Origin of the sequence: Xylanibacillus composti (genome assembly GCF_018403685.1) — a bacterium.
In the GTDB taxonomy this organism is placed as follows: Bacteria; Bacillota; Bacilli; order Paenibacillales; family K13; genus Xylanibacillus; species Xylanibacillus composti.
Genome location: NZ_BOVK01000037.1, coordinates 1 through 57,671, shown reverse-complemented (window position 1 = coordinate 57,671; position 57,671 = coordinate 1). Strand labels below are relative to the sequence as shown.

The window sequence follows — 57,671 nt, the reverse complement described above, 5'->3', positions numbered from 1 at the left end:
TACGATCCACGGCTCCACCGCGCTTGTTGTTGGCTACGGACGCATCGCTACTCTGCTTGCGAAAAATCTGCGCGGCATGGGCGCGAAGGTGACCGTTGCCGCCCGGCGTCCGGAGGTCAAGGTGCGGGCTTATGCAGACGGGCACGATGTGTGCGGGACAAGCAAGGAGGAGCTGAAGCAGGCTGCGGCTCAAGCGGTGTTGCTGTATAATACTGTACCATCGATGATGCTGGACAGCGATGTGCTGGACAGCGTGCGCAAGGATGCGCTGGTGATGGACTTGGCCTCTCCTCCCGGAGGGATCGATCACGACGCCGGCAAGGCTCAAGGGCTGCACGTCGTATGGGCGCGCGGCCAGGCGGGGAAGGCGCCGATTCACTCGGGGTATGCCCAGTTCCTGAGCATCCGCAATCTGCTGGATCAGCTGTAAGGAGCGATTCGATGTTGGCAACGATCCGAAATGTGTACTGTGTCGGAAGAAACTACAAGCTGCATGCGGAGGAGCTGGGCAATGCCGTGCCGAAGAGTCCGATGATCTTCATGAAGCCGACCCATGCGCTAGTTCCCATGGACGGCGGAGACATTGTGCTTCCGGGCGGATACGGCCAGGTTCACTATGAAGCCGAGTTGGTCGTGCGCATAGGCGCCGCGTACGAGCGCGGGATGAAGGCGGCAGCGCTGGTGTCCGACTTCGCCCTCGGCATTGACTTCACTCTGCGCGATCTGCAGGAGGAGCTCAAGCAGAAGCAGCATCCATGGCTGAAGGCGAAGGGGTTCCGGGCAGCGGCGCCGTTGACGCGGTTTTTGCCGGCTGCGGGAACGGAAATATTGGAAGCGGCGTCCTTCTCTCTGCGCATCAATGATGACGAGGTGCAGCGGGGACATGTCCGCGACATGATCTTCGATGTGCAGACGCTCATCGACCATATCGGCGGCCATTACGGCCTGGCTGAAGGCGATGTGATCTACACGGGAACTCCGGCAGGTGTCGGCCGTATTGCGGACGGAGACCGGATGGCGCTCTACTGGGGAGAGGAACAGTTAGGCAGCTGCCGGGTGTGTCTGGCTTAAGGGTGCGAATGCTCAGGCTAAGCCGTACAGACGGGTGAAACCCCCGGACTGTGCGGTTTTTTTTCGCCGGGCTGCAGGCAGCCGCAGGAGCTTCCGTCTATTTCTCCTTGCATCTTGGGCGCAAACGTCTATAATATGGTTGATTCGGATTTCGCCGGCAACGGGCTGGGGAAGCCCGGGATGCATACAGCCGACAGGAGGATGAGAGATGAAATTTCGCGTTTCTGCTGTGCAGTATCACCTGCATACGATCCGCTCGTTCGACGAGTTCGCCAAGCAGGTTGAGCATTACGTGAAGAATGCGCAAGAATATGATGCTGAATTTATTTTGTTCCCCGAGTTTATGACGACGCAGCTGATGTCCATCGGCGGCGATGACGGCTCGGCGTTGACGATACAGGATTTGCCCGATTTCACCGAACGGTATCTTCAGTTGTTCTCCGGTCTTGCCAAGCAGTCAGGCATGCATATAATTGGCGGCACTCACGTGATTCGCCGTGAAGGACAGCTGTACAACGTGGCCCACTTGTTCTACCCGGACGGGCGCGTTGCCGAGCAGGCCAAGCTGCATATTACCCCGACCGAGGTGAAGGAGTGGGGGATGAGCGCAGGCGAAGGACTCCAGGTGTTCGAAACAGAGAAAGGCACGATTGCCCTCCTGACCTGTTACGATATTGAATTTCCGGAAATCGTCCGCATGGCCAAAGCGAAAGGGGCGGATGTCATCTTCTGTCCGTCCTGCACGGATGACCGCCACGGCTTCCATCGGGTCCGATACACTTGCCACGCCAGAGCGATCGAGAATCAGGTGTACGTGGTGACGACAGGGACAGTCGGTTCGCTCCCGACGGTCGATTTTATGCGCGCGAACTTCGGGCAGGCGGCCATGATTGCGCCGAACGATATTCCCTTTCCGCCGCGCGGCATTCTCGCTGAAGGCGAGTTGAACAACGATATGGTTGTCACCGCGGATCTCGATTTGGAGCTGCTTTATGAGGTGCGCAAGTCCGGATCGGTGACGACATGGAGGGATCGACGCACCGACTTGTATCCGGACTGGCAGGAAGAATAGACTGCACTTCCATTCTGATAGACTATACGGCACGAATTGGCACACCGCTTTCCGCTGCTCGCCACGGAGGGCGGTGTTTTTTTACATAAGTTGAATTGGCTGATGCACGAGGTGCGGTACTTTTTTCCTAAGAGAAAAGGGGAGAGAAAATCGGCCTGTGCCAAAGGTTCTGCATAAAATCGAAAAAACCATGTGCATGAGGCAGGACTTTGGACGTGTTTTTGGAATATAGTATGTAGTGCTTTTGATCGATTCATGTCTTTTTATTGCATTTGCAATACACAGGATCAGTTGCGCAATACAAAGAAAATATGGTGATTTTTCATGAATACTGAAACGTTTGCCGAGCACATATTTCGCCAGCAGTCGAACTGCCAGTTGATCATTGTAGGCAAGGATGACCAGGGCGAAGCCCTGTGCTATGAAGACCAGTTTCAAATCGTAGAGAGCCGGCCTTGCCAAATAACGGTCAGCCTTCCGATAGAAGACGAGCATCCGTTAAAAACGATTTGCACCATTGAGTTTGTGGAGCTCTCCATTCGCGATAGAGGGGTGCCTTATTTCGCCTTTGTGAATGTGATCGATCAGGCATGCACAGATCGTACGTTTACAGCCATGCTGGAAGTGCCGGTTCATCTGCATTCAAGTGAGAATCGGAAGTTTATTCGCATTGACTTTCCGACAGTCCTGCCGATCACTTGCTCCATCGTGGGGGTTCGCGGCAGATCCACGCATCATGGCGTTCCGTTCGAGGCCGATATGATTGACGTTTGCGGAGGCGGGCTGTCCTTCCTGACGAAGAAGCGGTTGTTTTCGCCTTTGTATTTGAAGATACGGGTGGATCTCCCGGGCTTCGCGGCCCCGTTCGATGTGTATGGGGATATTGCGAGAATATCGCCGTACCGGCAAGACTATTATCGGATTGCCGTGACATTCAAGGAAGTGGACGAGGGCCTCGTCCAGCGTATTGACGATTATTGCCGGGCTTATCGCGAACGCGCTTTGGAAGGAAGCGAAATCTGAGAAACTGACGCGCAAAAGGCCTGCGATGCTTCTGATTCCATCATGCATGTCTTGTCCTGCCAGAAGTTTTCCTCCCCCCCTAGTTACAAAAAGGTTACTTAAGCACGTTCAGGTTAGTCATTAACAGCAGCTTGGGCAACCCGTATAATGAAGGGGAGAGCAAGGAGGGACTAGATATGAAACGGACAAAAGTGATTCTTTGCCGAAGCGGAGACTATGACCCTGATGTGAAATTGGTTCGACAGCTTGCGGATGAGTTTCCCGAAGTGACCTTTGTGGATTTGCGCAAGGATGAATTCCTTGCACGGCAAGAGGAGCTCCTGGATGCGGAAGTGTTCGTCGGCTGGCCGACGCGCGAGCAGCTGGAAGCCCTGCCGAATTTGAAGTGGGTGCAGCTGCAAAGTGCGGGTGCCAACGGCTATACGAATAATCCTTACCTAAGGGAGGATGTCGCCCTGACGAATGCAAGCGGCGTGTTCAATGTACCGGGTGCGGAACATGCCCTGGCGCTTATGCTGGCGTTCGCGCGGCAGCTGCACGTCCATTTCGACCAGCAGCAGAACAAGAGATGGAAGCGAAATCCGCTCTGCCTGGAAATCCAATCCTCTACGGTCGGTGTCATTGGTTTGGGCGGCATCGGCGGTGAGACGGCCAAGCGGGCGAAGGCGCTTGGCGCTCGAGTCGTTGCGGTCAAGCGCAATCCGGATGCCCCGCCTCCCTATGTAGATCGTCTTTATCCGATTGAAGAGGTGGAGGAGCTGCTGGCTGTTTCCGATTTCGTTGTGATGGCCCTTCCCCTGACGGAAGAGACGAGGGGATTCCTTCATGCAGACCGGATCGCCAAAATCAAGCGGGGCGCTGTTCTGATTAACGTAGGCAGAGGACCGACTGTAGATGAGAGAGCATTGATTCAGGCCTTGCAAGAAGGCGCGTTGTTCGGAGCAGGACTGGATGTGACCGAGGTGGAGCCGCTCCCGGAGGAGAGTCCGCTCTGGGGAATGCCGAATGTGATCATTACGTCGCATTCTGTCGGGGTATCACCGCGCAAGGAGGAACGGAGAATGGAGCTGCTCTCCGCCAATCTCCGACGGTTCTTGGCCGGAGAGCCTCTTCACAATCTGGTTGACAGGAACGCAGGATATTGAAGCCTGCGATACCGTATACAGGAATTGCTTGCGCCGCCGCTGCCGCATTGGCCGGCGGCGGCTTGTTTCAGCTGGTCGGCTTGCCGCTTGCCTGGATGCTTGGCCCCGCCTTCGCCATGATGACAGTCAAGACGGCTTGGCCGCAGCGCATTGCGTGGCCGCGTATACTCGGGGATGCGGGCGTAGTGGTCGTCGCTTATTTGCTGGGGCGGTCCATGACGAAGGCGACGGCTGTCACCATTCTGCATGACCTGCCCTTCATGATGGCTACGGCGCTCTTGTGGCTGGTGCTCGGCTTCCTAGTCGGCTGGCTGTTTGCGAAGCTGGCCCGTATCGATACGGTGAGCGGCATTCTGGGATGCTCGCCGGGCGGGTTGACGCAAATGGTCATCGTAGCGGATAGCGACAGCCGTGCGGATGCGGGAACGGTAGCTATCGTACAGACTTGCCGCATTTTGGTCGTCTTGTACACCGTTCCGTTCACCGCAGCCTGGATGGCGCATGCCGGTACATCCGAAGGAGCTGCAGCGGCCGGGCAAGGGCCGGCGGCTCAGATAGCAGAGGCGTCTCTCGCCGCGCCTTCCTTCTATGGCTACCTGCTGCTCCCTGCTGTCCCGCTTGCCGCTTGGCTGCTCAGACGCATGAAGGTGCCGGCCGGCGAATTTCTTGGACCGGTGCTGCTAGTCGGCGTGTTGGCCGCATCCGGTTTTGCCTGGCCTGAGGTGCCTGAGCTGCTTACCGCTGCCGCGCAAGCCTGCATCGGCTTGTTCATCGGCAGCCGGGTGCGGCTGCGCATTCTGCTGGAGAATAAACGGCTTGCCCCGCTGGCGCTGGCAGCAGGGGGCTTCTTCGTCAGCTTGACGCTTGCGGCCGCATGGGCCATCTCTGCCGTTGCGGAAGGCTCGATCATCACCTGGTTTCTGGCGCTTTCGCCCGGCGGCCTGGGCGAAGTTGCGGTTACGGCGATGCAGCTGGGCGCGAATGACGCGCAGGTGACGGCATATCAAGTGTTTCGGCTGCTGTTCATCCTGTTCCTCGTACCGTTCCTTGTGAACCTCACGCGGAAGAAGTGGAAAGAGGACCTATAGCTAAGGGGGGGCGCTAACGGAAATGAGCGACGCTAACAGCCTATTGGAGGCGTTTTTTACGCTAACGGAACACACAGCGCTTCTTGCAGGGCAAACATCCAGTTCGAGCGTCATTCTGCCGAATAAGGTCTCCTGGTTCCGTTAGTCTTCGACATAATCGGCTTAGCCCGGGGATGCATGCGCGATATAATCAAGCACCGATTCCCAGAGGAACCGGTGCTTACAGTCAATTTCATGCAGCTTTATATTACAACGCTGCTCCCTTGCCGCCGTCTACGTTGATGGCTGTGCCGGTGACGTAGGAAGCAGCCTCGGATACGAGGAAGGTGATCACGTTCGCCGCTTCTTCCGTATCGCCGATGCGCCCGAGCGGTATGCCGTGACGTTCGTGGCGGGCGAACTCCTCCCAGGTAGCTTCCGGCATATCGCGCTTCCACCATTTTTCGATTTGGTCGCTGCGGATCGTGCCGATGCAGACCGTGTTCACGCGAATGCGATCCTTGGCCAAGTCCTTGCTCATGGCATTGGTCAAGGCTTGTCCGGCTGCCCGGCTGACAGAGGTAGGCAGCGAGGATGCGGACGGCGTCTTCGCCGAAGAGGTGGTAATATTCACGATGGCTCCTCCGCCGGCTTGGCGCAGGTGCGGCACCGCTGCTTTCGAGCAATGGATCGCGCCGAACAGCTTCAAGTCCAGATCGTAGTGCCAAGCACTGCTGTCCACTTGTTCAAAAGGCTTGGCAGCGGACGTGCCCGCATTGTTCACGAGTATATCGAGCCTGCCAAAGCGCGCTACCGTCTCAGCAACAGCGCGGCTGCACTCTTCCTCCTTCGTTACGTCTGCCTGAACATAGAACACATCTGCGCCTGTTTGTGCGGCGATGGAAGCCGCTGCTTCCTCCAAGCTGTCCAGGCTGCGCGCGCAGATCGCCACCTTGGCCCCTTCCCGCGCCAAGCTCACGGCTGTTCCATATCCGATGCCTTTGCTGCCGCCTGTAATCAAGGCGACCTTTCCTTGCAGTCCAAGTTCCATATTCCATTCCTCCTTTCCTTCTATTATATCGATCGGTCGGGGGGCGAAACCGTCGCTTTTTTTATGCAGTTGCGGGGGGTTTTTTTACATATGATCGTGCTTTGGCCTGATGACGGAATCAACCCCGAGAACAACGTGCATCTGCATACTCCGCTGCCGGAAGGGCAGATTGACTTCATAGCTTTTAAATGAGAATCTGGAAGAAATCATAGTTGGATATCGGATTTATACTGAGGTGCCTGATGTCAAGAACGAGTCAGTCCAACAAGATCAGCATAGCGACCATATTGATAGGCTCAGTGCTTCTTGCAGCCCTTTTCCTGTTCCCCGGATTTCTGCCTTCTCTCAATCTGGAGAAAAATCACTTGGCCTTCCACACGCTGCTAGAGTTCTTCAGCGTATTTGTCTCATTCTCTATCAGCGCATTCGGCTGGATAGCCTTCAGGGACATGCGCACGACCACCATGCTCTGGCTGCCCATTGTCTTCACCGCGATCGGTGCGCTGGATTTGCTTCATGCGCTCAGCTACGAGGGCATGCCCTTTTTCATTACGGAAAATTCAGCCGGGAAGTCGATCTGGTTCTGGATTGCGGCGCGGCTGACCGAATCGGTAGCTTTGTTGGCGCTGCTGGCGCATAAGGAAAAACCGGTGACGAGAAAGCAGTACGGAGCTCTCTTGCTTCTCCCCTGGGCATACGTTCTTCTGCTTGCTGTCATCATCATCCGCTTCGAAGCGAGTTTGCCGACATTGGTCGTGAACGGCGCAGGCACGACCGCCTTGAAGAATGCCCTGGAATATGTGAACGCTGCGCTGCATGCGGCGTCAATCGTTTTCGTAGTCCGCTACTATCGGCAGACACGTTCCCGAACTGAGCTGGAGCTGGTGTTCGGAATTGGTCTGCTGCTGGCCGCGAGCCTGCTGTTCACGGTATATGTCCATATTCTGGACAGTATTGTCATTGCCGGACACCTGCTGAAAGTGGCGGGCTATGTCTTTATCTTCCGCTGCTTTTATTTTGCACGCTTGGAGATGATCTTTCAGCACAAGCAGCGCACGGAGCAGGACTTGCAGGAGGTGCGGGGAAAGCTGGAATCGTTCATCGAGCATACGCCGGACTGCATTGCGTTCCAGGACCTGAAGGGCCGTATCGTGCAAGTGAATCATGGGTTTGAAACGATATTCGGCGTTTGTGCGGAGGAAGCGGTCGGCAAGCGGTTATCGGATCTGGTGTCTGCCTGCAGAATGGATCTGAAACCACTTAGAAAAGTGTTCGCCGGGGAACCCCTGATTGGACATGAGATGGTTATAGAGCGGAAGGATGGAAAAACCGTTCGCATCAGCACGACCCTCTCGCCAGTGCGGAACGCCGCGGGTGAGCGGGTAAGCATCGCTTCGATCTCACGTGACATCACGGAGCAGAAGGAGGCGGAAGCCAAGCTTCGCCAGGCGGAGCAAGAGCTTGTGGAAACGGTGCGCGAGCATCAAGGCATGATTCTGAAATATAAAATCCAGGAAGGACGCATTATCCACACACTCTGCGACGGACAACTTCTGTATGACATGCAGCTTCAGCCTGAACAGATCGTCGGCCAGGGACTTCCCGCCATTTGGCTAGATGACGGTCAGCAGCGATTCCATGAGCATTACCAGACCGCCTGGGCAGGGCGCAGAGTCGATTTCGAAGCGACGATCCAAGGAATCGTCTGCTTCATTACGCTCAGTCCGATTCGACGAAATGGCGTTATTGCGGAAGTGATCGGTTCCTGGATCAACATCACGAAGCTGAAGAAGACGGAGGAACTGCTGCAAAAATCGGAAAAGCTGGCCGTAGTCGGTGAGCTGGCTGCCGGCGTGGCGCATGAGATTCGCAATCCCTTAACGACGCTGAAGGGATTTACCCAGATTCTCGGCATGAAGGTCGACGAAGACAGTCAGCCGTTTATCGAACTGATGATGTCCGAGCTGGAACGGATAGAAGCGATTACGAGCGAATTCATGGTCGTGGCCAAGCCGCAGCAAAATCAATATGAGCCTGTGGACATTCCGCAAGTCCTGCAGCAAGTCATACAGCTTCTTGGTCCGCAGGCGACGCTCAATAATGTGCAGATAAGTCTGGAGGTAGACGCCGCCGTTACAACCATTTATGGAGATGCCAATCAAATGAAGCAAGTGTTCATGAACGTGATGAAGAACGCGATCGAATCGATGGAGCGCGGCGGCAGTATGTATATAGAAGTAGACAATCCCCAGGCAGGCCAGCTGTGTGTGAAGGTTCGGGACACCGGCAGCGGCATTCCGGCAGACATGCTGCCGAGGCTGGGGGAGCCGTTTTATACATTGAAGGAGAAAGGCACCGGGTTGGGGCTGATGGTCAGCTATCGCATAATAGAAGCGCATCAGGGCCGGATTTCCTTTGACAGCGAAGTAGGCTTGGGAACAACGGTACGCATTGCACTGCCGACGAAGAGCGGGTTTTAACATCCTTCTAACATGCGCAAAACATAGCTTTAATAGTTTGCTAGTATACTAAACTGGAAAAAGTGAGTTTCTACATAAAGGGGAGGATGCAGGATGAAGGGGAGCAAGATTTCATTTTTGTTATCAATGCTGTTCATGGTCACGCTGCTGGTACCGGCTGTGGCTTTCGGGGCTGATGGCGAGGACGGGACGAAGATTACGATCGTGCATATCAACGATGTGCACTCGCGGGTAGAAAGCGGAATCGGCTATGCGAAGCTGGCTGCTTTTGTCGATCAGCAGCGCGCTGCAAATCCCAATACCTTGGTGCTGGATGCTGGAGATACGCTGCATGGCCAGACGATCGCCACGCTTGTAAGAGGCGAGAGCATCGTCAGAATGCTGAATGCGGTAGGCCTGGATGCAATGGCTGCCGGCAACCATGACTTCAACTTTGGGACGGAGCGTTTGCTCGAGCTTGCGGATATGGCTGAATTCCCCATTCTCGGTGCAAACGTGGAAAAGGATGGCGAGGCTATTCTGCAAGACCATCTGATTAAGGAGGTAGGGGGCGTTAAGGTAGGCATCTTCGGGCTCGCTACGCCGGAAACAGCTTACAAGACGCATCCCAACAACGTTGAGGGCATCACTTTCGTCGATCCGGTCGTATCGGCGCAAGCGCAAGTGGATCAGCTGCGCGACCAGGTGGACATCTTGATTGCCCTGGCCCATCTGGGAACAGACGCCTCCAGTGTCGATACGAGCACGAAGGTGGCGGAGCAGGTAGCAGGAATCGATCTGATCGTGGACGGACATAGCCACGAGGAGGTCAGTACTTATGTGGGCGAGACGCTGATCGTTCAGACAGGCGAGTACTTGAACAATGTAGGTCTCGTTCAATTGACCGTGCAGGAAGGCGTGCTTGTGCATGCAACGACGGAGCTTATTGCTGCAGAGGAGCTGGAGGCACTGGAGCCGGATGCCGAGGTTCAGGCGGTTATCGATGAGATCAAGGCTGAGCAAAATACCGTGCTGGAAGAAGTAGTCGGCGCCAGCCAAACTGCGCTGGACGGCGAGCGGGAGACTGTGCGCGCAGGAGAATCCAATCTCGGCAATCTGATTGCCGATGCGATGCTCGCTGTGACAGGCGCTGACGCAGCGCTGACGAATGGCGGCGGCATTCGCGCATCGATCGGCGAAGGGGAAATCACGAAGGGCGATGTCATTACAGTGCTGCCCTTTGGCAACTATGTGGTAACCATTGAAGTTACCGGGGAAGAGATTGTGCAAGCGTTGCAGCATGGTGCCGGCGATTATCCGGAGCCGAAGGGAGCCTTCCCGCAGGTGGGCGGCATCAGCTTTAGCGTCGATGCAGCCAAGCCGAACGGGGAAAAGGTACACAACGTGAAAGTGAACGGAAATCCGGTGCAATTGGATCAAACGTACGTGCTCGCTACGAATGACTTCCTCGCGGCAGGCGGCGATGAATATACGATGTTCAGCGATAATGAAGTGACGGGGCATTACCAGGCGTTGGATGAAGCGCTGATCGAGTACATCCAGACGATTGGAGAGGTTGCCTATGCGCCGGAAGGCCGCATCACTGAAGAGGCCGTGCCTGTTGATGCGAATGGCGATAGCGCAGCAGCGGAAGCCGCAGAAGCAGGCGCTGGGGAGGCTGGGCAAGAGGTTCCGGCAGCCGAGGCTGTGCAGGAGACTTCCGTAGATGAAGCGGCGAATGCCGGTGCAGCTTCCAGCGAAGCCATTGAACAAGCTCCGGCAGCAAGCGGCAACGTGCCAGCTCCCGTTCAAGAAGCCAAGGTTCACACGGTGAAGCCGGGAGATACCCTTTCCCATATTGGCGTGGCACACGGGCTGTCGTGGCAGGAGCTGGCCGCATTCAATAACTTGGCCAACCCGCATTTGATCTTCCCGAATCAGCAAATTCGGATTCCGGTTCGATAATAAGAATTTCGGTCAACATCAAGAAAGAGGCTGTAGCCGCGAATTGCGGGCACAGCCTCTTTTTTGTGGGGCTTGATCCGGTCTGGAACAGCTATGGCCCACGGCGGGCGGGCAAGTGCGGCGCTATGCTTAAGCTTCCGCGGACCGCTCGCTTGGCTCGCTGCCCAGCGGGATGTTGTGGCGCTTGTTGTACAGGTAAGTGCCAATCGTGGCTACAACTGCGATGACGGTAATGAGACTGCCAATGCCGTAGGCAGCTGCAGGGCTGACGCGGTCGAACACTTCGCCGCCTCCGGCGCTGCCGATAATGCCGGCGAACCCGCCGAATGTGACGGCAAAAGCAGCTTGCCCAGTACCGCGCAGCTCCTGTGGAATGATGCTCATCAAATACTGGATCGCCGCAACGAGAAACAGCGGGAACGTAATGCTGTGCAGCGCTTGGGCGTAGATCAGAACCGACGGGCTGTCGGCAATGCTGTAAATCGCCCAGCGCAGTGCGTAAGCGGCAGTAGCAATGATGATGATGCCCATTTCGTTCCACTTTTTAATCAGCTTTCCGGCGAACATTAGGGACGGCACTGTGCTCAAAGTGGCCACCAGCCAGGCCATGCCTACCCGCGATTCGGAAGCGCCCATATCGCTGATGTAGAGGGCAAGCAGGCTGTCATTCATCCGATGCGGAATCGCAATCAGCAGGATGAGAAACAGGAACCAGAGCAGTCTCGGTTGGGAGAACACTTTGCCGAGCGACTTCAGATTAACCGGCACCGGCGTAGATTCGGTGTCCTTGATCAAGAAGGCAGCCGCGATGGCCAAAATCAGGCCGCCAGCGTAAATGTACCAAATATAACCGATTCCGATCCACTCGATAATAAAACCAAGCGCAAGCGATGCGGTTCCAACGCCGATCTCTCCCCAAACACGGAGACGGCCGTATTCTTTATTATGCTGATACGCATAGGAAATGCACAATGTCTCGGTCAAAGGGGCCGCAGCGCTGTTGAAAAACATGAAGGTGATATAGAAGATCAGGATGAGCAGGAACGTCTGCACCGAGAACAGGCCTATGCTTAGGAACAGATTGGCGAACAGCAGGACGAGCAGCACTTTTTTAACCGTTTTCCGCTTGTCGCTTACATATCCCCAGAAAGGCTGTGCAAATATTCCGATCAAAGCCCCGGTGGCAATAATGGTGCCGACTGCACCGGAAGAGAGTCCCCGATCCTGCAAGGACAACGGCAGGAAGAAAACGATTACACTAAACGTAGAGAACAATAAGTAAATAAACACGGACACTCGTACCACGTGATGGACCCCCTTAGCTGGAAAAAGAGTAACTATGCAATTTTAGCACAGTCTCTCTAGCGGGGGTATGAGAGAAACTTATGGTTCTGCCCGCATTCCGGCATAAGAAAATCGCCAGGCATGGATGGCATCGGGACGAAGATGGCTAGGCTTGATCCTTGAAGCGGCGTGTGCAGCAGGTGGATTTCCTGGAGGAACACGATACGCAGGCAGAATCCGTTCAACGGCAGCAGTTGCCCTACATTCTTCATAGGTGAATCGCCGGCAGACAACTGATCCAATGCGTGCGGACGGGCTACAACAGCGGAACATGGCAGCTTTAACGCGATAAGGAACAGGTTGGCGGGGGAAATAGCCGAACATAGTGAGTGAACCGAGTGAGGACAACTGAACGAATGAAGCGCGATGAGTGAATGGCGGTCGGTCAGTTGAACGAACGGATCGTGGTGAGTAAATGACAGGAGGACAGCAAAATAGCGGAACATGATGGCTTTAATGCAATACGGAACAGAGTGGCGGGGGAAATAGCGGAATATTGTGGTCGTATCGCGATCCTTTCAATGGCAACCGAGCTACAGAACGATGTATAAGACCAGTTGTTCCCGCTAATCGTGGCTCAAGCTGCGAATTCGCTTCAATTGAACCATTATTTCCCGCTATTGGGTTTGCAGGTAGGCAGGCGGCCAAGCTGAATAAGCAGACGAAGGCGCACGGCACAACCCACAATCAGCAAGGCCCGCAAGACAGCTGGATGCTGCCTTGCGGGTGAGAGGCGCTTGCGCATCGAGACTATGCGGCCGGAGCAAGCCCAATTTGCCTGGCGAGCGGGACAACCTGGGGTCGAAGCCCGGTGTCCGTTGCCCGCTGCCTGCCTGCCGCCCGCTGCCCGCCGCGTGCCATCCCGGCCCTAGTCCCTTTGCCGATCGGCGTAGACGGCCATCGCTTCGCACATGAACTGCGCGAGTCCTTCACCGAACTGATCGATGTTGCGGGTGAACCGTTCATCCTCCACGTACATTTGTCCCAGTGATCGGAACGCCTCCGGTGTATACTGATGGCCGAAGCTGCTGTTCAGGAACGTGTACCATTCGCCGATCGCCGCCTGCGCTTCTTCGGATTCAGGCGAGCTCGTGCGCAGCGAGGCCAACTTGCGGTAAATGTCGTTCATCTGCTGCTTGAGCTCTTCCTGCTCCGCTTCAGTCAACTTCCCGAGCTTCGCCTTGGATTGGTCGACAGCTTGATCGCCCCAGCGCTCGCGCGCTTCCTGCTCGTACGGGTTGTGGCTGAAATCAAAGCCTTCAAATTTCTCTTTATGCGTCATATTGCGTTCTCCTTTCGCATGCTGGATGGTCTTCTCCATCGTCATAATCATTTGATCCAGCTTTGTGCGCTTGTCGAGCAGCATCCGGTATTGCAGCTCCAGCGCATCAAGCCGGTCGTAAGCGGGACCGTTCATAATATCCCGGATTTGCTTCAAAGGGAAACCCAGTTCCTTGAAGAACAGGATTTGCTGCAATTGAGTGAGGTTGTCATCACTGTACAAGCGATAACCGGATTCGCTCACGTCATCGGGCTTGAGCAAATCGATTTCGTCATAGTGATGCAGTGTGCGCACACTGATGCCGACGAGATCGGCCACCTCTTTGACGGTCATGGCCATGTCATTCAGCTCCCTTCTGCTATCACTATAAAGGATCACGCAACGTGAGAGTCAAGGGGAGGTGCGACAAAAATTCACGATAAATGAGAAAAGGCGAGGAACACCAAACCAAAGATCACCAAGGATCACGAAAAAGCGGGAGTGAAGATGGGAAGCAGCCGGGCCGATTAGATAATTTTCCCCCTCTTTTGTAGAAATGTTGACCTTATGTGAATGTGTAAGCGCTTATATAATGAAGGGGCAGCAACAAGCTAGACGGCAATTCAGTTGCAAGTCAATCCATGGGAGGTCAATAACATGAAAAAACAATACGGGCTGCTCTTGCTAGTTCTCTTGGTCAGTCTTACGACGGTGCTGGCCGGATGCGGCGGCAGCAATGCCGGTCAGGGATCTGGAGCCAATGCAGGAACGAACGAAGCTGGAGGAACGGAAGCGAATGCGGACGGTCAAGCAGGGGGCGAGGCCGTCGAGAATGCGGAGCCGTTCACCGTTTCGCTGCGCCACATTCAGATCGGCGATGCGAAGAAGTTCCGCAAGGCGATTCTGGACGATGCCATTGCGAAGGCCGAGGCCGAGGTGCCGGGGCTTGCCTTCGAGCTGGATGGCGTGGAGGATGAGGTCAATCGCTTTACGAAGCTGCCGGCCGAGATGGCGGCAGGCAACCCGCCGAAAATATTCGATTTGTTCGGCGGCGAAGGGGATGCGCTGAAGTATGCGGATGCCGGGCGCCTGCTTGACTTGACGCCGATTCTGGAGGAGCTTGGCCTGGCTGACAAGTTTCTGAACATGGGGCAATTCACCTTGGACGGCAAGGTGTACGGCCTTCCTATAGGAGGCAGTACGGAAGGATTTTTCTACAATAAAAAGCTGTTCGCCGAATACGGCATCGAAGTGCCGACTTCGCTCGAAGAGCTGGAGCAAGCCGCAGAAACGCTGAAGGCCAATGGCGTGACACCGATTGCGATGGGCTCGCAGGCCGCTTGGGTGCCGCTCATGCTGGCCAATACCTTGATCGGGCGCTATGCGGGACCGGAAGCGATCAATGGCTTCCGCGACGGCAGCGCGGCATGGGATTCGCCCGAGGTGGTCGCGGCCTTCGCGAAGTATCAGGAATGGGTCGACAACGGCTACTTCACCAAGGGTGAGCTGGGCGTCACCTATGATGCGATGCTGAACGAATTTTTGGCCGGCAAGGCCGGGATGATGTTCGACGGCAGCTGGCGCGCTTCTGCTTTCACGAACCCGGATTTGGTGAAGGAAATTACGTCAGAGGACGTCGGATATTTCGCGATGCCGGCCGTGCCTGGCGGCAAGGGCGATCAGACGGCTGTGAACGGCAATTACAGCAACGGCTATGGCTTCTCTTCCAATTTGAACGAGCGGGAGCTTGCGGCAGTCAAGGCATTCATCAAGCATCTCTATAATGATGAGATGCAGGTGCGCGGCTTGCTGGAGGACGCGCTGCTGCCTTCAATGAAGCTGTCCGATCCAGCCGCATCCGAAATCGACACGAAGCTGGAAGACCCGGTTGTCAAGCAAATCATGGAGACAATGAACGCAGCGGGCGAAGCGTTCTCGCACTTTGACTCCGTTGTGCAATCGGATGTCTATAGCGAGACAGAGCAGCAAATTCAAAGGCTGATCGCAGGCAGAGCCACACCGCAAGAGGTGGGCGATGTGCTGCAGCAGGCCCAGGAGGCGGCTAACGCCAAATAGAGATATAGCTTGCATGCCCAGCAGCAATTGAGGAAATGGCGCTGTCCCGCTGTCCGATAACCAGGGGGCGGCGCCTTTCTTATGAAGACGCAAGCGCGCATGCGCCTGTGTACCGCTGAGGCATGCACGAGAGTGATCAATCGGGAAAGGAGCGGGTAGCCATGCGCAGTTCTTTGCGAAATCCGTATATCTACACTTTGTTTGTCGTGCCGACGCTCGGCTTGTATGCGTTGTTCTTCATCTATCCGATGCTGACCTCGGTCGGCTATGGCTTCACGGATTGGAATGGTTTGCAGGACACGAATTTCATCGGGTTTGCCAACTTTGAGCGGGCATTCGCCGACAGCAGCTTCTGGAACGCTGTGCGCAATAACATGATCTTTATATTGTTCTCTGTATGCGTGCAGGTGCCGCTCATTGTATTTTTCGCCATTTTAATTAGCCAGGTTCGGCGCTTTCAAGGCTTTTACAAAACGACGGTTTTCGTTCCTTCCATCTTGTCTACGGCGGTCATCGGCATCCTGTGGGGGTTTATGTACGATCCGGAAGTGGGGATCATCAATCAATTTCTCGGCCTGCTCGGTGTGGAGACCATTTACTGGCTGGCGGATACGAGATGGGCGTTATTGGCCGTGCTGATGACGAATGCCTGGCAGTGGATGGGCTTCTATATTGTACTTGTGCTGGCGGCTATATTGTCGTTGCCGAAGGAAATCAATGAGGCGGCATCGATTGACGGCGCAAGCGGATTTCAGCAGGCTTGGCATATTACCGTTCCGTTGATCAAGCCAATCATCTCGGTCATTGTCATGCTCTCGATTGCCGGCGCGATGCGGGTGGTCGATATCGTCCTCGTCATGACGAATGGCGGACCGATCGGGGCTACGGATGTCATGGCGTCGTATATGGTAAACCGGGCGATTCGCTATGGGGATTACGGGTACGGCACTGCGCTGTCCATTATGATTTTCGCCATAGCGCTTCTTCTGACCGCACTCTACCAGCTCACCTTCGGCAAAATGCGGGAAAGGGTGGAATTCTGAGATGCCGCAAGCACTTAAAAAATCTCTGCCTCATCTGATTTTGCTTATATACGTGGCAGCTGTGCTGCTGCCGTTCGCATTTGTCATTCTGTCCTCCTTGAAGGGGAGCAATATCGATATTGCGGAGCGTCCGTTCGGCCTGCCGGAAACGTGGGTGTTCGACAACTATGTGACGGCTTGGGTGAAGGCCAAGATCAATGTGTATTTCTTCAACAGCGTGTACTTGTCGGTGACGTCGTCAGCCGCCGGCGTCTTGCTCGCTGCGGCCTGCGCCTTCGCCCTGACGCGCATGAAATTCAGGCGCGTCAGCAGCTGGGTGTACCAGTTCGTCTTGTTAGGCATGCTGATTCCCGGCAATGTGCTGTTTATCGCGCAATATATTTTGGTTAAGGATCTGGGCATCCTCAATACGCACTGGTCGCTGTTTCTTCCTTACACGGCCGGGGCATTGCCGCTCGGCGTGCTGCTGATCGCCGCTTTTATGCGCGCGATCCCGGCTGAGCTGGAGGAAGCGGCGGTAATGGATGGATTGAGCGCTATAGGGCTATTTGCTAGAATAATAGTACCGATTACATTGCCGGCGCTCGTGACGGTATTTATCGTCAATTTCCTGGGCGCCTGGAACGAGTATTTGCTGGCCAACTTTTTCATCAGCAAGGATGCCCTGCGCACGCTGCCTACCGGGATGGTCGGGTTTCGCGACGCGTTCCAGACGAATTATGCGCTGATTTGCACTGGCATCGTTTATAGTGTGCTTCCCGTACTGGTGCTGTACGCCTTTCTGCAAAAGCAGATCATCGAGGGGGTTACAGCCGGCAGCATAAAAGGATAGCCGACAGAAAGGAGCAGTGATCCTGGCATGTCCATACGGTTCAAGCTGTTTGCTGCTTTTTTTCTGTTTATTTTGCTTCCTTTTTGCCTGTCGGGCCTGGGCGCCTACTGGTTCGTCTCGGATTTCATTGAGAAAAAATACTCGCAGCAGGCGGAGCTGACGCTGCGCGCGCTGAGCCAGAACGTGGAGTTTATCTTCGGGGAGATGAACAAGGTGACGGACAGCACGATTGCCAGCACAGCGCTGCAGGAGCTGCTGGACAACCGGGGCTACGACTTGAAGCATCTGACGGAAACGGACTACCTGGAGCTGAACCAAATTCAGAAAAGCTTTCGCGAGCTGTTGATCAACCATCCTTCTGTCAGCTTCGCCTTTATGTACACGCTGCACGATGAACGGATACTGCCGATTTTCGCCAAGGGGAATTTCGCGGCGCTGCCATTCGAGGAGTTCCAGCGGCAGCCGCTTTATCAGAGCGTGCTGGAGAGAGACGGGCTGCCGAGATGGGTCGGGCCGTATGAATATCCGCGGCTGACCGGCGCGGACCCTGTGTTTACCCAGATACGCCTCGTTAAGGACATTGATACGCTGCGGGACAAGGGGATCCTGTTGGTTCAGATGAAGCAGTCGGGCTTGGAAAATTTATTTCGCTATTTTCGCTACAGGCAGGAAGAGTACGACACCCGCTTTCTTATAGTGAATGAACAGGGCCTGATCCTGTATGACAGCGCGGGGGAAATGGGCGGGGAACGAATGCAGGCGTATACGACCGCGCAGCTGCACGACGGGGGCGGATATGTAAGCGACCGGTTGGTGTTCGCAGAAGAGGAGAGCATTCTGTCGAGCATTCCGGTTGGCGAGGAGCAGTGGCGGCTCGTCTCGCTGACCTCCTGGCATTCGCTGTCCAGGGAGATCACTGCGTATGCCAAAGTCGTCGCGGCCATTACGGGCCTGTGTCTGCTCAGCGCTCTGGCGTTTCTGATGTTCTCGGTGAATCGCATCGCCAAGTCGATTGTACGTATCGTGCGATCCATGCGCCGGGTGGAGGACGGAGAGCTGCACATTCGTGTCCGCGAGGAAGGACGCGATGAACTTAGTCTGCTGGCGCAAGGCCTTAACAGTCTGATTGAGCGGGTCCATGCGCTGCTTGGCAAGGTGAAGCAAGAGCAGCAGCTGAAGAACAAGGCCGAGCTTCGTGTGCTGCAGGCCCAGATCAAGCCGCACTTCTTGTTCAATACGCTGGAATCGATCAATGTGCTGGCCGCTCGGAATGAGGGGCGGAAGGTGAGCGAGATGGTGCAGCGGCTGGGCGTGCTGCTGCGCATCAGCTTTCAGGAGCAGGAGCGCATTCCGCTGAGGCAGGAGCTTGCGCATCTGCGCAGCTACTTGGATATCCAGATGTTTCGCTTCGAGGACTTGTTCGCTTATGAGCTTGACGTGCCAGAGGAGCTGCTTGGCTGCTATCTGCCGAAGCTGACCTTGCAGCCGCTTGTCGAGAACGCTCTACAGCATGGCTTCGAGGGAATTGTGTATAAAGGCTTGATCCGCATTCGCGGGGAGCTTGAGAAGAACCAGCTTGTGCTGTATGTCGAGGACAACGGCATTGGCATGGATGCACAGACACTGTCGCGCTTTTCCTATATAGCGGAGGATGTGGGCGATGCAACGGTGCAGCCGTCAGCGGGTCCGGCGCATGCCGAGCGGCGAGGGCTCGGTCTGCGCAGTGTGGCGGACCGCATTCGCATTGAATACGGGAGCGCCTACGGCTTGTGGATTTGTTCCCATTCGGGGCGAGGTACGACGATCAAGTGTGTCCTGCCGAATTCGCCGGACGCTGCAAATGCTTCGAATGTACCGAATACGCCGAATGCACCGAATGTGCGAAATGATCTGAATGCACCGAATGCATCAAATTCGTCGCATGCATCCTGATGCATCATGCGAAACGATCTGCATGCATAACTTCGCGAGGTGATGGAGATGTGGTTGAAGGCATTGCTGATTGATGACGAAAAGCCTATTCTGAATCATCTGCACACCGGTTTTCCTTGGGAGGAATGGCGGATTGAGGTGATCGGTCTAGCCCGCAACGGGAATGAGGCGCTGGCGCTCGTCGAACGCCACCATCCGGATTTGGTGCTGTGTGATATCCGCATGCCTGTGATCGACGGTCTGGAGTTTCTTCAACAGATCCGCGAGCAAGGCGAGACTGCCGAGGTCATCATGATTACCGGTTACGAGGATTTCGACTACGCGCGCACCGCTCTGAAGTATCAGGCGGCGGAATATTTGCTGAAGCCCATCGACTATGAGGAGCTGGCGCGTTGTGTGCAGCGGCTGGCCGGACGCATTCGTGAAGAACGGAGCGCGGAACAGGACGCGCGCCGCAGATGGGACCGCCTGACTGCTGCTGCCTACGAGAAGCTGCTGTTCGATGCGCTGCTCGGCCATGGCTCTGTGCCAAGCAGCCTGGTGCTGCCCGAAGGCGCGGAGCTGCTCGAGAACCAGAGCTTGTGGCTGCTGCTTGTTGATATAGACAGCTATTCGCAGCGGGAGCACGCAGGTGCGGAGCAACAGAGAAAGCTGGCGAATTTCACTGTGAATAATATAGTGTCGGAAGCTTGGGAGGACCGTCCCTGCGCGGTGCTGCAGCTGAGAGAAGGAGAGTTTAGCCTGGTGCATCAGGATGAGGGTGGCCTGACGGTTGAAGCGCTGGCGGAGCGGGCCCAATCCTTGAGGGACGCAGTGCTTCACTATGCCAAGGTGTCCGTGCATATCGCGCTTTACCCTGAGCCCGTGAGCAGCGACTTTCTCGCTTCGGCATATCGCAAGCTGCAAAGCTTCCTGCATCTGAGCGCGAGCGGTAAGGGGGTGGCCGTGTACGAGAGGCCGGCTCGTCCGTTCGAAGCGGAGGAGGCGTTGTGGGCGGCAGTTGAAGAGCTGGCTGGCGGATTGAAGCTAGCGGACCGCGTCCAGACGGAGCAAGCGCTGCGCCGCTGGACGGAGCTGCTGCAGGTCATGTCCGGTGAGGGAGAGAAAGCCGCAGAGTCCATGGTTCATTATGTGGCCATCCATCTCCTCCGGGAGTTGAAGAATATGCATCTATTGGGAGCGGAGCAGGAGGAGCAAATTTGGACCCGGATGGCCGACAGCAGGGGTCTGAAGGATGTGCTGCAGCTGGTCGAGGCGATGATTCGCGATTGTCTGGCCCACACGTCATCGCAGAAGTCGAGCGAGCTGCTCATGCATGCGGCCACCGATTATATAGACCGCCACCTGACCAGAGATCTCGGGATGGAGGAAGTCGCCGATCACCTGGGCATCAGCTGCAGTTACTTCAGCATGCTCTTCAAGCAGCACACCGGCATGACCTTCGTCGAATATATCACAGCCGGGCGCATGGAGCTGGCGAAGTCGATGCTGTGTCACACGGACAAGAGCATCGCCCAGGTCGGAGCGCTAAGCGGCTATGCGGATCGCAGGTATTTCACGAAGGTGTTCCACAAATATGTAGGCGTTACGCCGCGGGAATGGAAAGAGCATGCGATTCCACGAAAGTGAAGGTTCAAATAATGAGTTCACCTATATATAAATCTCGGAAGGAGTGGAGAGCATAATGCGAAGCTTGACGTCGATGACGCTCGAAGAGAAGGTTGGCCAACTGTTGATTTGCGGCTTTGCAGGCACGGAGCCGCCGGCCGGCATGCTGCGCTTCATTCGCGAGAGGAAGCCGGGCGGCATCATCTATTTCCGCCGCAATATTGCCTCGGCGGGGCAGCTGCGCAGCTTGTCGGACCAGCTGCAGCAGGCTGCCAAGGGAGCGGATGCCCCGCCGTTGTTCATTGCCATTGATCAGGAGGGCGGCATGGTTGCCCGCTGGGATCAGGATGCGGCGCTGATGCCGGGCAATATGGCGATCGGCGCAACACGGCGGGCGAGCTATGCGTATGAAGCAGCCAATGCAACGGGTCGGCAGCTGCGCGAAGTCGGGATTAATGTGAACTTCGCGCCTTGCGTGGATGTGAACAACAACCCGGCCAATCCGGTGATCGGGGTGCGCTCTTTCGGCGCTGATCCGGACATGGTAGCAGAGTTCGGCGCGGCAGCGGTTCGCGGTTATCAGGAAGCGGGCGTGTCAGCGGCAGCGAAGCATTTTCCCGGCCATGGGGACACGGACATCGATTCCCATCTCGATTTGCCGATTATTCCGCATGCCATGGAGCGGCTGCATCATGTGGAGCTGAAACCGTTCGCCGAGGCGGTTCGAGCAGGGACGGATATGATCATGACCGCGCATGTCGTCTTTCAAGCATTGGAAGGGAATGAGGCTGTCCCCGCCACACTCTCGCCCCGCGTGCTGGACGGTCTGCTGCGCGGTCAGCTGCAGTTCCAAGGCATTATCATTACGGATTGTCTTGAAATGAAGGCCATTTCCGATGGAGTCGGCGTGGCTGAAGGCGCAGTGCGCGCAGTGGAAGCGGGGGCGGACATCGTTCTGGTGAGCCATACGATTGCGCGGCAAGAGGAAGCGCTGGACGCGCTGCTGCACGCGGTGCGCTCCGGGCGGATGAGCGAGTCGCGCATCGACGCTTCCGTGCAGCGCATCCTGGATTTGAAGCAGAAGCGGATTGCTGCTGGCACCGCCTCTCCGCCAGACATTCCAAAGGTTTTCGAGGTGAATGCTCCCGCTTTTCAAAAGTTAGCCCGCAGCATATGCCGGGACAGCGTCACGCTTGTTCGCCATGAAGGCGTACTGCCCTTGGATTCTGCAAAATCGGTCTATGTCGTGTGGCCGGAAGTGACTGCGAGCACAGAGGTGGTCGAAGCGGTGGAGCAAGAAATGACGCTTGGGCAAGCGTTGCAGGAGCATCTTCCGCGAGTAGCGGAGGACCGAATTGCGCTGGAACCCGGCGATGCGGAACTGGCTCGCGTGCTTGAACGAAGCCAGCAGTATGAGCAAGTTGTCGTGGCTACCTACCATGCCGGAGCGATTGGCCGTCAAGGTGAGCTGGTACGTCGGTTAATGGCTGAACGGCTTGGCAGGGGCGTGGTTGTTGTGGCGGTTCGCAATCCTTATGACCTCCTCGCTTTTCCAGATGTCCCGGCCTATTTGGCTGTTTATGAGAATCGCCCGCAGATGATGGAGGCCTTGGCGGAAGTGCTTGTCGGCAAGCACAGCCCATCCGGTCGTCTGCCGGTACAGCTAATGGATCAGTATCCGATTGGATGGGGACTCTCCTATGGAGACGGTCTGCCATGAGATGGGTGGTGCTGGACAGCAAGGAGGCCGTGGGCATTGCTGCGGCCGATCAAATCTCGCGGCTGCTGCAGGAAAAGCCAACGTGTGTGCTCGGTTTGGCCACGGGCGGCACACCGCTTGGCACCTACCGAGAACTGATCCGTCGCCATCAAACGGGTGAATTGGAGATGTCCCGCGTGACGACCTTCAATCTCGATGAGTACTATGGGCTGGACCGCGATCATCCGCAGAGCTACTGGCAGTACATGCAGGAGCACTTGTTCCGCAGCTTGCCCATCCCGGAAGAGCGGATTCATATGCCTCCGGGCAAGCCGGAGCAAGTGGAGGCCAGCTGTCTGGAGTATGAGCAAGAGATTGAGCAAGCAGGAGGAATAGACCTCCAGCTCTTGGGCATCGGGGCGAATGGGCATATCGGGTTTAATGAGCCGGCTGAGTCGCTGCAGCCTGCGACGCATCTGGCCAAACTGGCCGAAAGCACTGTTCAGGCGAATGCCCGTTTTTTCGCTAGTCCGGAAGAGGTTCCGCAGTATGCCATAACGATGGGAATCGGCACCATTATGAAGGCGAAGCGGATCGTGCTGCTGGCAACTGGCGAGGCCAAGGCAGAGATTCTGTCTAAACTTTATACTTCGCCTATTACGACGAGGTTACCGGCTTCCATGCTGCATATGCACCCGCATGTTACGATATTGGCGGATCGGGAAGCGGGCAGCCTGCTGCCGTTCGTGCAGGAAGGGATACCCACTGATACGCTATCATGAGAGCGTACCGTGTTGGCATACAGTAAGGATGATTCAGGACGAAGCCGCTTGTACAGGGAGGAAAATCGGTGAACCAGCAATTTGGGGGCAGACAGCGATTTGCGAATGGCAAAGTTTTTTTGGATGGCGTATGGCGAACGGGGCTGGATGTGATTGCGGCCGACGGCATCGTCACAGAAATTGTTGAAGCGCAGACGGAACAGCATGGACACATCGCATCGGGACATGCAGAACGGCGAGCAAGCGTGGATGCCGAGTGCCGGATCGATCTGCAAGGCCGCATGCTTATTCCGGGTTTTATCGACTTGCATGTGCACGGCGGGGGCGGATTCGATGTAACGAGCGGAACGGCAGCCGATGTGGCGAAGGCCGCCAGGTTTCATGCGAGCAAGGGGACGACGTCCTGGCTGCCGACGACAATGACGGCCGAACGCGCCGTTACTGAACAGGCTGTGCAAAACATACGACAGGCCATGCTGAGCGGCACGGGCGGCGCGGAAATCGTCGGCATTCACCTCGAGGGTCCGTTCCTCAATCCTGCGCGATGCGGGGCGCAGCCCGTGGACCGTATGCGCATGCCCTCGCAGGAGGAATTGGATACGTACCTGCGCTTGTCGGACCATCAGGTGCGCTTGATCACGATCGCGCCGGAGCTGCCCGATGCGCTGGCCGTTATCCGCTATGCGCGTTCACGCGGTATCACCGTGTCTATCGGCCATTCCGATGCAACGTATGAGCAGGTGCGCGCAGCAGTGGCGGCAGGGGCTTCTCACGTGACGCACCTTTTCAACGGCATGCGCCCGCTGCATCACCGCGAGCCCGGTGTTGCGGGTGCTGCGCTCATGCTGGATGCGCTCACTGTGGAACTGATCTGTGACGGGATTCACGTGCGGCCAGAGCTGATCGATTATGTGTTCCGCACGAAGCCGCAGGAAAAAATCGTGCTCATAACCGATGCAATAGAGGCATGCGGCTGCGCCGAAGGACGCTATCAACTGGGCGGACAAGAGGTGGATGTCCGGCATGGCGAGGTCCGGCTTGCGACGACCCAGGATTTGGCCGGCAGCATGCTGACCATGGATCAAGCGCTGCGCAATGCAGTCCAGTTCAGCGGACTGCCGCTTGCATCTGTCCTGCCGATGCTTACGGCTCATCCCGCCCGGCAAATCGGCATCGCTGACCGCAAAGGATCGATCGCCCCCGGCAAAGACGCCGATCTCGTCGTATTGAACGACAAACTGGAAGTAGAAGCCGTATACGTACGAGGCAAACAGGTGAGCGCCTCTCCCAATTAAACTTTTTTCCAGCGCTGCAGCAGTGAGTCTGGCATGTTCTTTGCAGGCTTGCGGAATGTGCAAGGAGGGTTCGCGGGCGAGAGGTACTAAGGGATGCGCTTGTTGGAATGCAGGGTGTAAGAGGAAAAGTGTGCGAGGAAATGTGTCAGCAGTGCATGAAGAGTAAGGTCGCGCGGGTCGCGCACTAGCCGGAGAGTTTGGGCGAAAGAGAGGCGCGAGCCATGAGGGAGTGCCGGGGCGCGTAAGTACAAGGTTCGTTCGGCTGAAGGTCAGCTCAGCTGGAGGTCGATTCAGCTAATTGATTACGAATAGTACGAGTACCATTAAGGACTAGTAGCAGCTTCATTATATTTCATCGGAAATAGGGGCATTCTTGTGTTTTATTACCTTTTTACTAATAAGAGTGGAAGGAAGCGTAACTATTAATGGTAAATGGGTAATAAATCAGCGATATTGCGCCTTATTCGTAATTATTACAGGAAGTTGCTACCAGTAATTAAGGGAAGAACTTCTATAAATCCATCTCTTGGACAACGAGGCCGCCCGCGCACACTGTCCCCGCCATGGAACGCGCGGGGGAGTTGCGCCTGGGATAGGTCCGGGAATGGCCTAGGGAGTGGGCAAATGGAATGCGCCAATGAAAGGCCGAACGGGGTGCGCCAGTGGAACGCGCGAATGGAGTGCCCGAGGGATTGAGCCATACGCGCCAGACTGTTCGGGCAACGGTCTCGCCCGCAGGTGAGCGGCGACTGCCCGGCTATCGCTTCGCATACTCTTCGCCAACGGCAAAAGCCGCCCCGAAGTCGAGTAAGACTTCCAGAGCGGCTCGTTGTCGCTAAGGGTCGCATCGGTCAAACTCCCGCCCGACCCTTGCCACCGACGAATCGGATTTAGTCCGATTCGCGCCAATTACTCAACGCCTTCGAGCCAAGCGTTGACTTTGTCTTCATTGGCATCGACCCATGCTTTGGCCGCTGCCTCAGGATCCGTGCCTTCCTGGATGGCGACCATTACTGCGGCCATATCATCCGGGGACCAGTTGAATTGGTCCAGGAGCTTGTAGGCGTCGGGCATATCTTCGGCAAGTCCTTGACGGACAATCGTGTTGATATGCTCCGCTTCCCCAAATACGCCCTGCGGGTCTTCCAGATACTTCAGGTCCATCTTGGCGAACTTCCAGTGAGGCGTCCAGCCTGTTACGGCTATAGCTCTTTGCTCGTCATAGGCTTTTTGCAACTCTTGAGCCATGGCTGCGGAGGAGCTGTTCACCAGTGTCAGATCCAGACCATACGCTTCAATCGCGTTCTCGGTTGCGGTCATGACGCCTGCGCCTGGCTCGATGCCGATGATTTCGCCGCCGAACAGTTCGGCTACGGCCGGATCAGCCAAGTCCTCAATCGAATTCGCTTCTACGTAAGTCGGAACGACCAGGCCGATGGCCGCGCCCTCCAGGTTCGCTCCCAGATCTTCGAATTGTCCTTCAAAACGCTCATAATAAGATTGATGCGTGCCTGGCAGCCAAGCCGCTACCATCGCGTCCGCACTGCCGTCCGAAACGCCTTGCCACATTGGACCAGCGTCAACCTGCAGCATCTCTACTTCATAGCCCAGCTTCTCTTCCAATACAGTCTTGACTACGTTCGTGCTGGCAATTTCGGAATCCCACGCCACGTAAGCGAGCTTGATCTGTTTCTTGTCCTCGCCGCCGGAACAACCTGCCAATACGAGAGAGAACAGGAATACCACACTGAGCATCAGGGTTAAACTTTTCTTCACTTCGAACCACTCCTTTTGTTTTGTACTAAGCTTTGGGTAACGCGGTCGAGCACAACCGCTAATATAACAACGGCCAATCCGGCCTCAAAGCCTACGCCTACTTGAGTTTGGGTGACGGCGCGAAGCACGTTGACGCCTACACCCTGCGCCCCGATCATCGAGGCAATGACGACCATCGACAGGGACAGCATAATGGTTTGGTTAATGCCGGCCATGATAGTTGGCACCGCCAGAGGTATTTCCAGCTTGACCAGCTTCTGCATCGGCGTCGAGCCGAATGCGTCAGCCGCTTCCGTCAAGTCCTTCGGAACCTGGCGGATGCCTAGATTCGTCAGACGAATAGTTGGCGGAATCGCGAAAATGACAGAGGCCACAACCCCCGGCACCATTCCGAGCGAAAAGAACGACACAGCTGGCAGTAAGTATACAAAGGCCGGCATCGTCTGCATGAAGTCAAGCACAGGAGTAACGACGGCCTGCACGCGATTATTGCTGGCACACAGGATGCCGAGCGGAACCCCCAAGACGATAGAGATAATGGCAGCCGTCAGCACAAGAGCCAACGTTTGCATGGTCACATCCCAGTAACCCAAATTCCAAATTAGCAGAAAGCCCAGTAAAGTGAACAAGGCTACTCGGATCCGAGCGGCTGCATAAGCAAGAACGGTAAAGATCACAATGACGACCAATGCAGGCATGACCGTCAGGGCCCACTCGAAGCTGTCTACAGTAAAGCCGATAACCGCTTTAATCAGGTCAAAGAGCGGCGACACATGCTTGCCCAGCCAATCGACGAACTGATCTACCCAGTGGGAGAGCGGGATTTTCGGTATACTCATGACCCCACCTCCAGATCAGTGCTTCCAGCCAGCGCTGCCAGCACGGCGCCGCGGATCACAATGCCGCTGAGCCGTCCGTTCTCATCCTGTACGGCGAGCGGCACCTTCGCCTGGCTCACTTGGTCGAACAGCTCATGCAGGACGGTATCTGCAGAAACAGTGGGAATATCCTTAATGAGGATGTCAGTCAAGGTTTTGTTCTCCTTCACTGCCCGAGAAGCATCTTCAGCGGTAACGGCTCCGAGCAGTTTGCGCGAGCCGTCCACCACATACACGTTGGAAACGCCGTGTTCCTTCATGAATTGCAGAGCCACCCGCGGCCCGCGGTCCGGGGCAATCGTAACGGGACGCTTCATGACATGGGATGCGGTCAGGACCTTGGATAGATCCACATCCTCAACGAACCGCTCCACATACTCATTAGCCGGATTGGTCATGATTTCTTCCGGCGTGCCAATTTGGACGATAGCCCCGTCCTTCATAAGCGCGATGCGGTCCCCGATGCGAAGCGCTTCATCCAGGTCATGCGTGATGAAGACGATCGTCTTCTTCATGCGCGCCTGCAGCTCCAGCAATTCGTCCTGCATATCCTTGCGAATTAATGGATCGAGCGCGCTGAACGCTTCGTCCATTAGCAGCACGTCCGGGTCGTTCGCCAAGCCGCGGGCCAGACCAACCCGCTGTTGCATGCCGCCGCTCAGCTGGTCGGGCTTGCTGTTCTCCCAGTTTTTCAAGCCGACAAGCTCCAACGCCTCCATAGCCCGCTGTCGCCGCTCGTTTTTGTCGATCCCCTGAATCTCCAAGCCGTACTCCGTATTCTCCAGTACGGTTCGGTGAGGAAAGAGCGCGAACTTCTGGAACACCATGCTGATTTGCTTGCGGCGAACCTCGCGCAGCTGTTCCTTGGACATCTTCACAATATCCTTGCCCTTGATCAGCACCTGACCGTCTGTAGGCTCAATGAGCCGATTCAGCAGGCGAACCAAGGTAGACTTGCCACTGCCGGACAAGCCCATAATAACGAAGATTTCGCCCTCCTCAATCGAAAAGGTGGCTTGGTTGACGCCTACGGTCAACTTTGTTTCGTGATAAATCCGGTCCTTGTTCAAGCCCTTGGCCAGCATAGCTATTGCTCGCTTCGGGTTGGGGCCGAATATTTTCGTTAATCCCTTCACCTCGATAATGGGCATGCCTTCACCTCGCTTTTTCATTTGTTTCGTTCACGATTGCTGCCTTGTTACCATTGTTAAGGAAAATAATTTCAGAATCAACCGTTGTAACTTGTTATATAGAACGTACAGTTTTAACTTTACTAACTGTACAGTGCAAATGCTCCTTCGTTCTGCTAAATGCTCCCGTTTCCCTTCCTTTACATTCCTCCCTAACTTTTTTACAATGATAGTCAATAGGATTGCAGCTCATCCCGCAAGCCGGGCATGGAGGAGGCGAGTGAATGGAGAATAGCGAATTGGAGCAACTATCCGATGAAGCCAGAGCACGGCTGGTCAAGGCAAGACAGCGGGTCATTGAGTCTATCGGCAAAAACATGGACTTATACGGCGTGACGCTATCTGTCGGTCATTTGTATGGCAACATGTTTTTCCGCAATGGACCGGTCACCTTGGACGAGATGGTAGAAACAATGGGGTTGAGCAAAACAAGCGTCAGTACCGGTATGCGCACCTTGAATGACCTCAAAATGATCCACAAGGTGTGGGGCAAGGGAGTGCGCAAGGATTTGTATGAAGTCGAGCCGGATTGGTACCAGACCTTCGCTGATTTCTTCGTCATCAAATGGCGCAAATCCATAGAGATGAACTTGCAATCCCTGCAGAAATCGAGACGGGAAATGGAAACGCTTCTTGCGGAATACACGGACAACAAGGAGCTGCAAGAAATTCTGCGCATGGATATTGAGAAGATTGTGAACGCAGTAGAATATTACGATTGGCTGGACCGCTTGATCGATGCTCTCGAATCGGGAGAGATTTTCAAGCTGGTGCCGAAGTCGACCGATGCATAGCATACGAGGAACCGGAGCCCGGGAGGGTTCCGGTGTTTTTATATGCGGGCCAGGAACGTAACGGGTGAAAAGCTTGCTGCTTACCTGCTCGCCTATCTGCCGAAAAAGCGTAGCGGCGGGAGCCGGTAGCAAAAGGGGGGGGGATCAGAAAGGATGGGACTGGTCCAGTCAGTTGAATTTATAGCGGTCATGCGTGTCAGCTGGAATGCCGAGAAACGCTCCTTTCGTCCTTTACCGGACATGGATGTCCATTAGAGCGGAAAAAACGTCACTTCGATTATCTAACGGTCGCCGATGTCCATTAGAGGTCAAGATCCCCGCTTTTGACCGCTCCATTCATCGCTACCGGTCATCCATGTCCGCTGGAATGCCGAAAAACGCTCCTTTCGTCCTTTACCGGACATGGATGTCCATTAGAGCGGAAAAAACGTCCATTCGGTTATCTAACGGTCGCCGATGTCCATTAGAGGTCAAAACTCTAGCTTTTGACCGCTCCATTCATCGCTACCGGTCATCCATGTCCGCTGGAATGCCGAAAAACGCTCCTTTCGTCCTTTACCGGACATGGATGTCCATTAGAGCGGAAAAAACGTCACTTCGGTTATCTAACGGTCGCCGATGTCCATTAGAGGTCAAAACTCTAGCTTTTGACCGCTCCATTCATCGCTACCGGTCATCCATGTCCGCTGGTATGCCCAAAAACGCTCCTTTCGTCCTTTACCGGACATGGATGTCCATTAGAGCGGAAAAAACGTCACTTCGATTATCTAACGGTCGCCGATGTCCATTAGAGGTCAAAACCCCCGCTTTTGACCGCTCCATTTATCGCTACCGGTCATCCATGTCCGCTGGTATGCCGAAAACGCTCCTTTCGCCTTTTAACGGTCAAGCGTGTCCGTTAAAAGTAGCTGGCTAAGTCAGCAACAGCGTTTTCATGGCATGATTCATCACAATGGCCGAACGTCTAGGGTCAGGCATAGGAGCTAAGCCGTAACGAATACGGCTTGGATCAAATTGTTCTGCCTGGGAGACTAGAGCCCGACTCTTAGTGTTCCGGCAGGTCAACCTATAGGTGGAATAGGAGCGGATGGCATTGCATAAGCCCGTATGTTATGGTGTAGGTAACAGTTTTTTTTCGATCCACCCCACTCGGAACAGAAAAAAGCCTCAAGGTACAGGAAGTCGCACTTACCTGCCCGTGCATTCGCTGTCTTCCACGATAAACAGCTCCTTTCATAGCTTTCCGGCGAAGGGGTCATAATAAGCCTGTTGTCAATTTTCAGGAAAAAGCACCCCATAAGGAGGCATACATATGGCGACAAGCAGGCAGCATCAGGAAGCGCACGGCAACGGTCAAATCGAGGAGCAGTTGGAGAAGCAAGCTCAAGCGGCTGTCCGCATGCAGGGCAGCAGCGAGACGGACGAGGCCATTCAACACGCGGCCGACCGGGAACATACCGAATTAGACGAAATCTACGAACCTTAGACCGAAGAATACAGCTTCACAGAGTTATGTCCCCGGCTCCTGTCGGGGACGATGCCAGCAGGTTCATAGGAAGAGACGAGGGACAAGAAAATGAAGCTTACAGACTTTCAGGCATTAGGCATTCGGCGGGAACTTGCGGATGTGCTGCAGCAGAACGGTATTCACACACCTACCCCGGTACAAAAGCAAGTCATTCCGGCGGCGCTGGCGGGACGGGACGTGCTGGCCCAGGCCCAGACTGGAACGGGAAAAACACTGGCCTTTATTCTGCCTATCATCGAAGCATTATCGGACCTGCGATCCAGCACGCAAGCTTTAATCCTCGCGCCGACACGCGAGCTGGCCATTCAGATCACCGATGAAATGAAAAAGCTCGCTCCGGCCGCAGGCGCCACCGTGTTGGCCGTATATGGCGGGCAGGATGTAGAAAAGCAAGTCCGGCAGCTGCGGAATGCGCCTGCCGTCATTGTAGCGACGCCGGGGAGGCTGCTCGATCATCTGCGCAGGCAGACTGTCCATATCCGGGGCATTCGCACACTTGTGCTGGACGAGGCGGACCAAATGCTGCATATGGGCTTTCTGCCTGAGGTGCAGGCGATCATCGAACAAACGCCGGACGACCGGCAGACGCTGCTGTTCTCCGCCACCTTGTCCGATGCGGTTCGCAGACTGGCCGCTGCCTATACGAAGGATGCCGCGGATATTCGGATTCAGGGCAAGACCGTCACCCTGGAAGGCATCAACCAAGCAGCGTATGAGACGACGGATCGCGGCAAGCTGCCGACCTTGCTCCAGCTGATAGAAGAGCTGAATCCGTATTTGGCGGTCGTCTTCTGCCGGACGAAGATCCGGGCGAAGAAGCTTGCTTCTAACCTGCAGGAGCATGGGATTCAAGTCGATGAGCTGCACGGCGATCTCACGCAGGCGAAGCGCGAGCAGGTAATGAAGCGATTCCGTGAAGCGAAGCTGCAGGTGCTGGTCGCCACCGATGTTGCAGCCCGAGGCCTGGATGTGGAGGGCGTTACGCATATTTTCAACTACGACATTCCCGGCGATGCGGAAAGTTATATTCATCGCATCGGCCGCACGGGACGTGCCGGGCAGGAGGGCATGGCCATTACGCTGCTGACAACACGGGACCACGCCGCCATGCAGTCCATTGAACGAGCCATCGGCATGACAGTGAAGCGCAGCCCGGGACAAGGGCGGTCCCGAACGAGAGAAGCTGAGACTGGGCGTCAAGTTCATACTGGCAAGGGCTTGTCGGCGGAGCGGCCTGGTCGGGAAGCACGCTCAGTTGATCGGCGCGGCGGAGGCAAGCAGAGTGCGGAGCGGCGGAGCAATCGGGAAGCGGACAATGGAGACCGCCGCGGAGCGGGCAAGCCGCAGCGCAATGCCGATGCTCATGCGACCAAGCGCCCGGTCAAGAGCGGGAGCGGCTCGCGCAAGCAGGGAGGACGGGCAGGCGCAATGCCATCCCGAGCAGCCGGACAAGGCAAGGGATCGGGAGCGTCCGGCGGTCGCAGGAGCAGGGGCAAGCGATCCAAATAAAAAGGGAGGCTGGGCACTATGCGCGAGTGCATCATTCATTTCAAGCTGATCCGGGAGAACGAATCGAAGATGCTGCGGACCTTGCTGTATTTGCCGAAAGATCGGATGCCGGAGATAGCGGATTTTATTCGTGCCTTTGAGGAGATGGGCTATCCGGTCAAGCTGGTCAATGAACGGGAACTGATCTTTGATTCTCTCGACGGGGGCAAGCCTTTCAAGCTGGATATTACGAAAATTGAAGTGAGCGGGGAAGAGAAGGATGAACCGGATTTCGATATGCAGCTGCGAGCAATTCTGGAGCATCTGATCCGCAAATAAGCTTGTTGTGTCCGAAAAGGGAGAAACAGCAGAACAGGGAGGGGGGCCGCATGTGCAGCTTCCCCTCCCTGTTTGGTGCTGATGCCTCCGCTCTTATCTGTCCAGGATACGCACACAGACCGGTTTGGACACGGTGAGACTGTGGCCAGTCGGAGTGAGCCTGCCCGTCTCCGCGTCTCTGGCGAAGATGACGATATTGTCCGTGTCGCGATTGGCGGCCAAGACAAAGCGGCCGTCCGGCGATATCGCGAAATTGCGCGGATGCTTGCCACCGGTAGAGACGTGCTCGATAATCTGCAGCGTTCCGTCGGCAGCAATGCGATAGACCGCTATGCTGTCGTGTCCGCGGTTGGAGCCGTACAGGAAGCGTCCATCTGGCGAAATGTGAATGTCGGCGCAGCTTTTCTCGCCATCGTAACCGTCCGGCAAGGTTGAGACGGTCTGTTTCACAGCGAGCCTGCCGTTCGCCTCGTCATAATCCAGTACCGTAATGGTAGCATTCAGCTCATTGATGACATAGCCATATGGTTGTGCAGGGTGAAAGACAAAGTGACGCGGTCCCGATCCCCCTGCGAGCTGAAGCTCTTGCTGCAGGGTCAGCTTGCAGGCGTTCAGGTCAAGCGCATAGACGAAAAGCTTGTCCAAGCCCAAATCCGAGACCACCACATACCGATTGTTGCGGTCGAAGATCGCGGAGTGCGCGCGTGCCTGGCTCTGTACAGGCAATACGCTGCTGCCCTCGTGCTGCTGCACATCCGAGGCGGGGGCGATCCGGCCGTCTTCCAGCAGCGGAGACAGGCCGATCATCCCGCCATGATAGCTGGAGACAATCAGGCAGCGCTTGGTGCGGTCCAACTGGATATGGCACGTTGACTTGTCAACGGTCTGCTCCTCATTGAGCAGAATCAGCTCCCCGTTGTCGGGATGAATCGACCATGCGGATGCAGTCCCGACCCGCTGGCCGTCGTCCGCGGTTTTCTCGCCGATGGCGTACAGCTTCATGCCTTGCTTGTCGAGATCGAGAAAAGTCGGATTCTTGATTCCGCTTCGTTCATGCAGCAGCTTGAGCTCGCCGCTTAGCGGATCAAAGCTGCACGTATACAGGCTCGGTTCATCCGCTTCGGCATACGAACCGATAAAGGCCAGTAGAGATTGTTTCTGTTCCATCCAAGATTCACTCCTTCGAAATAGTTGAATTGCTCAGAGCCAGAACCGGCTTATTGCGGTTTTCAGCAGCTGCTAGCCTCGGCTGGATTTCTGCTCGGCAATTTGTTCGGCCAGCTCGTTCAAGTACGTCCAGCGCTCCATCAGCTGCTCCAGCTCTTGATCCACCGTTTTTTTCTGGTCGAACAGCTTCTGCAGCTTGTCATAATCGCTTCCCGCCTGGCTGATCGCTTCCTCCAATTCGGCAAGCTGCTGCTCCTTCTCCTCAATCCTTGCGTCAATATGCTCCAGGTCGCGCTGCTCCTGATAGGACATCTTCAGCGACTTGGGACGTTCCGCCGATTTGCGGCCGCTATCCTTGGCTGCTTCCTTCTCGCCGCTCTTGGCCGATCCCGGTTCCGCGGCTTCGGTTCCCCCCGGTTTGCGCGTCAGGTGCTCCCGATATTCGCTGTAGTTGCCGACATGATGCGCAATATGTCCGCCGCCAGTGAAGGCCCAGATCGTTTCTGCTGTACGGTCGAGGAAGTAGCGATCATGCGAGACGATCAGGACGGCCCCGTTGAATTGGTCGAGATAATCCTCCAGTATCGTCAAGGTCTGAATGTCCAGATCGTTGGTCGGCTCATCGAGCAGAAGCACGTTCGGCGCTTCCATTAAGATGCGCAGCAGGTAGAGCCGCCGCTTCTCGCCGCCGGACAGGCGGCCGATTGGCGTCCACTGCAGCTCGCCGGGGAAGAGGAAGCGCTCCAGCATCTGAGCGGCGCTGACCAGCGTGCCGTCGGACGTCTTCACATGCTCGGCCGCTTCTTTGACATAATCAATGACCCGCATTGCCGCGTCCATCTCCTCGGCTTCCTGAGTGAAGAAACCGATGCGCACGGTAGGGCCTGTCTCGACGCGGCCTTCGTCTGGCTGAATGCGCTTGGCAATCAGTTTCAGCAATGTAGATTTGCCGGTTCCGTTCGGACCGATAATGCCGATGCGGTCATTCCGCTGGATGATGGCAGAGAAGGAGCGGATGACAGGCTGCCCTTCATAGGCATGCCCGAGCTGCTCCAGCTCAATGACCTTCTTGCCGAGCCGGCTGCCTGACAGGGAAATATCCAGCTCGCCTTCCTGCCGGTCCGGGGCCGCTTGCTTGATCTGCTCGAAGCGCTCGATTCGGGCCTTCTGCTTCGTCGTGCGAGCTTTGGCTCCGCGGCGAATCCATTCCAGCTCGCGGCGAAACAAGTTCTGGCGCTTGCGCTCGGCCGCCTGCTCCAGCTCCAGGCGTTCCGCTTTCTTCTCCAGAAAGGCCGCATAATTCCCTGTGTAGCTGTAGAGCTGGCCGTGGTCCAGCTCCAGCATGCGGGTAGCCAGCCGATCGAGGAAATAGCGGTCATGCGTGATCATAAGCAGAGCGGATCTTCGTCGTTTCAATTGCTTCTCGAGAAATTCGACCGCTTCCGTATCGAGATGGTTCGTCGGCTCGTCCAGAATGAGCAGGTCGGATTCTCGCATCAGGACGCCTGCGAGCAGCACCCGCTTGCGCTGGCCGCCGGACAGCAAGCCCATTCGCTCATCGAACTGCTCGATGCCGAGCTTGGACAGGATGCGCTTCGCTTCGAACTCCGCTTCCGTGTGCCGGGTCATGCCGAGCACCTGCTCCAGCACGGTCACGCTCTGGTCATAATCGGGGTTTTGCGGCAAGTATTCGGCGACAAGCCCGTTCCTGGTCATCAGGCTGCCCGAATCGGCTGGCTCTACCCCTGCCACAACCTGAAGCAGCGTGGATTTCCCCGTGCCGTTCACGCCGATCAAGCCGACGCGTTCCCCTTCCTCTATGCTGAAGGAAATCTGATGGAACAGCTGTTTCATGCCGTAGCTTTTGGTCAGCTGCTCTGCAGTAAGTATTGTCATAGTCGGTGAAGCTCCTATCTGAAATTCTTCTTCCTTATAAGCATAGCATATCAAGGCGGGCCTTGTGCAGGTTCTTGACCGTCTTTGCGAGGGGGAACGCTTGGATTTTACGTCTGGACAATATATATAAATTTTAATGAAAAAATGTTTACGATTAGCCGAATTCCCTCTATGATGAAAGTTACACGAAGAAAAGGGAGAACAGCATGATGCGCAGAGGACGTCCGAAAGCTTCGAATCCCAGACGGTACCGATTGCCTGATATCCGGCTAACAAAGCAAGAGCATGACATGATCCATCTTAAGGCGAGCCTGTATCAGGGCGGCAATATATCTGCGTATATCCGGGATCTGGTTGCCAGGGATTGTCGACAGATGGACGGGACTCTGGCATGTATCTGCGGCAGCAGCGAGCGGATAAGTGTGTTTGAAGAAGCCTTGATGCCGCCGGGGTCTGCTCAAGCGCCGCCTGTCCTGCTGCGAAACCTGCCGGCCATTCGCTGCCTGAATTGCGGCGCGGTCACCTTGCACGAGCAGGCACGGGAGACATTCGCTTCCATTGTGGCGGAGGAGCGCAGAGGCTCCCTGGACGGTCAAAGCTACGATTTCCTTGTGTATGCGGGCATGACCCGCTGGGTATCCTGCCGCGAGATTACGGAGGTCGAGCTTACGGCGAAGCATGGCGACGCCGCCATTTTGCGGATCGGTCTGGATGACAGCGTTCGTAGTTGCAATGCAAACATAGAGGCATTAACCGGGTACAAGATGCAGGAATTCGTATCACACCCTCGGGACATGCTTGTTTCTCTTCACGATCTTGTTCGGGATCCTCGCATCGAACCGCTGTACACCGGAACGCCGGTAGTCTTTCATACCCGCCTGTTTCACAAAAAGGGCTACGCGTTGGATATTAGAGTAGAGGGGGTCCCGGATTGGCAGAGAGACGGTCGGCTGCTGGGCTTTTATTTGGTGCTGCGGCATATCGGTCCCGGAAGACGGATGGCTCAGAAGCTGCTATTCGACCGCGGCGGGGAGGAAGCCTGTGCAGGCCCAATTGACCTCGGGAGGATGCTGCGCATGCTGATGGCTGAGCGGGACATTAATACAACGGAGCTGTCGGACAAGTCGGGCGTGTCGGTTACGACGATATCCAATCTGCGCAACGGACGGATCAGGCAGCCGAAGAAATCGACGCTGGAAGCGGTTGCCCGCGCATTGGGCGTAGACTCGGAGGTCTTGGAATCACACTGAAAATGTTTAAAGAGCAGCAAATGGCATTCATGCGATATAATCACATCGTACTCTTATAAACCGATCAAAAAAGCATAGAGGAAGAGGGCAAACTTGTCGAAAGGCAAGGACGCAAAGCTACGGGCCTAATGCGATTTCGCCAAGGCCGCCGGGCTGCTATATGCGAGTCAGCGCTTGTCTATTTGCGGCAGGGCTGATTTTTTTCGGTTGAATATGTCGAATTATCAGTTATTGTGTTGAAATTTGTCGTATAGTTTTTCTGGTTTTATTACTTTTTTGGAGGGATTGCGATGAAATGGTTCACCGACATGAAGATTCGCCTGAAGTTGATTGTTTCGTTTGTGATCGTGGCCATGCTGTTGGCCGGCATAGGTATTTACAGCATGTTCTCTATGCAAGACCTGAACGGCGATCTGAAAGCCATGTATGAGGAGAATTTGATTAGCGTCAGGGATCTGTCCCAAATCCAGATATACTATCAGCGTCTGCGCGTCAATATTCGTGATGTCGGTCTGAATGTCGATACCGCGATCAAAAATCAGAATATTGAAGAGGCTAATACGCTGATGAGCAGCACAGGCGAGTATTTGACGAGCTATATGCAGAGGGAGGACCTGCTGCCGGAAGACAGCGTATTGATCAACCAAGCAATACAGCTGTGGAACGAGTATACAACGATGGCGCAGCATGCGCTGCAGCTGGCTAATGAGGATCGGGATGAAGATCTCCGCAATTATATGAACTCCGGCATGAACGATGTCGGTGCTCGGTTGGAGGCCAACCTGTGGGAGTTGATCAACAACAATACCGAGCAGGCCGAAGAAGCCAATGAGGAAGCCCAGATGAATTTCATCATCTCGCGCGCCATTCTGATCGGGGTCGTTATCCTGGGATTTGTTCTGAGTCTGCTGCTCGGCAACGTGATTGCCGGCATGATCGCGCGGCCAATGAGTCAGGTGGTCGAGTCGTTGAAAAAGGTAGCGGCGGGAGATCTGCGCGAGACTGTGCCCGTTGCAAGCAAGGATGAGGTCGGACAGCTGGCTGTATCCGTGAACGAGATGACTGCCAACTTGCGTTCTCTGATCAGTACGGTGCTCGCCAATGCGGAAAGTGTGGCGGCTGCTTCGCAGCAAATCTCCTCTAGCACCGAAGAGATCGCAAGCGGCAGCAATGAGCAGGCGAATGCTGCGCAGAACATGAACGAGCTGTTCAAGGAGTTGTCCGAGGCCATCTCGTCAGTCGCGCAAAATGCGGAGGAAGCATCAAGTCTTTCCGGGAAGACGCTGCAGGTCGCACGCGACGGCGGCGCCGTAGTCGATTCGTCCATCGCGGGCATGGATGAGATGAACAACCAGATGAATCGCCTGGAAGACGACGCGGTCAAAATCGGCGACATCATAGAAGTGATCGACGATATCGCCGAGCAGACGAATTTGCTTGCGCTGAATGCAGCGATTGAGGCGGCGCGGGCAGGCGAACAGGGTCGCGGCTTCGCGGTCGTAGCCGATGAAGTGCGCAGGCTTGCCGAACGAAGCGGCGAGGCGACGAAGCAAATCACAAACATTATTCAAGGGATGCAGAACAATACGAATATGAGCGTCAAAACGGCTTCGGAGGCCGTTGAGAATACGAAGCGCATCGGCGAGGCGTTCTCGCGGATCGTTCAAATGGTGGAGGAGTCAACCATGAAGGCCGGTGAAATTGCGGCGGCCAGCGAGGAGCAAGCAGCGCAGACTAGCGATGTCATGCATTCCATTGAAATTATTTCCTCAGCGAGCGAGGAGGCTGCGGCTGCAACAGAGGAGACCGCTTCCACCAGCCAATCGCTGGCAGAGCTTGCCGGGGACTTGCAGAAGACCGTCTCGGTATTCAAGGTGTCTTAAGACGCCGCCGGACGCTGCTTCAAGAAAGCCGGTTTATGAGACGGCCAGTTGAATTTGAACATAGTCAAACCCATAAAAAAAGAAGGTGTTTCCCTTGTCAACCGGGATCGAGCAGTATGTGGAATTTGTAGTTTCCGAAGAGCGATACGCGGTCAAGATTTCCTTGATTCAGGAAATCATCAAGATGCAGGACATCACGGCAGTGCCGAATGTGAGGCCCTACATAAAGGGAGTCATCAATCTGCGGGGAAAGGTCGTGCCCGTCATCAGCCTGCGCAAGCTGTTTCATATGGAGGAGCAGGAGGAGACGAAGCTGAGCCGAATTATTGTTGTCAACCATAGGGAAGAAGCCGTTGGCATGCTGGTAGATAAAGTGAACAAGGTGACGACATTCTCCGATATTCAGCCGCCGCCTGATCGGCTTGGCGCTGTGAGCGGCGCATATTTGGTCGGGATCGGCATGTCCGCGGAAGGGATAGCTGGCATTCTCGAAATGGAGCAAGTCCTTCTGAAGGAGGATGGAGCCGTTGAACATTTCTGAACTGGCGCAAATCTTCCATGAGGAGCTGGAGGAGCAGCTGCAGCTTATGGAGGAAGAGCTGCTGAATCTGGAGAAAGCCGGCGAGACCGAGCAAGCCGTGCAAAGCTTGTTCCGCGCCGCGCATACCATTAAGGGATCTTCGGCCGCGATGGGTCTGGAAGCCATGAAGCAGCTCACCCATGAGATGGAGCAGTTGCTGGATGGACTGCGCAGTCACCGCTTCCAGCTGACTTCGGCGATGACCAATCATCTGTTTCGCTGCATGGACGGGCTGAAGCAGCTGAAGGACGATTTCGTTGCAGGCGAGGAGACGACCCTGGATATTGCGCCCTTCATCTCGCGCCTTCAAGAATTGATCGCAGCGCCTGCCGAGCCGCAGTCTTCGAAACAAGCCTACATCGTTAAAGTCAAGCTGACGGATGATTGCCCGATGAAGCAGGTCCGGGCCATGGTCATTTATCAGCGGCTGGCAGAGTCGGTCGAGGTCAAATCTGTTGAGCCCGATTTGGAAGGAGTGCACGAGGATGTGGCTTTTACGCACCTTCACTACGCCATTGAGACCAGCATGAGCGAAGAAGACATGGCCGGGCTGTTCGGATCGATGGTCGATATTGAAGATGTGCGCATGGAGCCAGCGACCCTGGAGTTGGAGGACGATGTCGAGGAGGAGCAGCAGGATCAGAGCGGGCTTGCTGCCGAGGCATCGCAGCAGCGCACTAGGGGGGATCGGAAGGCGCAGACCGTTCGAGTAAATGTGGAACGGTTGGAGCATCTGATGAACCTCGTGGGCGAGCTGGTGATCGATCAAACCGGCATGCAGCAGCTTCACCGCAAGCTGGAGAAGGATGTGCAAGGCAATGAGGAGGTCGGTCAGCTCAGTCTGCTGACCGATCACCTGGGGCGGGTCATTGCTGATTTGCAGGATACGGTCATGAAGGCGCGGATGCTGCCCATTGCCCAGCTCTTCAACCGATTCCCTCGGATGGTTCGCGATCTGGCGCACAGTCTCGACAAGGAAATCGAGCTCGTATTGGAAGGCAGCGAGACAGAGCTGGATCGTACGTTAATAGAGGAAATCGGCGATCCGCTGATCCATCTGATTCGCAATGCGGTGGATCACGGCATTGAGCCGGCGGCGATAAGGGAGCAGGCAGGCAAGCCGCGGACGGGACGTCTGACGGTACGGGCAGCGCATGAGGACAATCAGGTCGTGATCATTGTGGAGGATGACGGTGCGGGCATCGATCCGAACCGCGTGCGGCAGTCTGCAATCGGCAAGGGATTGATATCCATGGACGACGCAGAGCGCATGAGCGATCAAGAGGCGGTTCACCTCATCTTCGTACCGGGATTTTCCACTGCATCCGCAGTCAGCGAGGTTTCCGGCAGAGGCGTGGGGATGGACATCGTGCGGAGCGACATTGAGCGGTTGAACGGCTTGATTGACATTGTGAATTCGCCAGGGCAAGGCGTTCAGTTCAAAATCAGGCTTCCGCTGACCCTTGCCATCATCACCGGGTTGCTGGTCAGGCTGAACACACAGCGATTCGTGCTGCCAATGAGCAATGTGGCCGAAATTGTCCGCGTCAAGCATCGGGACATCCAATCGATGAAGGGGCAAGAAGTCGTTATGATTCGGGATCGTGTCATTCCGCTGCTCTGGCTGCATGATCACTTCCATATCCCCCGTTGCGAGGAAACGCGAAATAGCATGTCGGTCGTCGTTGTCGGGACGGCGGAGAAGCGGGTGGCCTTGGCCGTTGATGAGCTGCTGGGCAAGCAGGACATTGTCATCAAGTCGCTGGGCTCCTTTATTGGCAAGGTGAATGGCCTCTCCGGCTCGACAATTCTCGGGGACGGCCGGATCGCGCTGATCATGGAGGTCGGCGACTTGCTGAGGTTCACCTCCTAGGATGCTGCTGCAACGCTAATAACGATACAAAGGGCTGTCCCAAATGACTTGGGACAGCCCTGCTTGCGTTATGCGTCTCCTGCTTCCGGCTTCTCGGGATGCTCCAGGATGATGCGCCCATCCTCCAGATGCAATTTCACCTTGTTCGCGCCTTGCAGGCCAAGCGACTCAAGGAAATTGGCGGGCACTTGCAGACGGCCGGATCGGTCCAACACGGCAAATTCCTCGTGGGACTCCGCGCCGGACGCGCTTTCCAGCTCCGCTAATTCCTCCAGATACGACTTGCGAATAAGCTCGGAGGAGGTGCGGCCGTCGCGTATGGCGACTACGCGATCTACCTTCTTGGCGAGCTGCTGGTCATGGGTGACGATAACGATGGTCAGATTCAGCTCCCGGTTGAGCCGATTGAACAAATCGAGAATGGCAGCTCCCGTCTTCGTATCGACAGATCCGGTCGGCTCGTCTGCCAGCAGCAGCTTCGGCTCATTGGCGAGCGAGATCGCGATAGCCACGCGCTGCTGCTCCCCGCCGGACAGCTGGTTCAGCTTGTTGTTGCGCCTGTGGCCCAAGCCGACCGCATCCAGCAGCTCCAGCGCGCGTGCCCGCCTTCGCTTGCCTTTCAGCAGAAGGGGGATCTCGACATTTTCCAATGCAGTCAAATAGGGAACGAGGTTTCGCGCTTTGTTCTGCCAGACGAAGCCGACGGTGTTTCGCTTGTAAAGCGTCATTTCTTTCTCCGTAAACTTGAGCATATCCTTGCCGTCTACGAACAGCTTGCCGGCAGAAGGCCGATCCAGGCCGCCGAGCATATTCAGGAGCGTGGACTTGCCGCTGCCGGAATTGCCGATAACGGCCATGAGCTCTCCTGTTTCTACAGTCAGATCAAGGCCTTGCAGCGCGATGACCTCAAGGTCGGCTGTTTTGTAGATTTTCACCAGGTTTTCACACCGGATCATGGCGCACCTCCTTAATCTTCTCCGAGCTTGACTGCCTGCGCGATCTTCATCCGGCTAAGCAGCCAGATGAGGATGCCCAGCGCCGTCAGCAGCATGGTCGTCGTCAGCAGCAGCATCTGTACCGTATCGTTCGCCTGAATCATGACCTCGAACGGCGGCACGATTCGTCCGGGATCGAAGGCAAGCTGGAACATGGGCACGAAGATGTGGCTCGCCAACATGCCGGCGGCGAAACCTACGAGAATGCCTGCGCCCGAGGTCAGCAGCTGTTCAGCTGCCAGCATGCCGACCAGCTGCGTGAAGGAGATTCCCATAGCGCGCAGAATGCCAAGCTGCAGCATCCGTCCCTGCAGCGACAGCAGCCAGTAGATCAGGAAGCCGATAAAGCTGATGCCAAGCGATAAGATGAAGCCAAGGCTCATGACGCCGTTCATTGCCATGCGAAACGGATCGTTGCGGCTCTCGGCAATCCGCTCATACGTATCGTCCAGCTTGAGCAGCTGCAGATTCTCGTTCTGGATGTGGTCATAAAGCGCTTGGCGATCGTCTGGCGATGTCAGCTTCAGCCACACCTCATAAGGCTCCAGCGCCAGCTCGTTTTGGATGGTCGGCAGCTGGGCAACGACCAGCAACGGCTTCCTGGAGCCGGCGCCCGGCTGGGGAGCTTCCGGATTCGGGATAAAGCCCGGGAAATAGTCGATAAAGCCATAGATGACACCGCGCATTTCTCCGTGGCTCGGCAAGCTGATGCTGACGTGATCGCCTACTGACAAGTTATAATCCTTCTCCGCGCTGCTGGAGACGAGCACGGCAAACGGATCTGCAGCGATCAGATTCAAATAATCGTAGAAATGGTAGGGCAGCAGCCTCTCCTTCATCCAGGCAACCTGACCGAACTCGTCTGACCTGATGCCAATCAGGGACGTGTCGGCATGGACGTTGCCCGAGCTGAGCTTGGCGTCGGTTCGCTTATACACCTGAGCGGCCATCTCTACGCCGGGCATGGACTTGAAGGGCTCGAAGGGAGGCTCCAGATAATTTCCTTCCGTCGGATCGGATTGGGCCATCTGACCTGGCGCCGAGCTGCTGATTGGCGCGTCGTTCACCCACCGCTGCTGCAGTACGATATCAGCCCCTTGACGGTACCAAATCTGGTCTTCCATATTCTGATTCATTGTGCGAGCGGCGCTGGCATTGAAGATGCCTGTGCCGACAGTCAGAATCATGAACAGCATCAGCCCCTGGTACTGGACGCTTCTTCTGCCTACCATAAGCATCGAAGAATAAAGGGACGGCGACCACATACGCTTGCCGATCCAATAAATCAAACGAACGATCATCGGGTAAATGCGCAGCATGAGCAGCCCGAAGCCGAGAATAAACAGAGAAGGTACGGCGAACAGCAGCGGATCCACGGCGATGTCTTTATTGTCGAGGCCCAGGGAGACGAGATCCTCCACACGGCGGCGGAAGGAGAACAAGCCATAGCCCGCCAGCACAAGAAGGATGAAATCCAGGCCGAACAAATGCCAGAACGAGCGCGGCTTCTGCCTGGCGGCGATCCGCTTCTGATCGACAATACTCACGCGCGTAGCCTGTATAACGGGAATCAGATTCAGGATAAAGGCGCCGACGGCGGCCCCGCCCGCATAGATGAACACTTCCGGGCTAAGTTCTGCTTGCAGGGATTTGCGCTGGACAAAGCTCATAAATGTATCCGTCGAGCCCAGAGCCTGTGTCAGCATGAGGCCGATGAACGGCCCGATCGCCAAGGCAATCCCGGTAAAGAGCAGCCCTTCTACCGCATAAAGCATCGTAAGCTGCAGTCTGCCTGCGCCTCTGCTGCGGAGTACCGCAATTTCAGGCTTCTGCCGATCGATCAGCAGGTTGGATACCATATATAGATAGAATGCGATCAATACATATAACGGCACGTTCAAAGACCACAGCAGCGCCTGGAGGGTTGACTCCCGCTCGCGAAAGGAGCCGAGCGTTTTCTCGCCGGGAAGGTCCACAGTGGCGAAATAGCCGAACTGGCTCACGTAGACATTCTTGAGCCGCTGCGCGCGTTCGATGAGGCTGTCGGCTTGCTCCAGGTCAAAGCGCAGAAAATCAAAGGCCGCATACCAGCGGGCGTGGCTCAGCCGCACTGTGCCCTTGGCCATCACATCCTGTTCAAACAACCGTTCATCGAGAATGAAGTGGTTGCTGTACCCGGACAGATTGCCGATGTTCCAGTACAGATCGGACAGGTCGCTTTCCGCAATGACGCCGACGGGCTTAATGCGCACAGGTGCGGCGGCACTGTCGTCTTCCACTATAAATTCATTATCGAGCAGCATATGCAGCTTCACCAGCGCATTGTCGGTTACCAGTGCCTCATAGACGCCGTCTACCGGTTCGGGCGAAGGCAGCCTGCCATCCACGAGCCGAATATGGTCCAGGAGACCGGAGCGCATGTAGAGGCGGGCGGTTCGTTGCTGCTCCGGATTGACGCGTTCCGGATCGGCAGGGACGATTTGAATCGCTCGCGACAGGCGTTCCCGCACATAAAACAGAGGGGTGAAGGCTTCCGAATTATCGAATATATGCTGCTCCCAGTACGCGTCCATCTCTATAATGTCGCGGACTTGCTCATGAGCAGGAACGTCTGGCAAAGACGATTCTGCTGAAATTCTTCCCGTGTAAGCCCCCGTATTGACGTAGGACTGTTCCATTTCCTTGTGCAGCATGCGCTGCAGGATGGAGTTCTTGTAAATGGGCATGCTGCTGGTCAAGGCGATGCAGAGCGTCATGCCTGTGAGCAGGCTTAACACGAGCCAACGGTTTTTGACCGTTTTTCTAAACAACATGATGAGGATAGCCATAGCATATGCGTCCTTCCGCGGTTACTTTAAAATAATTTGCTGGCCGGCTTCCAGACCTTTGACGATTTCCACTTCTGTACTGGTTTCCAATCCTTTTTCCACGTCTACCTCACGGCGGCTTTCCCCGTCCAGCACCTGAACGGCAACCCGGCCGAAATATTCGCGCAGACCCGACTTCGGAATGATCACGACATTTTCCCGCTGGGCGATCAAAATTTCCACGTCTACATAGTTGCCCATGCTCATATCCTCTGGCGGATCATCCATCTCGATGTACAGAGTTTGGCTGTAAAGCTCGCGCAAGCGCGCATCTTCGGTGTAGGGAGCGGATAAGGGCGTCTGCACAACCTTGCCGCCAAACTCCTGATCCTTGTATGTCAGCATGGCTTCCATGCCAAGCTGCACCTCGGTAATTCTGTTGGCAGGCACGCTGTTGAAAGCCAATCGCATTGTATGAGGGTCGGCGATTGTGACTGCGTTGCGGAAGGCCGTCACCGGATCACCGGGTTCGATGCGGTCGACGAACGTGACAACGCCGTCCATCGCAGCGCGCAATTGCAGCCTGTCGATCTGGTTTTCCACGACCTTCAGTTCTTCCTCCGCCAGCTTGAGCTCAAGCGCAGGGACGCGCAACGCTTGCGGATCTCTCTCACGCTTGGCCTCGTCAAATTCCTGCCGCTTCTTCTCTACCTCGACCTGCTTGCGGATCAGCTCCAGATCCAGTCCCTCTGTCTTCAAGCGTATGAGCACATCGCCTTCCTTCACCTCGTCGCCGGAGCGAACGAGCACTTCCTCGATGCGTCCGCCTGCTTCGGTGAATTCGTGATAGGCGAAGGTGACAGGCTCAAGCACGGCGGAGCCGGACAAGCTCTTCACAATGGTGCCCAGGGTCGCTTCGGCTGTGCGGCTCTGAATCTCCACCGGCTTCACCAGAGGCGGCTTCAACGGCTGATCTTCTTGAGGGAGCAGGGAGCAGCCGGATACAGTAAGCAGAACGGCTGTCGCAGCCGAAGCAAAAGCGCCAGGGCGTAGAAACCGTTTTCGATTAAGCTTGTTTTTGGACAATGAAACCATCCTCCAGTTCGTATACGTGATCGACAATTTCCATGATGGCGGGATCGTGCGTAGTCAGCAGAATGCTGATGCCCTCCTGTTCGACCAGATCGCGAAACACCTTCAGCACTTGCAGGCCCATCTTGGAATCTAGCTCCGCTGTCGGCTCATCCGCCAGCACAAGCTTCGGCTTGTGGGCAATCGCGCGGGCAATGGCTGTCCGCTGTTGCTCGCCGCCGGACATTTCCGGCGGAAGATGATGCATGCGCTGCTTCATGCCGACGAACTGCAGCGCCTGTTCCGCCCATGCCTTGCGCTTCTTGCTGTCTACGCCCGCAATGCGGAGACCGAACTCTACGTTCTCGTAGGCAGTCATATAAGGGACGAGCGCAAATGATTGGAAGATCAGGCCGACTTCCTTGCGCCGCAGCTCATTGCGCTGCCTCTCGGACATGGCTGCGGTATCGCGGGTTCCATGGTAAACCGCGCCTTCGGAGGGTTGATCGAGGGCAGCCAGGATGTTGAGCAGCGTAGTCTTCCCTGAGCCTGACCGACCCTTCAGCGCGATGAGCTGGCCGGGATAGACGACGAGCTCCGCGCCTTTTAGCGCATGAACGGCCTGCGAGCCCTTGCCGTATATCCTGGAAACTTTGTCCGCCCGCAGCAGCGGTTCATTGGTATTGGTGGAAATCAAAGCGCTTTCAACTCCTTGGGACCAAGTTCTTCCTTTGATTTTACTTTAAATTGTTGGCGTTGGAAATAGTAAATAGTTAAACCAGTAATCTGCTCGATAGCTGCGGAAAAAGCGGCGTGGGCCGAATGGAGGAGGCGAGCAGTACGGACGGACAAACGAGTCGCTTGATCTGCTGCAACGGTCATGCGTGTCCGTTAGAGCGACAAAAGCGGTCTTTCGATTATCTAACGGTCGCCGATGTCCATGGAAGCTCAAAATCGTCGATGATATGCGAAAACTCGGCACTTGTGCGAAAAATCGTACAAACGTAGCGGAAGTACTGCGTGTTGAGCTCATTTTGTACGAAATATCGTACAAACGCGCTGGCTGCACACGTCAGAAAGGAGCTTTTGAACGAAAAATCGTACAAACGTAGCGGAAGTACTGCGTGTTGAGCTCGTTTTGTGCGAAAAATCGTACAAATGCACTGGCAGCACACGTCAGAAAGGAGCCTTTGAACGAAAAATCGTACAAACGTAGCGGAATCCCACCGTGTTGAGCTCGTTTTGTGCGAAAAATCGTACAAACGCGCTGGCAGCACACGTCAGAAAGGAGCCTTTGAACGAAAAATCGTACAAACGTAGCGGAATCCTACCGTGTTGAGCTCATTTTGAACGAAGAATCGTACAAACGCGCTGGCAGCACACGTCAGAAAGGAGCCTTTGAACGAAAAATCGTACAAACGTAGCGGAATCCCACCGTGTTGAGCTCATTTTGAACGAAGAATCGTACAAAATTGCGTATAGCCCTATAAATGTAATATAAGAATGGACAGGTCCATTCATGTCTGTTACAGCATCGTTCGTTCGCCGCGCTTGAGCAAAGCAATTGGAATGTGTGCGAACGGTCAAAGCAAAATGAGAACGTACAGCGGTAGAAGCCTATGCCGAACACCGCACTGATGAATTGCCCATGATTATTACGGTGAAACGTTTTTCGGAAGATTTAATGATTGTTCATAATAAGGTTGTCGGTTTCCGATCGGGTCCATATCGTTTCAAACAGACGATGATCGAAATTCTTGATATCATGTTCACTCCAGCCCTGAAATACAGAGGAGTGAAACGTGTAACTGGAAGCATAAAAGGGAGACAGGTCCCGTCCGTCGTAAGCTTGCGTCTGGTTTGGCCGAATGTTCAATAGTGAGGGATTACTGCTTGAAGCTTCTTCGCTGACCAGGTAGCGGATGAACTCCCACGCTTCATCATGATGAGGGGAAGGCAAGGCAATGCCAAATACATGGTTGAGTTCCAACATGTCCATCGCCAATGCCGCATCCGCTTGCATGGGAATGGAAAGAACCTCCCAATCCACTGATCTTCCTTGACTATGCTCTATTGCCTTCAGTACCGTTATAAATTCAGCTTTTTCAATGGCCATGGCTGCAGTTTGTTGTATGAAGGGGTGACCGAAAGGAGCGGTGTTGGTCGTTTCGTCAATGTGAACAGAACCTGTTTGGATGCCATCTTGTAAAGTGTCAAGCAAGACTTGCAAATCTTTTGCAATATTAATCTCACCGTTCGACGGCACAATGGGATTTCCGGTTGATTCCCCGATCAATCGTATGATTTTGCCTGCAGAAGGATCGGCATTCAGACGGAGAGACAGACCCGCGATTGGATTTGCAGCATTCTCGCCCTGTACATTACGAATGGATTGTGCACTCTGGAATACATCGTGCCAGCTCCAATTAGAGTCAGGCAAGGGAACATGCAAACGTTGGAAGATTTCCTTGTTCATATATACGCCATATTGATCAAATCCTAGGGGCACTCCGTATATTTCTCGGTTCTTGTTTTGCGTCAAAAGCTCAATAGCAGGAGGGTATAAGTCGGCGAGTGCATTGTCGCCGCTCGAAAGTTTGGCATCGAAAGATCGCAACAAGTTTTTTCCAACCAATTCTCTGTATATCGTGTCATTCGGCATATAAACAATATCCAATCGTTGTTCTTCGATGAACTGGGCATACTTGTCTATCTGTATAACCCCATCCTCAAAGACCGAACTCGTAGAGACATACTCGATCGCTACATCAGGCTTCACTTGGGCAAAGCTTTCTGTCATAGGGGAAAAAACAGACCAGTATTCTTGCTGCAAACCTAGCCTGAGTACAGTTTGATCTCGATTAACTTCCTTGTTTGATGTACAACCTATGAGGCTGGCCCAGATGAGAGAAGTGGATATTAACATTACATGAACATGCCGATATTTCATAAATAACTGACTCCTTCTATATATTTACCTTTATTGAAATAGAATACCATAATATCCGCCTTTTGCGTCAATTCTAGCATGAAGTAGTTTTTTTAATATGCTCACCGGATTGTTCTTATCCAGCTTCTGTTTTGGTCGAGTTGTCCCCATAGCCATTTCAGGGATCGTTCGCGGCAGATCATTAACATTTGTTGGGAGAACCATGAATTCATAGCATTGTAGTGATTTTCTTCTAGATCATAGTTTGATACAATGAACCAAACAAAGTGGGATATTTTCCTAGCGTGACAATCTGTGCTTCAGAACAATTCCCTATGATTCAGCGATAACCGGTTACTGTGAGGTACGAGAATCAATCTAATGATATATCTAATTCGGCACATTTTAATCATTATAAGATGAGGAGTAAGGAGACTACAACCAGGAGTTATTCGATGCCTATCAGCTTCCTTATCCGCAACAAGGGATAACGTGGGAAGAAATGCTGATGCTCGCTGAGAAATTCACGCAGCACAATCATGACGGTCGACAGATCTATGGAGTGGAAGATTATGATTGGGATGAATCCCCCTACAATCCATTTGGCATGGCTGAAATGATGGCACGCGCTCGCGGCATCCAATACATCAATCACGAAGGGGAATTAGCTATTCAGACGGAGGAATGGAAGGAAATCTTCGACATAGTAAGCCATGCGTATCGCAATGAAGTGATTTATCTGCCAGAAACACGCGAATTGCAATACGATGGATTGAAAATCGTGAATGAATATGTGGTAGACAAGAAATTCCTCTCGGGCCAAACAGCGATGGCACTGCATCGCTCATCTTTGTTCGGATATTTGTATGACATTGCAAATTACGGGAATGCGAACACATTCTCGGTCGACCCGTTTGCTTGGGGGGTCATCCCCGCGCCCATTGATCCCTCACAACCGGCAAGAACATCGTACATAGAGGCTTGGGATATTTTCGGCATTCATCCGGAAAGTCCACATGTCGAGCATGCATGGCAAGCGATTCGTTATCTGGCGGGAAGGGAAATGGCGGAAAATACTTCTGATTTGGCCATATTCAACAAACGAAATGGGGAACGATTTACCATTCATGCTGAATTTATTCGAAAGGATGGGGAGGCAGTTCCAGGCTTTGCACAGCAAACACTAGATGTGCAGACAGTTAAGCTCCATCGCATGGTTCCTCGCCAATACCATGAAGCTTTTCGCGAACTAGCCGGTACTGCCCTTTACCATGTAATAGAAGGAACGCTGTCTGTTGAGGAGGCCCTCACAGAATTGCAACGGGATGGGCAAAGCTTGGGGTGTAGCGGTTTCTACAAGCTAAAGACGGATTTGCGCCTTGACTTATTCGCTTTCACACCTCACTTCGCTCCCAACTCCCATTTTTTCTGAATTGATTCGGGGTTGTGTTGAATTCCTTCTTGAACACGCTGATAAAGTAGCTGATGCTTTCGAAGCCGACCTCCATGGCGATTTCGACAATTTTGCGATCTGTGTCTGCCAGCAGCTGGGCAGCCTTCTGCATGCGATAGTGGTTCATGTAGGCGACAGGGCTTTTCTTGGTCATCTGTTTGAAAAATCGGCAGAAATGCTCCTCGCTCATATTGACGGTTTCGGCAAGATCCTTCAGACGAATCGACTCTTGGTAATGCGTATGAATATATTGAAGCACATGCTTCAACCTGTCCGCCTTATGGCTGCGGCGCGAATGCGACCGTCCTCCTTCGAGACGTTTGCTATGCGCCAGCACGATGGCAAAGATCAGGCTAAGCTTGGCCTTGGTGGCAAGCTCATAGGCGGGAACGCGTTCCCGGTTGTCCCGGGCAATTTCCCGGATCAGCGCAATGATTTGCTTCTTCCATTCTTCGTTGTCCGCCAGGTATACAGGCGTCTGGTACTGCTGCTTCAGCAGCGGATCGAGATAGCGGTCCTGAATGACGTCATACGTACTGCTCTGCAGCAGGCTCGGGTGGAACACGAGCGCCAGCACCTTGCAGGGGGCATCGCCCACGCTGTAACCGGCGTGCACTTCCCCGCTGTTGATGAACAGGGCTTCGCCTGCTTGCAGGGTATATTCATCGTCGCCGACTTGGAGCTGGGCACAGCCCTCGATACCGAGCAGGAGCTCAAGCTCTTCGTGCCAATGGCAGTCGAACAGGATGCCGCTGATTTCATTAACCTCGTAGGAGGCGAAAGGATACAAGGGATTGCCATGCAGGCGATTCTCCCTCGGTACAGCACGATTCATGGGAAGCACTTCCTTTCTAGGAGATCAATATCGTACTATAATCGGTCAAAATCAAGAAAGAAATATAATGCAAACATCAATATTATGTTATTATAGCACGATTCGGCAGGCTACGGGTCCAGATGCATCAGTCGCAACGGTCTGCTGCCGCAGTCTGCCAGACATAGAGCCATGGTGTTCGCTGTCCGCGAGGATGGCATCCCAGAGAAGAAGGAGGATGTTCCATGAAATTTTCAAACGGCTATTGGATGGTCAAGGAAGGCTATCAAGTACAAAATCCGGTTGAGATCAGAGATATTCGCGCAACAGACCGCACACTGTCCGTATATGCCGCTACCAAGCACGTGCAACGCAAAGGCGACACGTTGAATGCGACCTTGCTGACTGCGGTGTTCAGCTCGCCCCGGCCAGATGTCATTCGCGTGCAATGGGTACACCACAAGGGCAAGCGGCAAGTTGGGCCCGAATTTGAGCTGTTCGAACAGGAAGCGCCAGTGCAAATTGAACAGACCGATGAGGCGGCTACGCTCACAAGCGGCAAGACGATGGTCAAGGTGCACAAGGGCGACAGCTGGAAGGTGGAGTTCTTCTACGACGGCAGAAGATTGACCGGCAGCGGCAACAAGGGCGCGGCTACGATCCTTGATCCCGACAAACAGCCTTACTTCCGCGAGCAGCTTGATCTCGGCGTAGGAGAATATGTATATGGCCTTGGCGAAAGATTCACCCCATTCGTGAAAAATGGGCAGATCGTCGATATTTGGAATGAGGACGGCGGCACGAGCAGCGAGCAGGCCTACAAGAATGTACCTTTTTACGTGTCCAATCGCGGCTATGGCGTATTCGTCAATCAACCGGAGCGCGTGTCTTTCGAAATTGCATCTGAGACCGTATCCAAAGTACAGTTCAGTGTTCCAGGGTCATCCCTTGACTATTGTGTCATTGGCGGCGCTAACCTGAAGGAGGTGCTCGGCAATTACACGGGTCTGACCGGAAAGCCTGCGCTGCCTCCGGCATGGTCGTTCGGCCTGTGGCTGACGACATCCTTCACGACCAGTTATGACGAAGAAACGGTCAACAGCTTTATCGACGGCATGGCGGAGCGGGATTTGCCGCTGCATGTCTTCCACTTTGACTGCTTCTGGATGAAGGAATACCAGTGGTGCGATTTCGAATGGGATAAGGACGTGTTCCCGGACCCGGAAGGCATGCTGAAGCGGCTGAAGGATCGCGGGTTGAAGATTTGTGTCTGGATCAATCCGTATATCGCCCAGAAGTCTGCCTTGTTCGATGAAGGCATGGAGAACGGTTACTTGCTGCGCAAAGAAAACGGCGATGTGTGGCAATGGGATATGTGGCAGGCCGGCATGGGCCTGGTGGACTTTACGAATCCGGCCGCCGTAGAATGGTACAAGAACAAGCTGCGGGCCTTGGTCGATATGGGCGTAGACAGCTTCAAGACGGATTTCGGCGAGCGCATTCCGACAGACGTAGTTTACCATGACGGATCTGACCCGGTAAAAATGCACAATTACTATACGCAGCTCTATAATAAGGCAGTCTTCGAGGTACTGGAGGAGAAGCTTGGCAAAGGCGAGGCGATGCTGTTCGCCCGTTCGGCAACAGCCGGCGGCCAGCAGTTCCCTGTTCACTGGGGCGGCGATTGCTCGGCGAACTACGATTCGATGGCGGAATCGCTGCGCGGCGGCCTGTCGCTCGGCTTGTCCGGCTTCGGCTTCTGGAGCCATGATATCAGCGGCTTCGAGCATACGGCGCCGCCAGATATTTATAAGCGCTGGGTAGCGTTCGGCCTCCTGTCTTCACACAGCCGCTTGCACGGCAACCAGACATACCGCGTGCCTTGGCTGTTCGACGAGGAAGCGGTTGATGTGCTTCGTCACTTCACCAAGCTCAAGTCCACGTTGATGCCGTATTTGTTCAATACTGCCGTGGAGGCGAACGAGCAAGGCCTGCCGGTCATGCGCGCGATGGTGCTGGAATACAATGAAGACCGCAACTGCGACTACTTGGATCGTCAGTACATGCTGGGCGACTCCTTGCTGGTAGCGCCAATCTTCAATGATGAGAGCCGGGCGGAGTATTATTTGCCGCAAGGACGCTGGACGCACTTCCTCACCGGCGAAGTGGTTGAGGGCGGCCGCTGGCTGCAGGAGCAGCACGATTACTTCAGCCTGCCGCTGCTGGCGCGGCCGAACAGCCTGATTGCCGTTGGCGGCGAAGATCATCGTCCGGATTATGATTATGCGGACGGGGTAACGCTGCATCTGTTCGAGCTGGAGGAAGGCGGTCGCGCAGAAGCGCGCGTCTGCAACCTGCAGGGCAAGCCGGAGCTGACAGTCGCAGCTGAACGCAAAAACGGCAAGATTCATCTGCAGGCCGGGGGCGCAGGCAAGCCTTGGAGCGTGCTGCTCCGCGGGGTCCAATCTGTCGCTTCTGCCGATGGTGCTGAAGTGCAGCAGGATGCGATGGGCGTGCGGCTGATCGCGAAAGCCAATACAGTGGAAGTCGTATTATAAGCCATGAGCGGAAGCGGGATAGTCCCTGCTTCCGCTTTTTTTTTGCTTGGGAGTGCCGTGTGGAATTCCCCTCGCTTAGTCGTGTGCCGAGCGGCATGAGCCATTCGAACAGGACAGAACGTTATATTCGTGAGCTGCATGAGACATCCTATTCCGGAGCAGAGTGGAAAGGAGGGGGACCGAAGTGTCGCGAAACGTAGATAACGAGGCCAAAAAGCAGCAGCAAGGCAACAATCGGGATGACGAGACAGCGAAGTCGAAAAAGCAGAAATAAAGGCGATGATCGAGCAGAAGCCTACCGACCGAGGATGGAGGCTTCTGCTTATTTTATGCAATTTTAAGAAGGAATCAACAGCGGAAGTGTCGAAAGTTCTACATGCAGTACAGAGTATTTAGTTCATTGGTTCTAGGTCGAATTTTCAGAAATGTCATACGTTTGAAGGTGGGAAACTTGCAGATCAGACCCATAGCACTAGAGGATGAACCGTTCTTGTTCGAGCTGTATGCCAGTACTCGCCTAGAAGAAATGGCCAATTGGGGGTGGGATGAACCAACGGCTCGTTCATTTTTGCAAATGCAGTGGAATGCGCAGACGCATTCATATGGCACACAATTTCCAAATATGAGAAAGGAGTTGTTATTGGTGCAGGGGCAACGGGCGGGGCGCATGTTGACCTGTCTTATGGACGAAGCGCTTCTGCTTGTAGACATTTCCTTGCTGCCCGCATTCCGGGGACAAGGGTATGGAACGAGCTTGTTGAAACGTATGCAGCATGAAGCTGCGCAGCTTGGCGTTGCGGTACGATTGACAGTCCGCAATGACAATCGCGCGCGGCGATTATACGAGCAATTAGGATTTCGCACGGTAGCCGACAATGGCGCGGACAGCCGGATGGAATGGCGAGAAGGGTTTGGAATGTAAGGCACTCTGAGCACATGACGAAAGGATGATGACGAATGAGCGAAAGCTATTTAGGCGAGATTCGCATGTTTGCAGGGAATTATGCTCCGCAAGGGTGGGCTTTGTGTGATGGGCAGCTGCTGTCAATTAATGAGTATGAAAATTTGTTTATCTTGCTAGGCACAACGTTTGGCGGTGATGGACAAAACACATTCGGCTTGCCGGACCTCCGTGGGAGACTGCCTGTTCATCCGAATAGGACGACAATCTTGCAAGGGAGCAAGGGCGGTACGGAGACCGTGACGCTCACGCAGAGCGAGATGCCGGCGCATACGCATGCTGTGAATGCAATAGCAGATGAGGGGACAGCCGAATCTCCCGATCAAGCTTATTGGTCCAAGTCCGACATGGCTATTTACACGGATGGAACTTCAGGTAAGTTGGTATCTATGAGCGCGCAGGCGATTCAACCTGCAGGATTAGGTCAGCCGCATAGCAACATGATGCCGTCTCTGGCCATCTCCTTTATCATCTCGCTATATGGCATTTATCCTACTGAAAATTAATCAAGCATAATTACTATGCATATTAGGAGGTACATCCAATGTCAGAACCTTATCTGGGAGAATTACGGTTATTTCCAATCGGCTATGCTCCGCGGGGTTGGGCCGCTTGTGAAGGACAAACTCTGGCCATCAATCAAAATCAGGCTTTGTTCGCACTGCTGGGTACGATGTATGGGGGCAACGGCTCCACGACATTCAATCTGCCTGATCTTAGGGGAAGGGTGCCAATCCACTTTACATCCTCGCATCCACTCGGGACTAGAGCGGGGGAGGAAAGGCATACTTTGACGATAGCAGAGATGCCGGCTCATAACCATATGGTCAGCGCTTCCAATACAGTAGCTTCCCAACCGGAACCTACCGGCAATGTGTGGGCTGCTCAGAAACTTCCGGCATACGCGCCGGCCGGTACGACTGTCACTATGAATGAGAACTCGGTTGCTCTTGCTGGCGGCAGCCAAGCGCATAATAACATGCAGCCTTATTTGGGAGTCCAGTTTTGCATCGCGTTGCAAGGAATATTTCCATCTCGTAATTAAGGAGGATTATCACACATGGCAGACGCATATATTGGGGAGATTCGAATATTTGCTGGCAACTTTGCACCGAGAGATTGGCATTTTTGCGATGGTTCGCTGCTTCCCATTTCGCAAAATTCAGCACTTTACTCAATCTTGGGAACGCGATACGGAGGTGATGGGAAAAGCACATTCGCCTTACCGGATTTGATGGGGAGAGCTCCAATGGGCCAAGGAGCGGGACCTGGCCTGACCTCTTACGAAGTGGGCCAAAAAATCGGGGCAGAGACAGTAACCTTGCTTTCCACACAAATGCCCGCACATAATCATGTGCCCCAAGGAAATGCTGGCGATGGCAATAAAACGGAGCCGACCAATCACTATTGGAGTGAGCAACCCGGCGGTCGACTCGGGAAGGAAAATACCTATGCAAGCACACCGAATGCCATCATGTCACCAATGGCTCTGGCGGCTGCAGGACAATCCCTGCCGCACAATAACATGCAGCCGTACCTGGCAATGAATTATATTATTTGTTTGTATGGCGATATGCCATTACGAGGGTAGCCGTTTCGAATGAATATGGAAGACGGAAGAGGTTTGAATGTATGAGGAAGTTTGAAGTAGTTGGTACTGCCGCAGGTTGGAGTCGTGTACTTCGCGCGTCTATGCAGAAAATGATTCTCCTGTTGTTGATAGTATCGTTGACGATCGCTTTCCCCCCCCATTGAAAGCCAAGCCGTAACACTTGGAACGGCAGACGGCACTTATGATTTTGGAAGCTTGAGTCCAACCAATGATGACAGCGGAGTACCGGGATTCAAGAAGCAAGGCGACAAGTTCCATATTTCGAACAACATGGGACAAGACGGCACGATGATTTATAGCGCTGATAACACGGGCTACTTCGAACTGAGAGCTGAAGGCGGCTCGGTTGTCAGGCATTTTACACTCGATGATTTGCACATCGTTCCCTACAATTATGCCAATCATGTCTTGAGAAAGATTAATATCGTTGTCACCTACGTGGACGGTACGACGGCGACGTTAGTCGATTATAACGGTTCATTGGAATTTCAATCGGGCTATGATTTGTCCAACTCATTCCTTCCGGGCATTTCTCGCAATTATATTTCCAAACTCGTGATTACGTGGGACATGGCCGTTCATGCGGCTGATCTTAATTTTCATTCAATCTCGATTTCGAATGTGGACACTCGAGGCATTAATGCGAATTTAAGCAACCTTGCATTGTCAGCTGGAAGCCTTACTCCGGCATTTGATAGTGATACGACCACCTATTCGGCAGATGCCGGTTCTGCGTCAAGCATTACTGTCACTCCGACTTTAGCGGATAGCAGTGCTTCAGTAACTGTAAACGGCACAGCCGTGACAAGTGGGACCCCTAGTGTACCGATTCCTCTCGATGCTGAAACAGATACCCCCATTACTATTGAAGTCACAGCTGAAAACGGCATTATCAAGAAGAACTACATTGTAAGTGTATCGCGAACGGTGAGTAACAATGCGGACTTGAGCAATTTGGCGTTATCCGCAGGAAGCTTGTCCCCCGTGTTTGGTAGCAGCACCATCACCTACACGTCCAGTGTGGGGAATGAGGTAAACAGCTTGACCGTGACCCCGACAGTGGCGGACAGCACAGCGACGGTTACGGTGAACGGCACAGCCGTA

General features: G+C 54.7%; 45 protein-coding genes and 1 riboswitch (1 of these 46 running past the window's edge). Of the genes, 31 read left to right on the top strand and 14 right to left on the bottom strand.

The genetic code is table 11. The features are described from left to right. The 6 genes from XYCOK13_RS13740 to XYCOK13_RS13715 all read left to right on the top strand — a co-directional run. Nucleotides 1-430 carry the 3' portion of a dipicolinate synthase subunit DpsA gene (locus tag XYCOK13_RS13740; RefSeq protein ID WP_213412740.1) on the top strand. Its footprint begins 449 nt before the window's first position, so only the last 430 of its 879 coding nucleotides appear in the window; its start codon lies off the left edge, out of view; its stop codon occupies nucleotides 428-430. A gap of 11 nt (nucleotides 431-441) precedes the next feature. Further along, complete coding sequence (locus tag XYCOK13_RS13735; protein ID WP_213412739.1) at nucleotides 442-1,071, top strand: fumarylacetoacetate hydrolase family protein; 630 nt, start codon at nucleotides 442-444, stop codon at nucleotides 1,069-1,071. Between the two features lie 208 nt (nucleotides 1,072-1,279). Then, complete coding sequence (locus tag XYCOK13_RS13730; protein WP_213412738.1) at nucleotides 1,280-2,143, top strand: carbon-nitrogen hydrolase family protein; 864 nt, start codon at nucleotides 1,280-1,282, stop codon at nucleotides 2,141-2,143. 324 nt (nucleotides 2,144-2,467) lie between these two features. After that, the gene (locus XYCOK13_RS13725; protein WP_213412737.1) at nucleotides 2,468-3,166 is read left to right on the top strand and encodes a PilZ domain-containing protein; all 699 of its coding nucleotides are present in this window, start codon (nucleotides 2,468-2,470) and stop codon (nucleotides 3,164-3,166) included. 176 nt (nucleotides 3,167-3,342) lie between these two features. After that, nucleotides 3,343-4,311, top strand: coding sequence for a D-2-hydroxyacid dehydrogenase (locus tag XYCOK13_RS13720; protein WP_213412736.1), 969 nt, complete (start codon nucleotides 3,343-3,345; stop codon nucleotides 4,309-4,311). Further along, the gene (locus XYCOK13_RS13715) at nucleotides 4,308-5,399 is read left to right on the top strand and encodes an AbrB family transcriptional regulator (protein ID WP_213412735.1); all 1,092 of its coding nucleotides are present in this window, start codon (nucleotides 4,308-4,310) and stop codon (nucleotides 5,397-5,399) included. Before XYCOK13_RS13720 ends, XYCOK13_RS13715 begins: the two co-directional genes overlap by 4 nt. Before the next feature lie 247 nt (nucleotides 5,400-5,646). Here the strand turns inward: XYCOK13_RS13715 and XYCOK13_RS13710 are convergent, their stop codons facing one another. Further along, nucleotides 5,647-6,429: an SDR family NAD(P)-dependent oxidoreductase gene (locus tag XYCOK13_RS13710; protein ID WP_213412734.1), complete on the bottom strand. Its 783-nt coding sequence runs from the start codon at nucleotides 6,427-6,429 to the stop codon at nucleotides 5,647-5,649. Between the two features lie 242 nt (nucleotides 6,430-6,671). On the opposite strand from XYCOK13_RS13710, the gene XYCOK13_RS13705 reads away from it, so the two are divergent. Next, entirely contained in the window at nucleotides 6,672-8,909 is a 2,238-nt protein-coding gene (locus XYCOK13_RS13705) for an MASE3 domain-containing protein (protein WP_213412733.1), read from the top strand. Between the two features lie 93 nt (nucleotides 8,910-9,002). Then, a complete protein-coding gene (locus tag XYCOK13_RS13700; RefSeq protein ID WP_213412732.1) occupies nucleotides 9,003-10,853 on the top strand; it encodes a 5'-nucleotidase C-terminal domain-containing protein in 1,851 nt (616 codons plus the stop codon). Nucleotides 10,854-10,982: 129 nt separating this feature from the next. Here the strand turns inward: XYCOK13_RS13700 and XYCOK13_RS13695 are convergent, their stop codons facing one another. Both XYCOK13_RS13695 and XYCOK13_RS13690 read right to left on the bottom strand, forming a co-directional pair. Next, nucleotides 10,983-12,158, bottom strand: a complete 1,176-nt coding sequence (locus XYCOK13_RS13695) for an MFS transporter (protein ID WP_213412731.1) — start codon at nucleotides 12,156-12,158, stop codon at nucleotides 10,983-10,985. 907 nt (nucleotides 12,159-13,065) lie between these two features. Beyond that, nucleotides 13,066-13,818, bottom strand: coding sequence for a MerR family transcriptional regulator (locus tag XYCOK13_RS13690; RefSeq protein ID WP_213412730.1), 753 nt, complete (start codon nucleotides 13,816-13,818; stop codon nucleotides 13,066-13,068). 297 nt (nucleotides 13,819-14,115) lie between these two features. On the opposite strand from XYCOK13_RS13690, the gene XYCOK13_RS13685 reads away from it, so the two are divergent. From XYCOK13_RS13685 to nagA, 8 genes are all read left to right on the top strand, one after another. Further along, nucleotides 14,116-15,534, top strand: coding sequence for an extracellular solute-binding protein (locus XYCOK13_RS13685; RefSeq protein WP_213412729.1), 1,419 nt, complete (start codon nucleotides 14,116-14,118; stop codon nucleotides 15,532-15,534). A 161-nt stretch (nucleotides 15,535-15,695) separates the two neighbouring features. Then, entirely contained in the window at nucleotides 15,696-16,577 is an 882-nt protein-coding gene (locus XYCOK13_RS13680) for a carbohydrate ABC transporter permease (RefSeq protein ID WP_213412728.1), read from the top strand. A gap of 1 nt (nucleotide 16,578) precedes the next feature. Next, entirely contained in the window at nucleotides 16,579-17,409 is an 831-nt protein-coding gene (locus XYCOK13_RS13675; RefSeq protein ID WP_213412727.1) for a carbohydrate ABC transporter permease, read from the top strand. Between the two features lie 27 nt (nucleotides 17,410-17,436). Beyond that, nucleotides 17,437-19,341: a cache domain-containing sensor histidine kinase gene (locus XYCOK13_RS13670; RefSeq protein WP_213412726.1), complete on the top strand. Its 1,905-nt coding sequence runs from the start codon at nucleotides 17,437-17,439 to the stop codon at nucleotides 19,339-19,341. A 48-nt stretch (nucleotides 19,342-19,389) separates the two neighbouring features. Beyond that, complete coding sequence (locus tag XYCOK13_RS13665) at nucleotides 19,390-20,970, top strand: response regulator (protein ID WP_213412725.1); 1,581 nt, start codon at nucleotides 19,390-19,392, stop codon at nucleotides 20,968-20,970. Between the two features lie 55 nt (nucleotides 20,971-21,025). Continuing rightward, complete coding sequence (gene nagZ / locus XYCOK13_RS13660; protein WP_213412724.1) at nucleotides 21,026-22,669, top strand: beta-N-acetylhexosaminidase; 1,644 nt, start codon at nucleotides 21,026-21,028, stop codon at nucleotides 22,667-22,669. Beyond that, nucleotides 22,666-23,430: a glucosamine-6-phosphate deaminase gene (nagB, locus tag XYCOK13_RS13655; RefSeq protein WP_213412723.1), complete on the top strand. Its 765-nt coding sequence runs from the start codon at nucleotides 22,666-22,668 to the stop codon at nucleotides 23,428-23,430. The genes nagZ and nagB overlap by 4 nt, the downstream gene beginning before the upstream one ends. A gap of 68 nt (nucleotides 23,431-23,498) precedes the next feature. Beyond that, entirely contained in the window at nucleotides 23,499-24,725 is a 1,227-nt protein-coding gene (gene nagA / locus XYCOK13_RS13650; protein WP_213412722.1) for an N-acetylglucosamine-6-phosphate deacetylase, read from the top strand. Nucleotides 24,726-25,634: 909 nt separating this feature from the next. Here the strand turns inward: nagA and XYCOK13_RS13645 are convergent. The 3 genes from XYCOK13_RS13645 to proV are packed head-to-tail and all read right to left on the bottom strand — an operon-like array spanning nucleotide 25,635 to nucleotide 28,530. Next, on the bottom strand, nucleotides 25,635-26,501 hold the full coding sequence (locus XYCOK13_RS13645; RefSeq protein WP_244865154.1) for a glycine betaine ABC transporter substrate-binding protein: 867 nt from the start codon (nucleotides 26,499-26,501) through the stop codon (nucleotides 25,635-25,637). Beyond that, nucleotides 26,498-27,340, bottom strand: a complete 843-nt coding sequence (locus tag XYCOK13_RS13640; protein ID WP_213412721.1) for an ABC transporter permease — start codon at nucleotides 27,338-27,340, stop codon at nucleotides 26,498-26,500. The genes XYCOK13_RS13645 and XYCOK13_RS13640 overlap by 4 nt, the downstream gene beginning before the upstream one ends. Next, nucleotides 27,337-28,530: a glycine betaine/L-proline ABC transporter ATP-binding protein ProV gene (gene proV / locus XYCOK13_RS13635; RefSeq protein ID WP_213412720.1), complete on the bottom strand. Its 1,194-nt coding sequence runs from the start codon at nucleotides 28,528-28,530 to the stop codon at nucleotides 27,337-27,339. Before proV ends, XYCOK13_RS13640 begins: the two co-directional genes overlap by 4 nt. A gap of 263 nt (nucleotides 28,531-28,793) precedes the next feature. Between proV and XYCOK13_RS13630 the strand changes: the two genes are divergently transcribed. The 4 genes from XYCOK13_RS13630 to XYCOK13_RS13615 all read left to right on the top strand — a co-directional run bounded on the left by XYCOK13_RS13630 (nucleotide 28,794) and on the right by XYCOK13_RS13615 (nucleotide 32,718). Continuing rightward, nucleotides 28,794-29,363 carry a GbsR/MarR family transcriptional regulator gene (locus XYCOK13_RS13630; protein WP_213412719.1) on the top strand — a complete coding sequence of 190 codons (570 nt, stop codon included), beginning with the start codon at nucleotides 28,794-28,796 and terminating at the stop codon, nucleotides 29,361-29,363. A gap of 1,312 nt (nucleotides 29,364-30,675) precedes the next feature. Then, the gene (locus XYCOK13_RS13625; RefSeq protein ID WP_213412718.1) at nucleotides 30,676-30,849 is read left to right on the top strand and encodes a hypothetical protein; all 174 of its coding nucleotides are present in this window, start codon (nucleotides 30,676-30,678) and stop codon (nucleotides 30,847-30,849) included. 90 nt (nucleotides 30,850-30,939) lie between these two features. After that, nucleotides 30,940-32,400 carry a DEAD/DEAH box helicase gene (locus XYCOK13_RS13620; protein WP_213412717.1) on the top strand — a complete coding sequence of 487 codons (1,461 nt, stop codon included), beginning with the start codon at nucleotides 30,940-30,942 and terminating at the stop codon, nucleotides 32,398-32,400. A gap of 18 nt (nucleotides 32,401-32,418) precedes the next feature. Continuing rightward, a complete protein-coding gene (locus XYCOK13_RS13615; RefSeq protein ID WP_213412716.1) occupies nucleotides 32,419-32,718 on the top strand; it encodes a hypothetical protein in 300 nt (99 codons plus the stop codon). 93 nt (nucleotides 32,719-32,811) lie between these two features. On the opposite strand, the gene XYCOK13_RS13610 is transcribed toward XYCOK13_RS13615, so the two are convergent. Beyond that, on the bottom strand, nucleotides 32,812-33,885 hold the full coding sequence (locus tag XYCOK13_RS13610) for a lactonase family protein (RefSeq protein ID WP_213412715.1): 1,074 nt from the start codon (nucleotides 33,883-33,885) through the stop codon (nucleotides 32,812-32,814). Between the two features lie 72 nt (nucleotides 33,886-33,957). Beyond that, on the bottom strand, nucleotides 33,958-35,781 hold the full coding sequence (locus XYCOK13_RS13605; protein ID WP_213412714.1) for an ABC-F family ATP-binding cassette domain-containing protein: 1,824 nt from the start codon (nucleotides 35,779-35,781) through the stop codon (nucleotides 33,958-33,960). A 206-nt stretch (nucleotides 35,782-35,987) separates the two neighbouring features. Here XYCOK13_RS13605 and XYCOK13_RS13600 point away from each other — a divergent pair, with 206 nt between their 5' ends. From XYCOK13_RS13600 to XYCOK13_RS13585, 4 genes are all read left to right on the top strand, one after another. Continuing rightward, nucleotides 35,988-37,031 carry a helix-turn-helix domain-containing protein gene (locus XYCOK13_RS13600; RefSeq protein ID WP_213412713.1) on the top strand — a complete coding sequence of 348 codons (1,044 nt, stop codon included), beginning with the start codon at nucleotides 35,988-35,990 and terminating at the stop codon, nucleotides 37,029-37,031. A gap of 76 nt (nucleotides 37,032-37,107) precedes the next feature. Further along, a riboswitch (cyclic di-GMP riboswitch) is annotated at nucleotides 37,108-37,192 on the top strand. A gap of 129 nt (nucleotides 37,193-37,321) precedes the next feature. After that, nucleotides 37,322-38,914, top strand: coding sequence for a methyl-accepting chemotaxis protein (locus tag XYCOK13_RS13595; protein ID WP_213412712.1), 1,593 nt, complete (start codon nucleotides 37,322-37,324; stop codon nucleotides 38,912-38,914). Nucleotides 38,915-39,008: 94 nt separating this feature from the next. Next, nucleotides 39,009-39,455, top strand: a complete 447-nt coding sequence (locus XYCOK13_RS13590) for a chemotaxis protein CheW (RefSeq protein WP_244865153.1) — start codon at nucleotides 39,009-39,011, stop codon at nucleotides 39,453-39,455. Then, nucleotides 39,442-41,367 (top strand): chemotaxis protein CheA, encoded by a 1,926-nt coding sequence (locus XYCOK13_RS13585; protein ID WP_373314406.1) that lies wholly within the window; start codon nucleotides 39,442-39,444, stop codon nucleotides 41,365-41,367. Before XYCOK13_RS13590 ends, XYCOK13_RS13585 begins: the two co-directional genes overlap by 14 nt. Nucleotides 41,368-41,435: 68 nt before the next feature. Here XYCOK13_RS13585 and XYCOK13_RS13580 read toward each other — a convergent pair whose 3' ends face one another. From XYCOK13_RS13580 to XYCOK13_RS13560, 5 genes are all read right to left on the bottom strand, one after another. Beyond that, complete coding sequence (locus XYCOK13_RS13580) at nucleotides 41,436-42,323, bottom strand: ATP-binding cassette domain-containing protein (RefSeq protein ID WP_213412709.1); 888 nt, start codon at nucleotides 42,321-42,323, stop codon at nucleotides 41,436-41,438. Nucleotides 42,324-42,334: 11 nt separating this feature from the next. After that, nucleotides 42,335-45,190 (bottom strand): ABC transporter permease, encoded by a 2,856-nt coding sequence (locus tag XYCOK13_RS13575; protein WP_213412708.1) that lies wholly within the window; start codon nucleotides 45,188-45,190, stop codon nucleotides 42,335-42,337. Between the two features lie 21 nt (nucleotides 45,191-45,211). Then, nucleotides 45,212-46,255, bottom strand: a complete 1,044-nt coding sequence (locus XYCOK13_RS13570) for an efflux RND transporter periplasmic adaptor subunit (protein WP_213412707.1) — start codon at nucleotides 46,253-46,255, stop codon at nucleotides 45,212-45,214. Further along, nucleotides 46,236-46,937: an ABC transporter ATP-binding protein gene (locus XYCOK13_RS13565; RefSeq protein WP_213412706.1), complete on the bottom strand. Its 702-nt coding sequence runs from the start codon at nucleotides 46,935-46,937 to the stop codon at nucleotides 46,236-46,238. The genes XYCOK13_RS13570 and XYCOK13_RS13565 overlap by 20 nt, the downstream gene beginning before the upstream one ends. Before the next feature lie 984 nt (nucleotides 46,938-47,921). Beyond that, nucleotides 47,922-49,190, bottom strand: a complete 1,269-nt coding sequence (locus tag XYCOK13_RS13560) for an ABC transporter substrate-binding protein (RefSeq protein WP_213412705.1) — start codon at nucleotides 49,188-49,190, stop codon at nucleotides 47,922-47,924. 487 nt (nucleotides 49,191-49,677) lie between these two features. On the opposite strand from XYCOK13_RS13560, the gene XYCOK13_RS13555 reads away from it, so the two are divergent. After that, nucleotides 49,678-50,601: a type 2 periplasmic-binding domain-containing protein gene (locus XYCOK13_RS13555; RefSeq protein ID WP_308443028.1), complete on the top strand. Its 924-nt coding sequence runs from the start codon at nucleotides 49,678-49,680 to the stop codon at nucleotides 50,599-50,601. On the opposite strand, the gene XYCOK13_RS13550 is transcribed toward XYCOK13_RS13555, so the two are convergent. Further along, nucleotides 50,564-51,457 (bottom strand): AraC family transcriptional regulator, encoded by an 894-nt coding sequence (locus XYCOK13_RS13550; RefSeq protein WP_213412704.1) that lies wholly within the window; start codon nucleotides 51,455-51,457, stop codon nucleotides 50,564-50,566. The genes XYCOK13_RS13555 and XYCOK13_RS13550 overlap by 38 nt on opposite strands. Nucleotides 51,458-51,681: 224 nt before the next feature. Here XYCOK13_RS13550 and yicI point away from each other — a divergent pair, with 224 nt between their 5' ends. The 6 genes from yicI to XYCOK13_RS13520 form a co-directional block, all read left to right on the top strand. After that, nucleotides 51,682-53,994, top strand: coding sequence for an alpha-xylosidase (gene yicI / locus XYCOK13_RS13545; RefSeq protein WP_213412703.1), 2,313 nt, complete (start codon nucleotides 51,682-51,684; stop codon nucleotides 53,992-53,994). Nucleotides 53,995-54,445: 451 nt separating this feature from the next. Beyond that, nucleotides 54,446-54,916 (top strand): GNAT family N-acetyltransferase, encoded by a 471-nt coding sequence (locus XYCOK13_RS13540; protein ID WP_213412702.1) that lies wholly within the window; start codon nucleotides 54,446-54,448, stop codon nucleotides 54,914-54,916. A gap of 35 nt (nucleotides 54,917-54,951) precedes the next feature. Next, nucleotides 54,952-55,461, top strand: a complete 510-nt coding sequence (locus XYCOK13_RS13535) for a phage tail protein (protein WP_213412701.1) — start codon at nucleotides 54,952-54,954, stop codon at nucleotides 55,459-55,461. A gap of 38 nt (nucleotides 55,462-55,499) precedes the next feature. Beyond that, a complete protein-coding gene (locus XYCOK13_RS13530; RefSeq protein WP_213412700.1) occupies nucleotides 55,500-56,000 on the top strand; it encodes a phage tail protein in 501 nt (166 codons plus the stop codon). Nucleotides 56,001-56,015: 15 nt separating this feature from the next. Continuing rightward, nucleotides 56,016-56,546 (top strand): phage tail protein, encoded by a 531-nt coding sequence (locus XYCOK13_RS13525; RefSeq protein WP_213412699.1) that lies wholly within the window; start codon nucleotides 56,016-56,018, stop codon nucleotides 56,544-56,546. 216 nt (nucleotides 56,547-56,762) lie between these two features. Next, a partial coding sequence (locus XYCOK13_RS13520; protein ID WP_213412698.1) for a cadherin-like beta sandwich domain-containing protein occupies nucleotides 56,763-57,671 on the top strand: 909 nt, incomplete at its 3' end.

What these genes read in the sequence shown, in the direction of transcription:
- XYCOK13_RS13600 (WP_213412713.1), top strand. Translation starts at nt 35,988, where the DNA reads ATGATGCGCAGAGGACGTCCGAAAGCTTCGAATCCCAGACGGTACCGA.
- XYCOK13_RS13690 (WP_213412730.1), bottom strand. Translation starts at nt 13,818, where the DNA reads ATGGCCATGACCGTCAAAGAGGTGGCCGATCTCGTCGGCATCAGTGTG.
- XYCOK13_RS13670 (WP_213412726.1), top strand. Translation starts at nt 17,437, where the DNA reads ATGTCCATACGGTTCAAGCTGTTTGCTGCTTTTTTTCTGTTTATTTTG.
- XYCOK13_RS13560 (WP_213412705.1), bottom strand. Translation starts at nt 49,190, where the DNA reads ATGAAATATCGGCATGTTCATGTAATGTTAATATCCACTTCTCTCATC.
- XYCOK13_RS13550 (WP_213412704.1), bottom strand. Translation starts at nt 51,457, where the DNA reads ATGAATCGTGCTGTACCGAGGGAGAATCGCCTGCATGGCAATCCCTTG.
- XYCOK13_RS13675 (WP_213412727.1), top strand. Translation starts at nt 16,579, where the DNA reads ATGCCGCAAGCACTTAAAAAATCTCTGCCTCATCTGATTTTGCTTATA.
- XYCOK13_RS13730 (WP_213412738.1), top strand. Translation starts at nt 1,280, where the DNA reads ATGAAATTTCGCGTTTCTGCTGTGCAGTATCACCTGCATACGATCCGC.
- XYCOK13_RS13685 (WP_213412729.1), top strand. Translation starts at nt 14,116, where the DNA reads ATGAAAAAACAATACGGGCTGCTCTTGCTAGTTCTCTTGGTCAGTCTT.
- proV (WP_213412720.1), bottom strand. Translation starts at nt 28,530, where the DNA reads ATGCCCATTATCGAGGTGAAGGGATTAACGAAAATATTCGGCCCCAAC.
- XYCOK13_RS13535 (WP_213412701.1), top strand. Translation starts at nt 54,952, where the DNA reads ATGAGCGAAAGCTATTTAGGCGAGATTCGCATGTTTGCAGGGAATTAT.
- XYCOK13_RS13665 (WP_213412725.1), top strand. Translation starts at nt 19,390, where the DNA reads ATGTGGTTGAAGGCATTGCTGATTGATGACGAAAAGCCTATTCTGAAT.
- XYCOK13_RS13640 (WP_213412721.1), bottom strand. Translation starts at nt 27,340, where the DNA reads ATGAGTATACCGAAAATCCCGCTCTCCCACTGGGTAGATCAGTTCGTC.
- XYCOK13_RS13555 (WP_308443028.1), top strand. Translation starts at nt 49,678, where the DNA reads ATGCTCGCTGAGAAATTCACGCAGCACAATCATGACGGTCGACAGATC.
- XYCOK13_RS13615 (WP_213412716.1), top strand. Translation starts at nt 32,419, where the DNA reads ATGCGCGAGTGCATCATTCATTTCAAGCTGATCCGGGAGAACGAATCG.
- XYCOK13_RS13610 (WP_213412715.1), bottom strand. Translation starts at nt 33,885, where the DNA reads ATGGAACAGAAACAATCTCTACTGGCCTTTATCGGTTCGTATGCCGAA.
- nagZ (WP_213412724.1), top strand. Translation starts at nt 21,026, where the DNA reads ATGCGAAGCTTGACGTCGATGACGCTCGAAGAGAAGGTTGGCCAACTG.
- XYCOK13_RS13595 (WP_213412712.1), top strand. Translation starts at nt 37,322, where the DNA reads ATGAAATGGTTCACCGACATGAAGATTCGCCTGAAGTTGATTGTTTCG.
- XYCOK13_RS13625 (WP_213412718.1), top strand. Translation starts at nt 30,676, where the DNA reads ATGGCGACAAGCAGGCAGCATCAGGAAGCGCACGGCAACGGTCAAATC.
- XYCOK13_RS13680 (WP_213412728.1), top strand. Translation starts at nt 15,696, where the DNA reads ATGCGCAGTTCTTTGCGAAATCCGTATATCTACACTTTGTTTGTCGTG.
- yicI (WP_213412703.1), top strand. Translation starts at nt 51,682, where the DNA reads ATGAAATTTTCAAACGGCTATTGGATGGTCAAGGAAGGCTATCAAGTA.
- XYCOK13_RS13580 (WP_213412709.1), bottom strand. Translation starts at nt 42,323, where the DNA reads ATGATCCGGTGTGAAAACCTGGTGAAAATCTACAAAACAGCCGACCTT.
- XYCOK13_RS13710 (WP_213412734.1), bottom strand. Translation starts at nt 6,429, where the DNA reads ATGGAACTTGGACTGCAAGGAAAGGTCGCCTTGATTACAGGCGGCAGC.
- XYCOK13_RS13630 (WP_213412719.1), top strand. Translation starts at nt 28,794, where the DNA reads ATGGAGAATAGCGAATTGGAGCAACTATCCGATGAAGCCAGAGCACGG.
- XYCOK13_RS13720 (WP_213412736.1), top strand. Translation starts at nt 3,343, where the DNA reads ATGAAACGGACAAAAGTGATTCTTTGCCGAAGCGGAGACTATGACCCT.
- XYCOK13_RS13725 (WP_213412737.1), top strand. Translation starts at nt 2,468, where the DNA reads ATGAATACTGAAACGTTTGCCGAGCACATATTTCGCCAGCAGTCGAAC.
- XYCOK13_RS13575 (WP_213412708.1), bottom strand. Translation starts at nt 45,190, where the DNA reads ATGGCTATCCTCATCATGTTGTTTAGAAAAACGGTCAAAAACCGTTGG.
- XYCOK13_RS13525 (WP_213412699.1), top strand. Translation starts at nt 56,016, where the DNA reads ATGGCAGACGCATATATTGGGGAGATTCGAATATTTGCTGGCAACTTT.
- XYCOK13_RS13700 (WP_213412732.1), top strand. Translation starts at nt 9,003, where the DNA reads ATGAAGGGGAGCAAGATTTCATTTTTGTTATCAATGCTGTTCATGGTC.
- XYCOK13_RS13530 (WP_213412700.1), top strand. Translation starts at nt 55,500, where the DNA reads ATGTCAGAACCTTATCTGGGAGAATTACGGTTATTTCCAATCGGCTAT.
- XYCOK13_RS13605 (WP_213412714.1), bottom strand. Translation starts at nt 35,781, where the DNA reads ATGACAATACTTACTGCAGAGCAGCTGACCAAAAGCTACGGCATGAAA.
- XYCOK13_RS13735 (WP_213412739.1), top strand. Translation starts at nt 442, where the DNA reads ATGTTGGCAACGATCCGAAATGTGTACTGTGTCGGAAGAAACTACAAG.
- nagB (WP_213412723.1), top strand. Translation starts at nt 22,666, where the DNA reads ATGAGATGGGTGGTGCTGGACAGCAAGGAGGCCGTGGGCATTGCTGCG.
- XYCOK13_RS13620 (WP_213412717.1), top strand. Translation starts at nt 30,940, where the DNA reads ATGAAGCTTACAGACTTTCAGGCATTAGGCATTCGGCGGGAACTTGCG.
- XYCOK13_RS13705 (WP_213412733.1), top strand. Translation starts at nt 6,672, where the DNA reads ATGTCAAGAACGAGTCAGTCCAACAAGATCAGCATAGCGACCATATTG.